A 57385-nucleotide genomic window follows, 5' to 3' on the forward strand; every position below is an offset into this window, starting at 1 on the left:
GGAATACTAAGCCAATCAGGAAACTGTTATTGCGCCACGCCATCTTCCATGGCGATACTTAGCCGACAGGGAAACCAACCACCCGCCGAGCCCGCCATGTCCCTACACCTCTACTCCCACCCGCTGGCCTCGTTCTGCCACAAGGTGCTGATCGCCCTGTACGAACAGGGCACGCCCTTCCAGGCCCATCTGGTCGACCTCGGCAACCCCGACGCCAAGGCCGATTTCCTCGATCTGTGGCCGGTCGGCAAGATGCCGGTGCTGCGCGACCAGGCGCGCGGCCGCACGGTGCCGGAGACCACGGTGATCGTCGAATACCTGCACCAGCACTACCCCGGCCCGCGCGCGTTGCTGCCGGCCGATCAAGACGCCTGCCTGCAAGTGCGGCTGTGGGACCGCTTCTTCGACCTGTACGTACACACGCCGATGCAGAAGATCGTCGCCGACCACCTGCGCGCGCCTGGCGAGAAAGACCCGCGCGGCGTCGCCGACGCGCGCGCCACCCTGGCCACCGCCTACGCCATGATCGAACGTCAGGCCGGCGAGCGCGGCTGGATCTGCGGCGAAGACTTCACCCTCGCCGATTGCGCCGCCGCGCCGGCGCTGTTCTACGCCGCCATCGTCGCGCCGCTCCCTCCCGAGCATTCGCGTCTTACCGCCTACTACGACCGGCTGATGGACCGTCCGTCGGTGCATCGCACCCAGGTCGAAGCGCGGCCGTACTTTCATATGTACCCGTTCCGGCATCTGATTCCCGCGCGCTTCCTTCAGGACGACTCGCCATGAATCCCACCAACATCACCACCGACACAGCCCGCCTGGACCGCCTGTTCCAGGCGCTGGCCGACAGCAATCGGCGCGGCATGATCGACCGCCTCAGCGAAGGCCCGGCCTCGGTATCCGAACTCGCGCGTCCGTTGGCGATGGCGCTGCCTTCGGTGGTCAAGCATCTGGCGGTGCTCGAATCGGGCGGGATCGTGGTATCGGAAAAGAGCGGACGCGTGCGCACTTACCGTATCGCCCCGGACGCGCTGTCGCTGGTGGAAGGCTGGCTGGCCGAACGCAAAGCCAAGTGGCACCGCCAGTTCGACCACCTCGAACGGTTCCTGTTGTCGCAGGCCGACGATCCGGCCGACGGAGACGCCAAGTGACCGACGCCTTCACCGCCCACGGCCAATTCACCATCGAACGCGAATTCCCGGTCGCGCCGCGCAAGGTCTTCCGCGCCTGGGCCGATCCATCGGCCAAGCGCCAATGGATGACCTGCGAGCCCGGCATGGAAGTCGTCGCCCATCGCATGGATTTCCGCGCCGGCGGCGAGGAGACCATCGACGTGCGCGGGCTCGACGGCGCGCTGCATCGATTCCAAGGCCGTTACTACGACATCGTGCAAGACCGCCGCATCGTCTACACCTACGGCATGCACGTCGACGCGGCGCATCTGTCGGTGTCGCTGGCGACCTTGCGTTTCGAAGCCTCGGCGCTGGGCACCAAGATGATCTTCACCGAGCAAGTGGTGTTCCTCGACGGTCATCAGCAACTCGAAGAACGCCGGCTCGGCACCGAGGCCGGGTTCGATCATCTGGCCTTGTACCTGCACGAGTCGCCGCGGCAGTGAAGCGTCCGGCGTGGCGCCGGACGCCGAGTCCGCGCCCGCGTCACGGCAAATACTTCAGCGCCTCGTTCGCCTGATCCTGAGTGATCCGACCGGCCTTCACCGCATCGCCGATCGCGGCCTTGGCGTCGCCGCTCCACAGATCGCCGTAGCCGGAAATGAACTGGGTGAAGTCCTTCAGACGCCCGTCCTGCTGCATGCGGCCGATCATCTCGGCGCGATACGCCGGATCGCCGTGGTTCTTGAGCTGGTTGCCCAGCGACATCTGCCAGGTCGAAGTAAAGCCCTCGCGTTGATAATCGCGCACCGCCGCGTCGCGTTCCTGCGCCGACTTGCCGAACAACTCCGGCGACTGCTGCTTGGCGTAGGCGGCCGCGTTCGGATACAGATTCTCGACGATGCTGCGCAAATGCTGCGCCTGCTGTTCCGGCGAGGGATTGGCGTTGCTGCGCTGGTTGAACAGATCCCAGTTGTAGTCGGGCCGGTCCTGGGCCATTTTCTCGGCGAAGGTCTGCACTTCCGCGCCGCTGAGCCCGCAGGCCTTGGCCGCGTCGACGAAGGACTGGGCATGGCCCGGCGAGAACGCGATGCCCGGCTGCGACTTGATCAACGACTGCACCTGCTCGGGCGTCATGTTCAAGTCCTTGGTCATTTCCACCAGCTTGGAACCGCTGGAGACCATGTTGTCGATGATCGCCGGATCCACGCCGGCGTCTTTGAGCAAGCCGCGGATTTCGTCGCGACGCTCGCCGCCGTTGATCAGCTCGCCGATGAAGCCGCCGATGCCCGAAACGATCGCGCCGATGCCGGCGACGATGGCGCCGGGAATCGCGGTCGGCGGGAAGCATTCCATCGCGCTGCCGAGCACGCCGATCACATCGCCGAACAAGGCGATGCCGTAACCGACGTTGCCGTCCTTCGCCTCGCCGAAGCTGTGCACCAGCGAAGCGGTGTTGGCGATCAGGCCCAAGGCCGGGGCCAGCTTGGCGGCGAACCCGGCCGCGCCGGTGAAGGTGCCGGCGTACTGCGCCAACCGCCCGCTGTCGGCCAAACCGTTGAGCGCGCCGGCCACCAGCCGCGCGCCGTTCTCGCCGGCCTGGGCGTAGCCCTTGATCGCGTTGACGTAATCGCCTTCCTTGCCGGCCGCGGTGGCCGACACCGCGCCGAGCACCACGCCGGCGCCGGCGAATGCGCGCATCGCCGGCGAGGCGTCGTTGTAGAGCTTGGAGTAGTAATCGATCGCCTTGAAATCGCCGCTGGCGAAGGCGTCGAGCACCTTCTGGCCTTCGCTGAAGTCCTTGTAGCCGCCCCAGGCCGGCACGCCCTTGCCGATGGCGTCCATCAGATTGGTGAACTGCGCCTGCGCGGCGCTGACGCTGCCGTCGTTCTTGGCCAGCAACTCGGCCATCGCCGAAGACGAGGCATTGGTCAGCACATCGCCGTTGAGGTCGCCGAACTTGGCGAAGGCGACGCCGAGCGCCGAATCGGGAACGCGCTGCACCTCTGCCAAATACGTCAACGCGGTGATGCCGTGGCCGCTTTCGGCCAGCGCCACGATCGAGTCGTGGGTCTGCTGGGCGACCTCGGGATCGCGCACGCTGGCATCGAGCACCGCATCGCGGTTGTTGGCCAGATAGTCGTTGAGCGCCTGCGAGGTCTCGATGGCCTTGTCGTAGGTCGGCTTGTGCTCGGGATCGTTGCGGTAGGCCTCGACGAACTTGGCCTGTTGCTGCGGCGTCAGCGGGCCGGCCTCGGCCAGCAAACCGCCGAGCTCTTTATCGAGCTTGGCCGCGTCTTCCTTCGCGCTCTTCTGCGCGCCGCTGAGCTCATCGACCTTGCCCGCGACCTGACGCGAAGCATCGGTCGGGCCGACCTGCGGCAAGCCGATGCGCTGGGCCACGTCCACCCACACCGGATTGGTCGCCGCGTCGTTGCGGATGTCGGCTTCCTTGAGCGTGCCGCGCTCCAGGCCGGCGTGGACTAGACCTGCGAACGCATCGCGACGCGCATCGCCCTGGTTCTCGTTGGTCCAGCTGTATGCGCCGGAGGCATCCTTCTGGAACAGACCGCCGGGCATGGTGCTGGCGGCGGCCTGCAACTCACCGCCGTCCTTGGCCAGACGCGCCAATTCGCCCAGATAGGCCTGATCGTTGGGATGCGCCTTGGCCAGTTCGGTCAGCTGATAGGTCGAGGTGATGCCGGTGCTCTGCACCCGATCCTTGTAGTCCTGCTGCGCCTGACTGACCTGCTTGTCCACCGGCACGCTCGACACCGGCTCGGCGCCGTCGGCGGGCTTGCCCGCGGACAGGTTGGCGTATTCCTCGCGCACCGTCGCCGGGCTGCGCGTTTCCACCGCGTCGGCGAGCGCGTCCTTGCCGAACACCGATTCGATCTTCAGCAACTGCGGCGCATCGAGCTTGGTCGCCAGATCGTTGGCGAAATCGGTGCGGTCGCTGACCGACATCGCCTCGACATCGGCCTTGAGCTGGGTCTGCTGCTCCGGCGTCATCTGCTTGATCGACGCGTTGGCCTGGGCCGGATCGGCCTTCTTCAACTCCGGCGGCGTCGGCGGCGGGGGCGGCGGAGGCGGCGGCGGGATGTAAGGGGTGCGGTCGTCGATCATCATGACCATGGCGGACGCCTCGTGCGCTGCGACAGAAGCGATCAGCCTAGGCCGCGACGGCGCGCGCCGGAACTGGGGCCGGCCCTAGTGCCATGGGCGTTTTGCCTGTTCAGCTGGGCTCGACGGCCCTGCTGGTCAGTCCAGATCGGGCGCTTCCGGCATCCGATGATGAACGCTGCCGACCTCATTGCCGTCGCCCTTTTCCCACACCTCGAATCGATGGCTTAGCCCGGCGGCGGTCAGCGCGGCAGACACATGCTCCGCATCGGCCAGCAAGCGGCGCCAATCGTGATCGTCGGCCTCGACCTCCGGCTCGCCGATGTCGCCACCGTACAGCTGAAAGCGGAAACGCCGGCCTTCGATCCATACGTTCAAGGCGTAATCGCCTTCGGTCACTTCCAGCCCATGGGCCGACAACAGGCGCCGCATGTCTTGCTTGCTCGGCCACGGGTCGCAGTAACCCTGGACGAAATACGCCGGAAACGGTTTGCGCGGCGCGATAGCGCGTGGTGCGGCCGCGACCGCGCCGCGGCCCGATATCGTCCGCAACCATGTCGCTATCCGATGAAGGACGGGAGTCGAAGGCACTGCGCAGATCGCGTGTCGATTGACGGGCGATCACGATGCCCGGGCCGCATCGGTCCGCGCAAGCGCGCATCTTCGACAAAACCGCGCCGCGAACCGCCGCCGTTCACAGGGAGAACGGCGACGGGCGCGACGCGGCGTTAACGCAAAGCGATCTGGACGCTGACGATCAGCGCACGCGGGCCAGGCTGCGCCAGGTGTTGCCGCCGCCGACCATCCAGGTCAGGCCCCAGTTGCCCCAGTTGGCGTTCTGGTTGAACCAATCCTCATCGTCCTGATGCACCCAGCCCCGGGCGAGCGCCCACGGCGCCGGGAAATTCGATGGCGCGTGCACGCCATAGGCGTAACCCAGGTTCGGGAACGCGGACATGTGGCCCAGGACCGAGGGCGCGGCGCCGTCGAAGTGGCAGTACTGGGTGACGGTGAACGGGAACGGTCCGGTCACCGGAATCGGCATCGGATTCGGCCAACCCTGGATGCTCGGGAAGATCGAAACCGCACCGGAGTTGTTGTTCTGGTTGTTCCAGATCTCGTTGTTCTGACGACGGATCACGGTACGCGCGCCCGACGGGCAGAACACGCCCAACTTCAACACGGCATAGTCGTGATGGTCGCCGGCCTTGGGCAGCGGCCGGAACGCCAGCGTGCTCTTGTCGGGAACACGGCAGAAACGCCAGGTGGTGTTGCCGCCCGAGACGGTGCCGCCGATCCAGCCGCCACGCCCGTTGGCGTTGCGGCGATCTTCGTCGTCGTGATGGATCCACACCTCGGTACCGGCCGGGCAATTGCGGTCCGGAATCACGCCGACCGAGAACAGCCGCGGGAACAGCCAGTACCACCACGGCATCAACGCGGCCTTGGCGCCCGCCTTGGCCGGCTGATGAGCGACGAACTGGTCCACGCCGTCCTTGCTCTCGACCACGCACGCGCCTTCGAAGCCCAGCGCCTGGCAGTACAGCAAGGCATAGGCCTCGCCTTCTTCGGCGACGAACCGCTCCGGATCGACCTTGGCGCTGTCGGGGTAACGGCGTTCCAGATTCTCGGCGTATTCCCGGTAGCGCTTTTGCGCATCGGTTTCCGGCACCAGCTTTTCGGCGAAGTCGCGTTCTTCCTGCGGCGTCTCTTCCTGCGAATCCTCGGCGAACGCCGCCGGCGTGAACGCCGCGGCCAGGGCGCACAACGCGAACGGCAGCGCGCGGGACATCCATTGCTTGTTCATAAGATCCTTCCCTACTGAGGTGTAGCGATGAGAGGCCGCGTCCACGGCCCGGCGGTTGCACTCGGCATCCGTTTCGATTGCGATCGCCGGCCGCTGCCGGCACACGCGCTCCACGCGTGTTCGATCGACCCTAGTCACCGAACCGGCGCGAGCGCCGGCGAACTCACGCTAGGCGCGCGGCGCAGGCTTTACGAGGAAGATTCGGGGAACGAATCGGGCCGTACCGGGACAGCGCGCGGCGAGTTGCGGTGTGTGCCGGATTCGAACTGCGATGGGGATCGCGTTCGTTCATTCGTTGTCGCGGGCGTTCGGATCGGGCCGCAATCACTGTCTTGCATGCGTTGAACCTTTGCGCGACCGAAGGTGCTCGTTAAAGCGCGACTTCGCCGTAACGCCAATGGTCGCTGACGTAACCGGAATCGTCCGACGCCATCGCGTCGTGTTGCGCAGCAACCCGGCGCAGGCGTCGATCAGGTACTGGGCGAGTTCGCGCTGGCTGACGAACCTGGCTTCGTCGCCCTCGACCACGGCCGCGTCGATGGGCACTTTCCAGTTCCAGTAACGCGGGTTCTCGGCCAATTCCGACGCCGGCGGGAAATAGTCGGCGAAGCTGCGCGACCAGGCGCGGAACTCGCGCAGCACCCGCAACCGATACGGCAACGCGCGCTGCTTGTTGTTGCGCGGACGCGGATGGGCGCTGCGGCGCATCGGCCGATTCCGAAGGCGGGACGGCCCCGCAGCCTGGCCGCGCCGCGTTCATCGCCACAAGCCCGGCGGCAGCGGCGCCGATCGCCCCACCCCGTCGCGTTTTCGCCAACGCAGTCCCAGTCAGTCATGCGACTGAAACGCAGGTCCAGCAAAGTGGCGCCTCCCCCATCCAAAGTCACATTCCCATGCGCCAGACTTCGCCCTCGACCGCCACCACCGCGCTGGGCTGCGCCATCTTCACCGCCCTGATCGCCCTGCCGGTGCTGGCCGCGCCCAAGCAAGCCCCGCGCAAGCCGCAAGTCCGCCAGGAAAGCGCGCAGCGCTGGTTCGAGGAAGGCGCACAGACCGCGCGCGACGGCGCCAACCTGCGCCCGCTGCCGTTCAAGGCCCGCAACGTGATCCTGTTCGTCGGCGACGGCATGGGCATCTCCACCATCGCCGCCGCGCGCATCCGCGAAGGCCAGCTCAAGGGCGCCACCGGCGAAGAAAACTCGCTGTCCTTCGAAAAGCTGCCCTACGTCAGCCTGTCCAAGACCTACTCGGTCGACGGCCAGACCCCGGACTCGGCGCCGACCATGACCGCGATGGTCACCGGCATCAAGACCAATCAGGGCGTGCTCAGCGTCACCCAGAAAGCCAAGTACGGCGACTGCGCCTCCGCGCGCGGCCAAGGCGTGGTGACCATGCTGGAACTGTCTGAGGCCCTGGGCCTGGCCACCGGCATCGTCAGCACCGCCCGCATCACCCACGCCACCCCGGCGGCGACCTACGCCCACACCCCCAACCGCGACTGGGAAAGCGACGCTGAACTGAGCGCCGAAGCCAAGCAGAACGGCTGCCGCGACATCGCCCGCCAGTTGATCGAATTCCCCTACGGCGACGGCCTGGAAGTCGCCCTCGGCGGCGGCCGCAGCTACTTCCTGCCCAACACCGTCAGCGACCCGGAAGACGCCGGCGCCTCGGGCCGCCGCAAGGACGGCCGCAACCTGCCGCAAGAATGGTCCGCGCGCCGCGGCGCGTCGTACGTCTGGAACAAGGCCCAGTTCGACGCCATCGACCCGCGCCGCACCAGCCACCTGCTGGGCCTGTTCGAACGCTCGCACATGGAATACGAACAAGACCGCCCGAAGGACGCCGGCAAAGAACCCAGCCTCGCCGACATGACCGCCAAGGCCATCGACGTGCTGGAAAACAACAGCCGCAAGGGCTACTTCCTGATGGTCGAAGGCGGCCGCGTCGACCACGCCCACCACGCCGGCAACGCCAGCCGCGCGCTGACCGACGCCATCGCCCTGTCCGACGCGGTGCGCAAGGCGCTGGAAAAGACCAACGAACGTGACACCCTGATCATCGTCACCGCCGACCACAGCCACACCTTCACCGTCGCCGGCTACCCCGACCGCGGCAACGACATCCTCGGCAAGGTCGTCACCGACGGCAAACTCGCGCTCGACAAGAACGGCAAGCCCTACACCACCCTGGGCTACATCAACGGCCCCGGCTACCGCGGTCCCAACGCCCGCCCGGACCTGACCGCCATCGACACCGCCCACCCGGACTTCCTGCAAGAAGCGGCCGTGCCGCTGGGCGATGAAACCCACGCCGCCGAAGACGTGGCCATCTACGCCCGCGGCCCCGGCGCGCACGCCTTCCAGGGCGTGGTCGAACAGAACACGATCTTCCACGTGATGGCGCAGTCGCAGCGCAACACCAGCCTGTTCCTGTGCACCCTGCTCGGCCAGTGCGGCCACGGCCGCGGCCGCTCGGCGATCGCCGCGCCGCTGATGGAAGCGGACCTGCGCGAAGGCATGGCCCGTCAGTCGGCCAAGCAGTAATGCAGGCAGGTTTGAAGTTGCGTGCGGTGACGCTGTCGTTGTTCGCCGCACTCGCGTTCGCCGGCCCTGGGTGGGCCGGCGATGCGGTGGATGCGACGCAAGCGGTTAGCGCACCCGCGGCGAAAGCCGTGGTCGCGCATTATCAGATTCGCGACGCCAAGGGCGAACGCAGCCTGGTGCTGGTGCGTTCGGCCGACCGTATCGAGTACCGCATGCAGGGCCAGCCGGTGGAAATCTGGCGGCAGACGCCGGATGGCATCAGCCGGTTGGAACTGTTCGCCAAGGAGCAACGCAGCGTCGCGTGGTCGCCGGGCGATCTGCGCACTACCGGGCAGATGCCGGATTGGGATCGGCTGGCGAGCGTCGTCAATCCGTCGCTGCGCAAGGTGTTGAAGAGCAACGGGCAGACCAAGGTTCTGGATACCCAGGCGGTGCGCTACAGCGGGGAAAGCGCTGAAGGGCAGCCGATCTCGCTGGATTGGATCGATGCCGAAGGTTTGCCTGCGTATTACCGCACCGGCAAGCGCAATGCCAAGGCCGGCGATGCGGGCGCGTATGAGTTGCGTTTGAGCAAGATTGAACGTGTCGACAGCGCTGCGGCTTTTACCGCTACGGGCGATTATCGCGAAACCGACTACGCGGATTTGGGCGATATGGAGCTCGATCCGTTTGCGGCGAATTATCTGAAGCAACGCGGCGAGCACTCGCACTGAGGCGGCATTCGCCCAATGCTGACCGTTGAAGACGAAGCCGCCGGAACTCCGGCGGCTTCTTTAGTTGAGCCGTCTTAAGTTCTAAAACCGCAGTTCTCAACGCGGCAAGCCGCCCTCCCCACGCCGCTCGGCAGCGGCGCGCAACGCCCTTATCTCTGTCGGCCCTCCGTCCATCAACCGCGACACCAGCCGGTCGGCTTCGAACGGAACGTGCAGCAACGAGCCCAAGTTCGGGCCAGCCGGCCGAAGCACCACATAGCAATCCCGTTTGATCCGATCGACGAACTCAGCGTGTTGCAGACGCGCGAATTCGACCTCGGGTTTCGTCCATTCTCCAGACACTACTTCTTTGACCCGGGCGCGATACTTGTACCAGAAGTGAAACGGCACGCACTCGTTGGGCTCAGCGCAGCCCGGGTACAAATCCGTGAACTCGGTTTCCAGCACCTGGACCCTTAGCACTATCGACCCGGGTGGAGGGCTGTACCGCTCGCTGCCTGCGCCATCGCGCAGCGCTAGTGGGCCGGCGCAACCGACCATCAGGAGACAGAGCACGATCAGTTTCAGCATCCGCTGCACAGCGTTGTCCTTGGAAAGGGTGACCCACTATGCGCGGGGAAGTGCCCGATGGCCCGTATCCAAGAATCGGATCACCCACATCGGCGCTCCCGAACGCTACAAGAACCAGGAGGGGGAACGGTGCGTCACTTTCATACTAGCTTCTGGACAACGAAGCGCGCTGGCTTTCGCTCTGCTCTGCGACCTGAGATGGCGCCTCCCGCACCGACTCGGCCAATGACTGAAGGGAATTCTTCGTCGGCATGGCAACCGCCTCGCTCAATGGAAGATGCGCCCGCAAATGTCCCGGAAACTCAAGATCGCCTTGCACAGCAAAGAGATTTCTTTCTCCTGTTGGGGCCACAGGATGCCCAAGCACGACATGATCCACTGATTGCAGCCCGGCGCGCGAGGATTGAGCAGCCAGGCTGAGAACCGCATTCTTCAGCTCCGTATCGGTAAATGCCACTCCACTGCCGCCCAAGGCAGCACGGACCTTTGAATCCAGGCCGTTGAGCAGGGGATGTGTACTTGCGCCCTCTCGGGCATCCGTCTTTTCATTCGCCGGCCGTCGCTTAGGCGCCGCCTCAGCATCCTGATCGGTCCGAAGCAAGCGCCGATAGTCTTGAAGATACAGATCGCGCTGGGTCAGACGACCGTCCCCATTGCGATCAATCAGACCGTCGTTTCTCGTATACGGGTAGTCCGCCACCGTCTTGGCGATCTCTTTAATCACCGCCGAATCGCTCAGCCGACCATCACGCCACTGATTGAACAACGGCGGCCAGCTCACACCCAACGGACTGTAGCCCAAGCCATCCCATTGGGGTTTGAACGAAGGATCGCTCTTTCTTAGATCATCGAAGATGGGAAAGGCATTGAAGATCGCCTTGGCCTCCTTCTCGCTCCTGAACTGCACATACTCTTCACCCGTCCCACGCGAGAAGTTCGCCTCCCTATCCTTGTCGTGACCAATCTCGTGAGCAATGCGAGAGAACATCCCATTGACCAGGTGCGCCCCTCCCGGCGTCTTGGCGAACTCATACTGCCCCTGATTGATTCGGATTTCGCGATTCGGCTCGGACCGATAAGAAGCCAGAGCCTCTCTGGGATCGCCGACCACCCGCCCACCGTTGGTGTAGAACCCCGCGAAATCCGCACTCGCATGCGGCGACTTGAGCACCAACTCCTGGAAGCGCGATGGAAGCTCCGAAAACCCGCCATGCCGCTTGAGAAACTCGACATTCCGAGCATGACCAACCCCTTCGGCTTTATCTTCCATGACACAACGCTCCATAGGACTCACGTGCGATCACGCCGCCCTATACTAGCGTCAAACACCGAGGGAACGGCCATGACTGACAGCGCACACAGCATCACGCGCAACTGTAAGTTTCACATCGCGGCTTTGGCTGTTTTTTTTGTGGGCTGCACACACCACCAAGAAAAACTTGATGGTGCAGAACTGGATATTCAGCGCCTGATTCGCGTGCCTGCTGAACGCGGACGCGCGGGTGTCGACCAGATCACCTCATCGCTTCAACGGCTGTATGACGTCGAACCAGGCACACAGCTCTCGCCACTCAGCAATACCCATCAACCCGTGACGCTGGCGGATGGCACGGTGATCGCCCAGACCTTGACCGACGTCAATGCCACTCACGACCCAACTCGGGACGTGAGAGTGGATCTGGCCAATCGACCCTGCGTCCCCATCGAGCGCGCCGCCGCCTGGATCGGCGCCAAGCGACTGTTCGCCACCGCTGGTGACGAAAAAGTCACCGGACATGTTGATTACCTGTTCGAGAACAGCGCGGTGCGCATCGATCTGGTCGGCGACTTCCCCGGCCCTGAGTGCCTTCGCGTCGTCACTATCTACAAGCAGCCGTAATCAGCCGACACCTGAAGGCGTGGAACATCGCTATACACCCTCATAGAACGGCAACTCGATCCCATGCTCACGCAACACCTGCTTGTAGTGTTCGACGTAGCCGTACAACCACTCTCGCAGCTCATCGATCTCGTCGCACTCATCCTCCGTCAGTTTCGTCTTTGCGATAGCGCAAACCCTGTCGACCTGCCTGTACATCGAATGCAACGTGTCGCCCTGGAGCAGCAGCCCAGGAAACTGGCGCCCCGGGTGGCGCATGATCGCGGCGTTGACCGCGTCCGAATAGATTTCGACTTCTTGAATTCGCATAGAAAGGCGCCTGGTGAAGTGACCTGACAGATCCGACGGGCTAAGACCCGCGTCTTTACCCGATCGAAATAGTAATCCCCATCGCCCACACCAGCGCCCCGTCAGTAACCGGCGTTTGCGTCCGCGAAACACCGGCGATTCAGCGACCTCAGTTTGGCGGCCGCAATCCGCGCCCTTTGACGCGGGTCCGTCACATGCACCGATCATCATTCCGCGCAATTTTCCGTTCGGAGATTATGGCCATGCCCCGTTTTTCCCGTGCGATTCGTCACACTGCGGCCGCCACCTGCGCCGCCGCGCTGCTGCTCACCAGCGCCGCCGCGCAAGCCCATAAGCAGGAAGTCCATCGCCAGATCGTCCTCGATGCCGTGGCCTTCATGAAGGCCAATCCGGGCATCACCAACTACAACCGACTGCTGGCCGGCGTGCAGGCCGCGGGCTACACCATCGACACCTTCGCCGCCGCGATCGGCCAAGGCGCCTACGATGTCGACGACTTCTCCGACACCTACCTCTGCGGCGCGCTCACCGGCGACTGCGTGAAAGCGCCGCTGTGGGGCACCACCGCTTCGCTGGTCAACTACACCTCGTATTGGCATTTCCAGGATCACGCCAACAGCCGCGACGTGCACGGCAACACCTACGGCGGCTACAACTACGACCGCAGCGTGATGAAGGGCGACATCGACAAGCTGGCCGCCGACTGGCTGTGGAACGACCATCTCGACGACGGCCCCGGCGGCATGAAGGGTTGGTTCGGCGAAACCAGCCGCTACAACACCTACGGCGTCACCGAGAGCAAGTACCGCATCGGCAGCACGTCGACTCCGGCGATGTACGCCGATTTCCAGAAGATGCCGTTCCAGCCCATCGCCAATCTCGGCCAGTACTGGTTCAGCCAGTTCCTCGCCAGCCCGACCGCGCAATCGCTGGGCTTCGTGCTGCACACCACCGACGTCAGCGTGCCGCAGCACACCTGGTCCACCTCGGGCAATAACCATTCCGACTACGAAGCCTGGGTGGAAAACTACTACCACACCGAAAAGCTCAACGATCCGGCGCTGGTGAAGCTGGCGCTGAACGATATCCCCGCGCTGCCGGCCGCCGCCACCGATGTGCGTCCGCTGATGCACCAGCTCGGCGCCTACACCTACCAGAACGGCGCGATCGTGCTGTCGTCCACGGCGTACGCCGATCGCCTTGCGGTATCGCGCAAGACGGTGCCGCATGCCATCGCGATGGTGGTGCGCGTGCTCGACCGCGCGGCGGAACGTCTGTCGCCGTGAAGCCGTCCTCGGCCTTCGGGCTTGTAACCGGGCTTTGCGCCGCACTGCTCCTCGCCGCGCCAGCGCGCGCGGCGTCCGGTGTCCCGGTCGACGGGACATCGCGCGAGCCGCGCATCGCGCTGCAGGTGAACGATTGGACCTTGTCCACGGCCGCACTGAATGCGCTGCTGCGCGTGGTGCGAGAACAAAAGCCCGGGGTCACGCCTTCCCAGGTGATGGCGGCCGCGGCCGAGGATCGCGTACTGGGCGGCTATGCGCGGCGCCAGTACGACGACGCGAAGCTGTTTGCCGGCGAGCGGGTGCGATTTTCTCCGCAAGCATCGGTCGAAGCGTCGCTGGTGACGACTTTACAGGCGGCGTTTCGCGATCCCCTGGCCAAGGCGATGGGGCCGGCCGAGAGCTATATCGTCAAACGCCATCCGCTCACGCGCGAGCGCCTCGTCGCGCTGCTGGATATGGGCGGCAAGCTGCGCCTGGACGACCGCCTGCCGGCTGCGCGCGAAGCGAAGTTGAAGGACGTGCCCTTGATCGACGGCCGTGTCGGGGCCCAGTCCTACCGCGTCACCCTTTACGAGCTCTGGGAGCGCCAGGACGTGCAGGGACGCAATGCCCTGTACCGGTTCGATGTCGGATTCGCGATGGAGCAGGCCAGACAGTTGGCGCGCGACCGGTTTGTGCTGGGCTGGGTCGCTCAGAACAGCGACCTCGGCGTTGACGGTGTGGAGCAGCTTCGGCAACTGGTCGCGGACCGAAACCGTCGCAATGCGCTGGCGCGCTTACTGGGTAGCGGCGAAGATCCGCACTACAGCAGCCCGGAAGTCGAGCGCTTGCAGCGCAGCGTCGAACCGGCGGCCATTCGCGACTACTACAACACCCACAAGACCGAATTCACCCGTACCGAAAAGGTGCTGGCGCGGACGATGCGCTTGGCCAACGAGGCCCAGGCGCGGGCCGCCTCCGCCGAGCTGGCGAAGGGCGCTCGCTTCGAAGACGTGGCGCGGCGACGCGGTGCCGGCGACGGCATCGCGAAATGGATCGACAGCGACGCCGCACGCCGTTCGTGGATTGCGCAGCTCGCGTTCGCGCAACCACCCGGGCCCGCATCGCCGCCGATTCACGAGCCGGAATCAGAAACCTCGGCGCAGGGTTGGATCATCGTCAAGGTGGACAGGCGCGTGACCGGTTTTCATCCGCCCGATAGTGAAACCGTGCGTTTTGCGGCCAGCGAAGCTATTGCGCGGCAGCGTGCTGCGGCCGGCTTCCTCAGCCTGAGGGCGCGTCTTTTGTCGGATGCGCGTATCGACGTCAATCCGAATGCGCTCGGTCTGCGTGCCGCTCCGAAGGTGCTGGAGGGCGGCCTGTGAAATGGGCGACTGCCATCGTCGTGCTGCTGGTTGCGGCTGTGGGCTGGTGGTTGCTTACGTCGGAGGCTCCCGACATAGGCAAGCCTTCGCCGAATGAGTCCGCGGCGGCCGATTCGCCACGGCACGCACGCGCCGTGACTGCATCCGCTACCGCTGCAACGACGGACGATGACGCGCCGTCCGCGGCTTCGATTCCGCCGCCCCCGGTACCGGCCTGGCAGACGATGGCCGAAGCACGCGTACACGGCGACGATCGCGCGCCACCGATCGAACGTCCCGGGCCGGAGTCGCAAGCGCCCGGCGCCACCGCATGGGAACTCAGCGATCCCACCCGCTATCGCGAGTACGAGCTGCGAGGCCAGCGTCGGCTTCGTGAGGAGTATTTGATGGCCGCGGAGCAGGAGCTGCCCAAGTGGAAGGCATTGCTTGCGCGGGCGCGCGCGACCGGCGCGCCGGCTGCCGCTATCCAGGAAGCGCAAGAGAAGATCCGTCGCCTGGAAGCGCGGCAAGTCGCGCTGCGGAATGGTGATTGACGGCGGTCGCGACAGGACAACGACCGCCCCAGGCCATACCAGCGCGAGCGGCTTGGGGCCGGCGGCGCTGCGATACAAACGGACTCAGCTTGGACTTGCCACGTCCCGCGGTTTGCGAGCCGCGCGAATGCGCGTGCCCGGCGCGCTCACCCTCGCCTTCAACTCCTGCGCGACGCGGCGCTGCTCGGGCTCGGGGAGCAGGCCGAAGGCGAGGATCACTTCGGCCAGGTCGGCGTTGTCGGCGTAGAGGTAGGCCAAGGGGACGCCGAGGGAATTGGCCCAGTTACGGGCGATGGTCAGGTTGGCTTCGGCTACTACGAACTCGAAGCGCTGAAGCGGTGTGTTGGCAATTCCGTGTGATGCGGGGACTGACATGCGCGGCTCCTTCCGATTGCTGCTGGGGTTGTTTTGTTGGTGACCAAAGCAAAGGTCACGGCAGCTGTTATATCCCGTTTTGGGCTATCTGAAACCCATTTTGGGATATCGCAAGCAACAAAAAAATGGAAGTGCACAAGAAGTGTGTCGCGCGGACGGATGATTACTTGCGGGACTTAGCGATCTGTCGGATCACGTCGCCGGGATCGACGCCGAGAGAGGCGCACACATGCATGAAGTCGATGACGTCGAGCCGGCGCTCGCCCAGTTCGTACTTGGAGACGAACGACTGAGCGCGTTGCAACTTCTCAGCGACCTGGGTCTGCGTAAGCCCGGCGCGCTCGCGAGCCTCTACCAGCAACTGGCGTAGACGGAGGTACTCGGGCTTGTTGAGGGCTGTAGGCACATGAGAAGCCTAAAGCCCAGATCCGAATAACCCATTTTGGGGTTGACGCTACCCATTAGAGAAGAAATCTACCCAGCTATTGGAATCGTCTAGATACGTGAACGCCCATTTTTCCGCCGCAAAAAAACGTCCCTCACATGGTTCGACTTCCCAGTCGCTCAGAAGAGCGACCGTCCTATATCTTTCAACAGGCATATCGATATACGCGCAGCGGATACCGGCGGGTCCATCATGAGATATCGAAACACATCCCAACTTCAGTTCATCTGACTGGACCACCTCCGCAGAGCCGTTGGGATCGATGCGGAGTCGGATGCGAGTTTGATCAAGCTTGAGCGGTAGAACAACACCAAGCCCAGCTGATCGAAACTCGCTAACCTTAATCCGAAAAGAGTCCTCACCAGTCAACGACATGATCCTCGGCCGATCATTTAACGGCTTCAGAACCACGCCTATATCCCATGGGCCGTGAGAACCACCGAAGTAGAAAAACTCTCCCGCCTTCAGTTTTGCGACTGGCGCTGACGTTAATTCATTGAGCTTAAACGGAATCATCCATCCTCCTCGGCATCGCTTTTAAACTAGCAACGTCATTCCTTGACAGACTCAATCGTTCCTTTGACAAGCATAATCACTGGCAAAGTGCTAAAAATTAACATCATTAAATCCGCCGCTACAAGCCACGCAACCAGTTCGACATAGCATTGCGTAGGGACCACAAAAAACAAACGCAAAGAAGCCACAAAAGTAACCATTAGCTCAAAAACGGTTACTCCCATGACAAACAACAAAGCGCTCAAATGCCCTTTCTTCTGATATCTAGCCAGAACAACCGAGCCAGACATAACTCCGAACAATGCGAGAATCGCAGCGAGAAATCCCGCCATCGTAAAAGCGAAGCTAGCGAGCAACGAAGCCAAAGACTCGATTCGCCCCGAAGATGCAACCAGCACTCTCGCCGCATCGGAAGGCAAAAATAACAATACAATCGAACTAACGCCGTGGCTTATCAGGATTATTAAGGTCGGCAAACGCAGCTTTCTTAATAGAAGCATCACCTCTCATCTCCTTGAGCTTTTCTAGAAGGAGAGTATTTCTCCCCATCTGGTTATCAAAGTCCCTTTGAATTCTTCCATCCGTATCGCCTGATATCGGATTACGCACGATGCCCTGCCCCACGAGATATACGTCAATAACCTTGTCGGCGACCGCAGTAACCGCACGCGCCTCAAAATCGCTGACCCCATCCACCCCTATATTATCCGAAACCCCCTGAAGAAATGATTTTATATTTCCTCGCTTAGCTTGTGGCCGAACACTTATTTCGATCGGACCGATCTCAGAGTAGTGAAGTCCAGTCTTCCCACTTAAAAATTCAACCAAATCTTCATGCAATTTATTGTTTCGCTGAAGCTCAAGCGTCACCCTACCAACTCTTGCAAGCTTTGAAATATCCTTCCGTGCCATCTGATGAGTCAACGCGACAGCATGAAACTTATATGGCAACCCTAAAGCGACAAAAACTTGATTCATGTATTCCGAAAAGACGGCACATCTTGGCGAAAGTATTTTGCAAGCAATTCCAAAAAAATCTTCTCGCATGTTTACGTATGAGGCAAATCCAGCAGAATCACCGGCCAAATGCGCTTTCAAATCATCAAGCGTAAGATTATTTGCGTCAATTTTCTTTATTATTTCATTATCCAGCGTATGCAGGAACAAATACTGATCACCAACCGCCTTGATTAAGTACAGTCGCTCAGCATTATGCGTAAACTGAGCTTTGAACTTCGGCACTTTCCAAGAACAATATTTATTCAAGAAAGGTCTTATATCGACCCAATACCTTTGCGACGACTTTCCTTTGGTAAGGTAGTACTGATAGTAAGTAGCTTGCACGACGCCCCCTGTCCATGTTCACGACAACTAGTCGCCGGACATGAATACCAGTTAGTGACGACGAAGATCAAGCGACATAGGGTAGCTCTTGCTCGTCTCCCACAATGAGACCGTATTTGTGGTGAAAGAGATACGTCATTTGGCACACAAATAGGCCGTGACATAAAAATATGCCCATATATGGCACACCCCGCATCACCCATAAAGCTAAAACAACATCGGCCGCGGGAAGAACTTGCTTCACCGCGACCGATTAATAATCCTCGCCAGGTTACCCCAGCGCATCAGTACTTACTTCGCCGGCCGTTGATCCGCCGTCTCATCCCGAGCCGCCCTAAACTCCGAATCCTCAGCCCAATTCGGCCACCGATTCGAATTCGCCAGCTCATTGCCCAGCGTGTAGAGAATCTGCATGTCGCGCGCCATGCCCGCATACGTCCAAGTGGGTTCCCACTGGTCCGCCGGCTGGTGATAACGATCCTTGATGTACGCCTCGGCCTCAGCCTTACCCGCGGCTACGCCGCCCGCAACCAAGTCCTCACCCGAGCCGATCGAAATCGCCGGCACGCCGCGCTTGGCGAAGGGGAAGTGATCGGAGCGGAAGAAGTGGCCGGCCTCAGGCTTCGGGTCCGGCGTATAGACGACGTTCCACTTCTGCGCGGTAGCGATGAGGTCGTCCAGCAATTCCTGCTTGGCGCTACCAGAGGTGGTGAAGTCGCGCGCGACGCCACCCGGGTCGAAGGCGTCCATGTTGAACACGGCGACGGTCTTGGCCAGCGGGTACAGCGGACGCGCGGAGTAGTACTCCGAGCCCAGCAAGCCCTTTTCTTCCGCAGTGACGTTGAGCAGGACGATCGAGCGCTGCGGCTTCTTGCCCTTGGCGAAGGCGCGGCCGATTTCGATCAGGGCGGCGGTGCCGGTGGCGTTGTCGACGGCGCCGTTGTAGATCTTGTCGCCCTTGGCATCGGGTTGGCCGACGCCCAGGTGGTCCCAGTGGGCGCTGTAGATCACGGTCTCGTCCGGGCGCTTGCTGCCTTCGATGCGGCCGACGATGTTTTGCGAGGTGATGACCTGGCTGTCGACGGCGTAGGCGGCCGACAGGGTGACGTTCTTCAGCGTCACCGGTTTGAATTCGCGGGTCTGCGCTTGCTTCTTGAGTTTTTCGAAGTCCAGGCCGGCGCTCTTGAACAGGCTGACGGCGGTGTCGCGCTGGATCCAGCCTTCCATGGTCGGGTGGTTGGCGCGCGGGTTGTCGCGGACCACGTCGAACATGGTGTTGGTGTTGGAGTTCTTGACCGTGGCCCAGCCGTAGGAGGCGGGGTCGGTCTCGTGCACGATCAGCAGGCCGACGGCGCCGCGGCGGGCGGCTTCTTCGTATTTGTAGGTCCAGCGGCCGTAGTAGGTCATGGCCTTGCCGCCGAAGTCGCCGTCGCCGGTTTCGAAGTCGGGGTCGTTGATCAGGACGATGGCGATCTTGCCCTTGAGGTCGACGTTCTTGAAGTCGTCCCATTGGCGCTCGGGCGCGGTGACGCCGTAGCCGGCGAACACCAGCGGGGCGTTTTTGATCGCGACGTTCTTGCTGCCGTCGAGGGCGGCGCGGATGGCGATTTCATTGCCCTGGGTGAGCGGGCGGGCTTTCTTCTTCACCGACACCGAGATGGTGGGGGTGCCGGCGATTTCGGCGCGCAGCAGCGGCACGGCTTGGGTCCACAGGCGCTTGCCGTCCTTGAGGTCGCCGCCGGGTTGGACGCCGGCCGCCTTGAGTTGGGCGGTGACGTAGTCGATGGTCTTGGTTTCGCCGGCGGTGGCGGGGCCGCGGCCTTCGAATTCGTCCGAGGACAGCACCTTCACTTCTTCGGACAGGCGCTTGGTGTCGAAGGTGGGGGCTTTGGGCGGCTTGGGCGCTTTGGCCGGCTTGGCGGCGTAGGCGGGCATCGACAGGATGGCGGCGCAAAGTACCGCCAGCGGTGCGGCGACAGGCAATTTCATGGAGGGGCCCCTTGTGTGGTCCGGCCGATACTAGCCATGAGGGCGTGATGGGTCTATCGGGCGGTGGCTGGACGCCGAGGCCGTAGCTGCATGGGCTCCCTGTAGGAGCGGCGCGAGCCGCGACCGCGGGGTGGCCGGTTGCGGCGGGTGTGCGGACGGGCGTAGGTGGGTGGCGCTGTAGGCGAGGTGGCGCGGTCGCGGCTTGCGCCGCTCCTACAGGGAGTGGGCGTGGCTTTGGTGTTAGGCCACGCGCGATACCGGGCGCGGGGCGGTTTCGGGCAAGGCGAGCACGAGTTTGCCGAACTCGGCCACGGCGGGGGTGCAGCCGCCGGGGCGGCGCAGCAGGACGAATTCGGCCGGCGGCAGCGGCGGCAAGCCGTATTGGCCGTCGACGATGCGCATGCCGGGCAGGACGTCGTCTTCGATCATCACGGTGATGGCCAAGCCCGCGGAGATCGCGGCGTTTAGGCCTTGCTGGCTGGGCGAGGTGAACACTACGTGCCATTCCACCGGGGTGCCGTCGAGGGCGGACATGCCGACTTGGCGGTTGATGCACGGCGGCGGGTAGAACGCGAACGGCAGCGAGCGGCCGGGGGCGACGTCGAAGGCGTCGCTGGCGACCCAGACGAAGCGGGTGCGGCGCAGGACGGTGTCGCCGATGGCGCCGGGCAAGGCGATGACTACGGCGACGTCGAGTTCGTCGGCATCGATCATCTGGCGCAGGTCCATGCTCATGCTGACGTTGACGTCCATGCGCACGTCGGGGAATGCGCGCGAGAACTGGCACAGCAGGTTGGGCAGGCGGTCGCCGATGAAGTTTTCGGGGACGCCGAAGCGGACGGCGCCGGTGATCGGCGAGGGTTGGAAGCGGCGCGACAGTGCGGCCAGGGATTGCAGGATTTGTTCGGCGTGGCGGAGGAAGTCTTCGCCGTCTTCGGTGAGGGTGAGGCGGCGGGTGGTGCGGTGGAGCAGTGCGCGGCCGACTTGTTCTTCCAGGCGGCGGATTTGGTGGCTGACGGCGGATTGGGTTAGGTGCAGGCGCTCGGCGGCGCGGGTGAAGCCGCCGGTTTCGGTGACGGCGACGAAGGTGCGTAGCAGGGTCGGGTCGAAGTCCATGGGGAGCGCCTCGGGGCCGGTCGATTGATGACAGGCTTTAATGGGTTCCACAAAATTAAATCATTTCCCTCATGAGTGGGGTGTGGGGAAAATGTACGGCGTGCCCCCCCCCCTCCGTCATTCCGGCGGAAGCCGGAACCCATTTTGACTTTGCTCCCGTTGGCGCTCGGGGCCGGGGCTAAGAGCAAATCCCCCCTAGCCCCCCTTTTTCAAAGGGGGGAACAGCACGGCGGTTTGGGTGTTGGACGTCGGGGGGCCGGGCTTGCTGAAACGATTCTTTTTGAACCGCGCCGCTCGGCGTGCGCGGCGACGCTATGGCTTGGCCGTTGGCACGGCCGCTTTACTCAGGACGCTGCAATGACTTTGTCCCCTTCCGCCAGGAATGCGCTCGCGCTCGCCGCGATCAGCCTGGCTGCGTTGATGTTCGGCCTGGAGATTTCCAGCGTGCCGGTGATCCTGCCGACGCTGGAAAAACAGCTGCACGGCGATTTGCGCGATATGCAGTGGGTGATGAATGCCTACACCCTGGCCTGCACCACGGTGTTGATGGCGGCGGGCACGTTGGCCGATCGCTACGGCCGCCGCCGTATTTTCGTGATCAGCGTGATCGGGTTCGGCCTGACTTCGCTGTTGTGCGGCTTGGCGCAGAGCATGCCGGTGTTGATCGGCGGGCGGTTCGTGCAAGGCATCGCCGGCGGGGCGATGTTGACCAGTCAGTTCGCGATTCTTTCGCACCAGTTCCGCGAGGGGCGCGAGCGCAGCCGTGCGTTCGCGATCTTCGGCATCGTGTTCGGCGCGGGGCTGGGGTTCGGGCCGATCATCGGCGGCGCGATCATCGCCTTGTCGAGTTGGCAGTGGGTCTTCCTGGTGCATGTGCCGTTGGCGGCGCTGACCTGGGCCTTGATCGCGCTGGGCGCGCAGGAATCGCGCGAGCCGCAGTCGCACAAGCTGGATGTCGCCGGTCTGACCACGTTGTCGCTGGCGGTGCTGGGGCTGACCTACTACATCACCCAGGCGCCGGAATCGGGTTACACCGATCCGGCCACGTTGGCGGTGTTGGCCGTGGCGGCGGCGAGTACGGTCGCGTTCGTGATCGTGGAGCGGCGCCATGCCAATCCGATGTTCGACTTCGGCGTGTTCCGCATCCGCGCGTTCTCCGGCGCGATCATGGGTTCGGTGGGGATGAACTTCAGCTTCTGGCCGCTGATGATCTATCTGCCGATCTATTTCCAGAGCGCGCTGGGCTACGACACGGTCAGCGCGGGCTTGGCGCTGTTGGCCTACACCTTGCCGACCTTGGCGATGCCGCCGCTGGCCGAGCGCTGGTCGACGCGTTACGGCGCGGCGCGGGTGATTCCGTTGGGCTTGTTCGCGATCGGCCTGGGTTTGGTGGCGATGCGTTACGGCAGCGCGGTGGCCGATGCGAGTTGGATGACGATGTTGCCGGGCGCGTTGCTGGCCGGGTTCGGTCTGGGTTTGACCAACAGCCCGGTGAGCAACACCACCACCGGCTCGGTGCCGGCTTCGCGTACCGGCATGGCGTCGGGCATCGATATGAGCGCGCGTCTGATTACGCTGGCGATCAACATCGCGTTGATGGGTTTGATCCTGATCGCGGGCATCGCCGCGCATTTGCGCTCGGCCTACGGCGCGGCCTTGGGCGACACGCAACTGCGCAGCCTGGCTGGGCGCGTGGCGGCCGGCGATTTGGGCGCGTTGCAACGTTTGCGGTTGCCCGGCGACGCGCAGGTTATCGCTCACGACGCGCTGGTCAACGGCTTCGGCTGGGTGTTCTGGTACGGCGGCCTGGGCGTGTGGGTCTTGGCGGCGCTGAGTCTGGCGATGTTCGCACCCAAGCGGCAGCGCGCGGTCGCGGCCGAGGCTTGCAGTCAGTAGAACGCGATGCCCGGCCGCAACGCGAACTGGAAGATCAACAGCTGCGCCACCACCGCCGCGGCCGCGCCCCACGCGGGCCCGGCCGCGAGGGCCATTCCGGTGCTGCGCGGCCGCACCAACGCGGCCGCCGCCTGCAGCCAGCACATCCCGATCACGAACTCCGCCACCGGCACGATCGCCACCTGATCCCAACTGCCCGGCACCCGCATCGCCACGATCACCGGCAGGGCCAGCAAGGCCGGCAGCGTCGCGGTGCGCAGCATGAAGCCGGCGCGGCGCGCGGGCGTGGCGACATCGCCGGGACGCGCGGCCAGTTCCAATAGCGGGCGGGCGAAGCCGGTAGCCAGGATTACGATCAAAACCAAGGCGATCATCGCCAAGCTCAACCGCACGGGCAGGCCCAACTGCAGATAGTGCAAAGCCATGCCGACATCGTTTTGCGGCAGCACCGAGCCCACCACCACCTGCGGCAGCGATTGGAAGTAGCCGTGGAACGCGGTCCACAGCACGAACAAACGCATCGTCGCCGACTGCGGCGGCCGCCATTTCAGCCATGCGCTGAAGATCATCGCGGTCAGCAGGATCGCCAATGCGCCGGTGCCTTGCAGCAGCTCCGCCAGCGGGTTGTCGCCGCTCCAATGGTGATTGTTGTGGAACAAGGTCGGGCGCAGGCCCGGCGTCAATGCTTTCGGCCAGACCAGAAACAACTCCTGGATGAAAAAGATCAGGCCGAAGCTGAATGCGTAGATCAGGCCGGAATTGAGCGAGAGCGCCCCATCCCAAGCACCGCGCGGCGCGACTGCGGGCCTGCGCCGCAGCCACACCAGCAAGCCCAGCCCCAGCGGTGCGAGCACCAGCACCGATAACGAGACGTACACGACGAAAGCGGTGCTGGCGTTCATGCGGATCCTCGGTCGCTGTCATAGCCTACGATGCCGCGCGCCTTGGCTCGGTTGCGCCGCTGCAAGGATTTCTTTTGCCAGCCGCGAGAATTCCTCGTTTGTGGCCATCGCCGCCGCTGCGAATAATCCGGGCTCGCCCCGAAGGAGATCGATTCATGCAACGACGTCATTTCTTGCAATGCGCCAGCGGTGTGCTGCTGGCCGCCGGCACCGGCGCCAGTTTCGGCGCTCTGGCATTGAGCCCGACGCCGGATTGGCGCGCGCGCCTGCAAGCGCTGGAGAAGCAAAGCGGCGGCCGTCTGGGCGTGGCGGCGCTGGACACCGGCAGCGGCCGGCGCATGGACTGGCGCGGCGATGAGCGCTTCCGCATGTGCAGCACGTTCAAGTTCCTGCTGGCCGCGGCGGTGTTGCGCCAGGTCGATCTGGGCAAGCTGGAGTTGCAGCGCAAGGTGCCGATCACCGCCGCCGACATGATCTCGCACGCGCCGTTCACCCAGCCGCTGGTGGGTTCCAGCGCCACGGTCGAACAACTGTGCGAATCCACCATGACCCTCAGCGACAACCCGGCGGCGAATCTGCTGCTGCCCTTGGTCGGCGGCCCGAGCGGCTTGACCGCGTTCTTGCGCGAGCACGGCGACACGGTCACCCGCCTGGACCGCAATGAGCCCTCGCTCAACTTCGGCGCCGACGACGACCCGCGCGACACCAGCACGCCGCTGGCGCAGGTGGCGACGATGCGCGCCTTGCTGCTCGGCGATGTGCTCAAGGAAAGCTCCAAGCAGCAACTTACTGCGTGGCTGGTCGCCAACAAGACCGGCGACAAGCGTTTGCGCGCGGGGCTGCCCAAGGGCGTGCGCGTGGGCGACAAGACCGGCACCGCCGACGCCAACAACAACGACCTGGCCATCGTCTGGCCGCCGGGCGGCGCGCCGATTCTGATCGTGAGCTATCTGCGCAGCGCCGGCCAGGACGACGACGCGCGCAATGCGGTGCATGCTGCGGTGGCGCGTGTGGTGTATGAGGCCTGGGGCGGCAAGGCCGGCTGATCGCACACGGCGCGGTCGCGATGCGGCGGCATCGCGGCCGTGACGTTGATCTAGAATCGGGGTCAGGAGGACAGCGCCGCGACGGCGCCGTCCCGCTGCCAAGGAACCGCATGTCCCGCAAACCCTGGATCGTTCTCGCCCTCGGGCTGACCGCCGCGGCGCTCGCCGCGACCTTCGTGTTCGAACCCAAGACCGCCGCGCTGTTGCCGAGCGTGCTCGCGCCCACACCCACGCCCTTGGCTTGGCGCGGGCAATTGGAATTGGTTGCCGGCGATGGCGTGGCCGGGTTGCGCAACGGCGCGGGCGCGCAGGCGCGCTTCGCCGATCCGTTCGGATTGGCGCGCAGCGGCGACGGCACCTTGTACGTCGCCGATGCGGGCGACAACAACCGCATCCGCATGATTCGTCCCGACGGCAGCGTGGCGACGGTGGCCGGATCGGCGGAAGGTTTCCGCGACGGCGCCGGCAGCGCGGCGGCGTTCAATACGCCTTCGGGTTTGGCCCTGGACAGTCTGGGCAATCTGTACGTCGCCGACACCGGCAATCACGCGATCCGCAAGATTTCCAAGCTAGGCGTGGTCAGCACGCTGGCCGGCACCGGCACACCGGGTTATCTCGACGGCCCCGGCGCGCAGGCGCAGTTCAACGGGCCCATCGGCGTGGCGGTGGATCAGCGCGGCCGCGTGTTCGTCGCCGATACCTACAACGACCGCATCCGGCTGATTCAACCCGACGGCACGGTGAGCACGCTGGCCGGCGGCGCGGCGCCGGGTTTCGTCGACGGCGCCGCGGCGATCGCGCGGTTCGATACGCCGACCGCGTTGGCCTTGGATGCGCAGGGCTTGTTGTGGGTCGCGGATATGCGCAATCAGGCGATCCGCAAGGTCGAGCCCGACGGCGACGTCAGTACGCTGGCGGTGAGCAACATGACCTTCAACGACGGCTCGGTGTGGGGGCCGCCGCTGCGCCGGCCTTCGGCGCTGGCGATCACCCACGACGGCGTGCTGTATGTCGGCGATCAGGCGTCCGGCTGGACCTTTCAGATCCGGCCCGACGGCCAGTGGTCGCTGTTGACCGGCGGCGTGCAGGAACAGCGCTTGTCGCGGCCGGCGGCGATGGCGCTGAGCGGCGATGGTTCGGTGTATCTGACCGACAGCGCCAGTTATCGCGTGCACCGGATCGCGCCGGAGGCGGCTCAGCCCATCGTCACCGTCGCCGGGCCTTCGCCGCTGGACCCGCTGCCCGACACCGGCGGGCGTTGGCCGCTGAATCCGCAGGACGGTTGGCACGAAGTGGTCGGCACGCTCGGCGAAGTGCGTGGCGATGGGCGTCAGGAGAGTCGTCATCATTTGCATGGCGGTCTGGATATTCGCGGCGATATCGGCCAACAGGTGCTGGCGATCGCCGATGCCAAGGTCAGCGATCCGTCGAGCTCGTGGGGCTTCGGCAATCTCGGCGAGGGTGCGGGGCTGGATACGATCAGCTACATCCACATGCGCGTGGGCCGCACCGCCAAGGGCGAGCCGATCGATCCGGCGCGGTTCGTGCCGACGTTGGATGAGGCCGGGCAACTGGAGCGCATGCGCCTGCGCCGCGGCACGCGGTTCAAGGTCGGCGATGTGCTGGGCACGATCAACGCGATGGCGCATGTGCATCTCAGCGTTGGCGCGGGTGGTTACGAGCGCAATGCGGTGAGTCTGGGGTTCGTGCATTACGCCGATCACTATGCGCCGCGGATCGAGCGGATCGAGTTGCTGGATTCGCTGGCGCAGCCGTTGCGCGAGAAGTTGAAGGGGCGGTTGTTGGTGTCGCGCGGTTCGCCGGGGCTGCAGATCGTGGCGGAGGCTTGGGATCAGGTCGACGACAATCTGCCGCGTCGGCGCTTGGGGTTGTATGCGTTGGGTTATCAGTGGCTGGACGCGGCCGGGCAGCCGGTGCCGGGTTATGAGCAGCCGCGGATGAACATCGAGTTCAATCGGCTGCCCTCGCCTGAGGATGCGGTGAAGACGATTTATGCGCCCGATAGCGGGATTACCGTGCACGGCAGTGCGGTGACGCGGTTTCGCTATGTGTTGACCAATACGGTGCGCGATGGGCGGATCCGTGCTGGTTTGTGGATGCCGAATGAGTTGGTTGCCGGCGATTACACCTTGCGCATCACGGCGCGGGATTTCAGCGGCAATGAGGCGACTGCGCGGCGGGATTTGGCGATTACGCTGCAGTAGCGCAATCAAAGCCTCCTTTGCAAAAGGGGGCGGCGCCCTGGTGAAGCCCGATGTCGGGTGATGCTGACGGCGCGGGGGATTGGCGACAGGTCGCGGTGTGCTTTGGCTGGCGAGCGAGAGCAAAAGCAAATCCCCCCTAGCCCCCCTTTTTCAAAGGGGGGAACTGTAGCTGGCGTGCGGCGCGATCGGGCGGCGACGTTGCAGCAGCGCAATCAAAGCCCCCTTTGCAAAAGGGGGCGGCGCCCTGGTGAAGCTCGATGTCGGGTGACGCTGACAGCGCGGGGGATTGGCGGCAGGTCGCGGTGCGCTTTGGCTAACGAGCGAGAGCAAAAGCAAATCCCCCCTAGCCCCCCTTTTTCAAAGGGGGGAACTGTAGCCAGCGTGCGGCGCGATCTGGTGGCGACGTTGCAACAGCGCCCTCATAGCCCCCTTTGAAAAAGGGGGCGGCGCCCTGGTGAAGCTCGATGTCGGGTGACGCTTGCGGCGCGGGGGATTGACGGCAGGTCGCGGTGTGCTTTGGCTAACGAGCAAGAGCAAAAGCAAATCCCCCTAGCCCCCTTTTTCAAAGGGGGGAACTGCTGACGTGACGACGCCAGAATTTGCTTTTCCGTGACCGCCATCGACGATGCGAAATCCGCACCACATCCATTGCATTTCGATAATCGCGCGAGTTGTTTCAATACGATGACACGCAATATCCGTGCTTCCCCTAGCTATCCGACGCAACGCGCGGTTGTTGTAATCCTGCGATCCCCTCTTCAAGGCGCAGGCGCTCATGGGCTTCCCCACTCTCGACGGCGTTCCTCTGTATCAACACTACCCGCAATTGCCCGTGCAACCGCCGGTGCCGCCGCCGCAACCGCAAGAGCAGCAGCACGAAGTCCAGCCCGGCGAGAGCCTGGAATCGATCGCCAAGCAATACAGCACGCCCGAAGCCCCGGTCACCGCGCAGCAGATCGCCGACCGCAACGGCATCGAGTACGGCAGCGTCAACCCGGGCCAGCAGTTGATCGTCCCGACCATCAAGCAACACGCCGACCCCAAGCCCGTCGCCAACGCCACGCCCGAGCAGGCCAAAAGCGATGCGGCGATGGACAAGCTGCTGACCGCCGACGACAACCTCACCGCCTTCACCGCCAACTACAAGGGATCGCCCAACGATCCGGCGTATCAGAACCTGCACAACGGCTACCAGGGCCAGGCCAACACCGCCCGCGACGACTTGCGCGCCAGCATCGGCGCCGAGATCAAGGCCGAGTTCGCCGCGCACTCGCGCCCCACCGGCGACATCTACGACGCCAAGGCGATCGAGCAGTACGGCGCCAGCGTGATCAAGCGCTATGAGAACGATCCGGCCGCCAAGGCCGCAGCCGAAACCGCGGTCAAGGACGTGGCGGTCCAGCACGAGGTCGACAGCACCTTGTCTGTCGCCGGCTCGATGCCCAGCGGCAAGAGCGCGGTCGAATCGCTGAGCCGCGATCTGCCCAAGCTGTCGCCCGAGGCGCAGTCCAAGCTGCTCGCCAGCCCGGAATACCAGAAGCTGCTCAACGAAAAGATCGCGCCGGAGTTCACCAACCCGCTGCAAGGCGAGCCGTGGAAAGACGGCCGCATGGGACCCAGCGCCAAGCCGGCGGAAAGCCTGAAGAATCTGGAAAAGATGCTGGAAGGCGCCGACCCGCGCATCGCCAACGAATTGGTCGGACGCGAGATCACCGCGCTCACCGATTTCTTAAAACGCGCCGAGAGCGGCGGCTACAGCATCCGCATCGCCATCGAAGGCACCCGCTCGCTGGTGCACATCGCCGACAAGGTCGGCGGCACGCCCGAAGGCGATGCGCTGATCCAGCGCATGGTCGACTTGCCGGTGGACGCGTCGCAAATCCATCTGGCCGTGTCCGAAGGCGCGCGCCCGGACTTGCTGTTGGCCATTGCCAAGGCCGGCGGCGGCGATCGGATCATGGAATCGGCGGCGCTGGGCGTGCAGATGTACGCCGGCAGCGTCAAGGCCGACGTCGATGCGTTGTCGAAGGAAACCGAGGAACTCACCTGGCTCATCAGCAATCACGGCGGATCGATGACGCCGGAGCAGCTGGATCTGGCGATCAAGGACTACACCGCCAAGAAGGGGCCGGATTGGGAGAAGAAAGTCGCCGACCTGGAAGACAAGGTCGCCGCCCACGGCAAGACCTTGCTCGATCAGATCGACAGCCTCAAGAGCGCCGGCCCCGGGCAATTGGATGCGGCCAATAAGGCCATCGATTCGGTGATGACCGATCCCAAGTCTTCGTACGCGATCACCCTGGCGCTGAAGAAGCATCCCGAGTACGTCGACACCACCGCCGGCAAGCGGCTGATGCAGAACCTGGCCTACGGCGCCAAGGTCGGCGAGCAAGGCATCAAGCTCGGCAAGGAACTGGCCAACGCCTACATCCGCAACGACGTGCTCGACGCCGCGCACGGTTACGACCCGCGCAACCCGGCCAGCATCGCCCAGGCCGAGCAGGCGATGGAGAAGCTCAAGAACCCGACCTTCATCAAGCTGCTCGGCATGGACACCGAGGGCAGCAAGTACCAGAACTACGTCAAACTGGTCGATCAACTCAAGGGCACGCTGCCCAAGGCCGACGACACCGTCGACGACATCGTCGCCAAGCTCAAGAGCCACGCCGAGGCGATGAACAACATCGACAATCGCCTCACCGCCGAAGGCTTCCGTCCGACCTTCGAGAAGAGCCAACCGGCGGGGCAATTGCTGCGTCTGGTCGGGATCAGCTTCGCCGCCGTGGGCTTCGCCAATTCCTATAGCAAGATCGGCGATGGGCAGAACATCAAGAACGACATCAAGGCCATCGTCGATGCCGGCGCGCTCGGCCAGAAGGGCGTCGAGTTGGGCGTGGGCCTGGGCCTGGTGGTGGAAGATTCCAAGTGGGGCCGGTTCGGCGCCGGCAACAAACTCAACGGCGAGAGCATCGATCCGGGTCGTCTGGGCCGCGCCGACCGCATTTTCAGCTACCTCAGCGCGGGGTTCGATTACTACAACGCCGGTGAGCAGTTCTTCTCGCCCAACGGCGATCCGGTCAAGGGCGGCCTGTATCTGGCCAGCGGCGTCGGCGGCACCATGGCCGCGTTGTCGGGCACCAGTTTCGCCGCGTCGCTGGGCGCGGGCAGTTGGCTGGGCCCGGTCGGCATCGGTTTGGTCGCGGTGGCGACGATCGGCTTGACCATCAAGGACCGGGTCGATCATTCCAATGCGCATATGAACGACACCTCGGCCGCGTTCCTCAAGCACGCCGGCTTCAGCGAGGCCGCGTCGAAGGCTTTGGTCGATCAGAGCGGCGAAGGCTGGAGCCCGGTGACGATGCTGGCGCGCTATGCCGAGGCCAAGGGCTACAAGCTCGACGATCCGGCGCATCGGCAGAAGTTCGTCGACTGGGTCAACAACATGCCTGGCGACAAGCTGGACCAGTTGCGCAGCCAGTTGCACTTCGCCCTGGACGATTTCGACGGCGACGTGAGCAAGCTCGGCAGCGACACCACCGTGTTCCGCCCGGAAACCTACATCAACTCCGGCGGATTCCCGGCCAAGGTGCACGCCAACGTCAGCACCGTGGGCCATATCGACGCGGTGGTGAAGGACTTCGGCATTGCGGAGTTGCCGCACGCGTGATGCGCGGCGATCGGGCGCGGCTGTGGCCGCGCCCGATGCGGCAGGGCACTCGGGCCTACGCGCTGGGCTTTCGCCGAATCTCTTTCAGGCTGAGCAACAATCCGATCAAGGCAATACCGAAACCGGTAACGCTCAACAGCGGTCGCCATTCGATCAACACCGCGCTCATGCTCAATGCCGACACGGTGAACCAGAACGCAGCCACGACGGGTCTGCGCCAAAGCAGCAGCGCGGCGCCGATCGCCAGATTGAGGCTGGCGAGCCAAAAGGCTGCGACCAACAGGAAAGGGATGAAACCTTGACGGAACATCTCCAGCATCGACGTCGTGCCCAGTAGCGCTGCCCACTGCAAACCCGACAAGACCGCAAAGTAAACGCCCCGGCGAGATTGCGCCGCGCCGGGCGCAGCGGCGGAAGGCGCGCGGTACGGATTGTGGTTCATGCCGGCCCGGTCGTCGCGATGGAAACTGCGACTATGCCCTGCCGGCACTCGCCTTTCCACGGCGTCGCGGCGAGGGCGACGCGGCGGATTTGTGCGACGCCGCCTTCGACTGCGGTTCGATCTTGCCCGACAGCAACAACTCGATCGCCAACCCCGCCTCGGCCGCATCCACACGCTGTCCGCTGATGACATCGGCGTAGATGAAGGATTCGCACAAACGCACGATCAGATACGCCAACGTGTCGACGTTGAGCGGCAGCGCCATCGCGCCCTGCTCGGCCTGATGCTGCAACAGCTCGCGCACTTTGCCGATCACCCGCGCCTGCACCGGGCCTTGCTTGGACGTCAGCAGGCGCAGGGCGAATTCGGCGTCTTGTTCGATGAAACGGCGCAGCGGCGGATACACCAGCATCGCCCGGATCGCGTACTCGCAGATCGCGGCGACGCGGCGCGGGCCGCTGCCGCGGGTGGCGGCGGCGGCTTGTTCCAGCAACGGCTCGCACAGCGACCAGATCACTTCGCCCAGCAGTTGCTCGCGGCTGCCGACCCAGCGGAACGCGGTGGCGCGGCCGATGCCCAGATCGGCGGCCAGGGCGCCGATGTCCAAGCGCTCGCCGGCGATCCAACTGCGTCGCGCCACGCGGAACAGATCCAGCGGCGTGGCCTTGCGCTCCTGCGGCTCAAGCAAGGCGCGGCCGAGCCGGGTCGCCGGCTCAGCAACGCGGGTTTTGCCTTTGGCGGGCGCGGACCGGGACTTGGGCATGGCCTGGACGTATTCCCAACTTGACGCCTAATGAGTCACATGCAAAGAATGACTCACGACCCTCCGGAGCGCAAGCATGAGTTCCAGCCCCCTGATCGACCGCCGCCACCTGGACTTCATGCTGTACGAGTTGCTTGAGGTAGAACGCCTCACCGCCTACCCGCGCTTCGCCGAACACGGCCGCGAAACCTTCGACGCGGCGATCGAGTTGGCCCATCAATTGGCGGTGAGCAAGTTCCTGCCGCACAACCGCAAGAGCGATCTCAACGAGCCGCACATGGTCGACGGCCGGGTCGAGCTGATTCCCGAGATCGGCGAAGGCCTGCGCGCGTTCAACGAGGCCGGCTTCATGGCGGTGCTGGCCGACTTCGAGGACGGCGGCATGCAGTTGCCGTTCGTGATCGGCGCGGTCTGCGATTGCATGTTCTCCGCCGCCAATCCCTCGACCGTGGCGTATCCGGCGTTGGCGCGCGGGGTGGCCAACTTGCTCGAAGCGCATGCCAGCGACGAACAAAAGCGCCTGTACATGAAGCCCATCGTCGAAGGCCGTTATTACGGCACGATGTGCTTGTCCGAACCGCAGGCCGGTTCTTCGCTGGCCGACATCAAGACTGTCGCCGAGCCGCAGGCCGACGGCAGCTATCGCCTCAGCGGCGCGAAGATGTGGATCTCCGCGGGCGATCACGAGCTAGGCGAGAACATCGTGCACCTGGTGCTGGCCAAGATTCCCGGCGGCCCGCCGGGCGTGCGCGGCATCAGCTTGTTCATCGTGCCGCGCTGGCGCCTGGACGCCGACGGCGCTCGCGGCGCGCGCAACGATGTGCGCCTGGCCGGCTTGAATCACAAGATGGGCCAGCGCGGCAGCGTCAACACGTTCCTGAAGTTCGGCGAGGCCGGCGATTGCCACGGCTATCTGGTCGGCCAGCCGCATCAGGGCCTGGCTTACATGTTCCACATGATGAACGAGGAGCGCATCGGCGTCGGCCTGGGCGCGGTGCAGCAAGGCAGCGCGGCGTATCTGTACTCGTTGCAGTATGCGCGCGAACGCCATCAGGGCCGGCATCCGGACCAGAAGGATCCGGCGACGGCGCCGCTGGCGCTGATCGAACACGCCGATGTGCGGCGGATGCTGTTGTTGCAGAAGTGCTGGGTGGAAGGCGCGCAGGCACTGGGCTTCTATACCGCGCTGCTGGTCGACCATGCGCGCGATCCGGACGAATCGGTGCGCCGCGACAGTGCGTTGTTGCTGGATCTGTTGACGCCGATCATCAAGGCCTGGGGGTCGGATTATTCGCTCAAGGCCAATGAGCTGGCGATCCAGATTCTTGGCGGCTATGGCTATACCCGCGAGTATCCGGTGGAGCAGTGCTATCGCGATAACCGGATCAATCCGATCCACGAGGGCACCAACGGGATTCAGGCGCTCGACCTGTTGGGGCGCAAGGCGATGATGCACGACGGCGCGGCGTTGAAGCTGTTGCTGCAGCGCGTCGGTGAGACTTGCGCGCAGGCGGCTGGGCAAGATGGGCTGGGCGATTTGGCGCGGCAACTGCAAAGCGTCGCGCGATTGGCGGGCGAAGCTACGGTGGCCGCGGGGCAGCGCATGCTGGGTGGTGAAGTGCGGTTGGGGCTGGCCAATGCCGGGCATTACATGCTGCTGCTGGGCCACCTCACCATCGGTTGGTTGTGGCTGCGTCAGGCGTTGATTGCGCAACGCGCGTTGGCCGGTGCTGGCGAGGCGGATGCGGCGTTCTATCTCGGCAAGTTGCAGGCCTGTCGATTCTTCTTCGCGCATGAACTGCCGCAGGCGGAGCTGGCGGCGAAGTTGGTGCGCGATGGTGAGGACAGCGCTTATCGCATGCAGGCCGATTGGTTCTGAGCCGCCGCAAGAGCGCCTCGCCCTTCCCCCGGTTACATTCCCCCCTTTGAAAAAGGGGGGCTAGGGGGGATTTGCTCTTGCTCTCTCACGCCAACCAGAGCGCACCGCGACCTGCCGCCAATCCCCCGCGCCGCCAGCATCGCCCGGCATCGAGCCTCACCAGGGCGCCGCCCCCTTTTGCAAAGGGGGCTATGAGTGCGCTGCTGCAACGTCACCACCAAATCGCGCCGCAGCCCCGACTGCATTCCCCCCTTTGAAAAAGGGGGGCTAGGGGGGATTTGCTTTTGCTCTCTCGCGCCAACCAGAACGCACCGCGACCTGCCGCCAATCCCCCGCGCCGTCAGCAACGCCCGACATCGGACTTCGCCAGGGTGCCGCCCCCTTTTGCAAAGGGGGCTATGAGCGCGCTGTTGCAAAGTCACTGCCACATCGCGTCGCAAGCCGGCTTCAGTTCCCCCCTTTGAAAAAGGGGGGCTAGGGGGGATTTGCTTTTGCTCTCTCGCGCCAGCCAAAGCGCACCGCGACCTGCTGCCAATCCCCCGCGCCGCTAGCGTCACCTAGCATCGAGCACCATCAGGGCGCCGCCCCCTTTTGCAAAGGGGGCTATAGGTGCGCCGCTCAACGACCGGCAATGCCCAAACTACCCGGCGCACCATTATCGAACACCACCGGCGCACCAACACGCTGCAATTTGTCGCTGTCCACCTTGAACAGATGCAGCGAACGATCGTCCATGCTCTCGGCCAACACCGTCCTGGAATCCTCACCGAACGCCACACCCTGACTCCAAGCGCCGATCGTCGCCTCGTCCACGCGCCGCAACCGCCGGTTCTCGATCTTCAACAACACCAGCAAACTATTCGGTGAATAGAACGGATGATCCTTCGGCCGATTGCTCATGTTCTGCACGCCCGCCACCGCATAACGCCCGTCGGGCGAACACGCCACATCCTCCGGCGCCGACCCCACCGACACGGTATCGATCACCCGCGGCTTGGCGCCCGCGGTGTCGATCAGACTGACCGTATCGATATCGCCATTGCTTGCATCGGGAATGCCGAAGTTCGCCACCACCGCTAAACCGCTGTCCCCGCAGAACGCCGGCGTAAACGGAATCACCCCTGCGACCATGTCGCGAATCGCCGGCAGACGGATACGCTGGTTCTCCACCGCGTACAACGACACCCGATGGGCATCGGCCTGGGTCAGCAACAAACGCGTGCCGTCGGCCGAGAACGCCGCCGACAACGGGCCTTGGCCCGCAGCCAGCGTCTGCGTTTCGGCGATGGCGACCTTACCGTCGCGAATCGACAGCCACACCAGGGCGTTGCCGGGATTGGACGTCACCACCGCCATCGTGCCGGAGGGATGAAACTTCACCGCCGACGGCCGCACGCCCAACGCCAGCGTCTGAGTCACTCGCGGGGTTTTGCCGGACAGGTCGATCACCGACAAGGTTTGATCGTCGGCATAGCGCTTGGGATCGGCCGGATCCAGCCGCGTGGACGCCGCCACCAAGGCCAGATCGCCGCGCGCCGACACCGCCAGCGCCGCCGGGGGCCCCAGGTAACTGGTCGCCACCGCGACTTCGCCCAGCTTGCTCAGGCGGCCGTCGGCGAGTTTGAAGAACACCGCCGAGTCGCCCTTGGGCGCGGCCGGAATCGCGCCCTTACCGTCGACCAGAATCACCTTGGAATCCACCGCCACGCCGACCACCTGCGCGACGGCAGCCAGCGGCAGGCAGGCCAGTGCGAGAGCCAGCGGCAAGCTGCGTGCGTTCATCGGGGCGACTCCATCGGCGGAAACTCCGATCATCGGCAAGCGCGGCGCCGCCGGCCCCTGTCGAATGTCATGCCGAAGCGATCAGCGGTGCGACGACGTGCGCACCACTGCAGTCCTCGCGCACCGCCATCGTTCGACTGATGGGACTGTTCGTACGGCAGACCCCGCTGGCGCGCGCTCCGCGGCGGCCGTATGGTCTGACCCGGCGCCTTCCGCGCCGTTCGCCTCAGGAATCCCGATGACCGTCGCCAGCGTCCATGCCGTCACCCAAGCCACGCCGTACGTGGTGACCTTTCTCGACGACGGCGGCCACGCCTGGCAGGCCGACGAACCCGCCGAGCAAGGCGGCGGCGACAGCGCGCCCTCGCCCGAGCGCTTGCTGCTGTCCAGTCTGGGCGCCTGCACCGCGATCACCGTGCGCATGTACGCCGCGCGCAAGCAGTGGCCGCTGGCCGGGATGGAAGTCGCGCTGCGCTTCAATCCCGAAGGCAAACCGGCCGCCGGCACCGATATCGAACGCAAGATCGTGCTGCACGGCGAGTTGAGCGAGGAACAGCGCGAGCGCTTGCTGCAGATCGCCAACGCCTGCCCGATCCACAAGGTGCTGACCGGCGAGGTGCGCATCGCCACATCGCTCGATGCGGGCGGCGCTCAAGCCTGACCCACTCGGCCCGCTGCGCACTCCACCACCACCCGTCATTCCGGCGAAAGCCGGAACCCATTTTGATTTCGCTCGCCCGACTCGGCCAAAACCGTTCACCGACGACGCTTATCGTGCCGGCCGCGCGCCCTCGCCCGCGCCACACCGCGCAATCGCCCGCCCCGGCACCAAGGTCCACCCTCGCCGATTGGCATGGCCCATATGCTGGGTCTGCGTCGTATCGATACAAGCATCCAGCGCCACGTCCTGCACCAGCAACCAACGGTTCTGCGGCGATTCCCGCAGCCATTGCAAACCATGCTGCATCTGTTCGGGGAACTTGGTCTTGAAACCGAACTCGGCGACCTTGCGGTCGGCCATCAACAAGTTCTGTTCCCGCCACGCGACCAAACCCAACTCCGCATCCGCGCCGATGCGCCGGCCCACTTCGGTCATCAGCCCGCGCCCGGACGAAGAATCGTTGAGCAGCGGCGCCATCAACAAACCGAACACCACCCACAACCCGGTCAAGGTCGCCACCATCCCCGCCACCGCGCGCTTGCGCCGCGTCCACAGCAGGCAGGCCACGCCCCAGCTGCCGACCACGATGATGCTGGCGGCCAAGGCCTGCGACACGTCTTCCAGCGAACGCTCGGCGACGAAGCGCCGCTCGAAACCCGGATCGCCGAACCACATCGCCAGCCCGCCGCCGAGCAAGGCCAGCGACAACGCCGCGCTGAAGCCGAACGCGGTCCATTGCACGCCGCGCCGGCGCAGCAAGCCGGGCAGCAACGGCGCCAGCGCCAAAGCCAGCATCGGCAGCGCCGGCAGGATGTACATGTCGCGCTTGCCGTTGGGGATGCTGAAGAAAATCAGCACCAAGCCCCACCACGCCAGCGGCAACAGATAGCGTGGATCGCGCCGGCGCAGGCGCCGCCACCACGCCGGAATCGCCCACGGCAGCGCCAGCACCGTCGGTAGCCACATGGTCGGCATCACTTCCAGGAAGTACCAGACCGGCTGGCCGTGATCCCAGGACGCGCCGTAACGCTTGGCGGTCTGGCGCAGCAGGATGTCGTTGACGTAAGCGACGTAGTCCGGGCTCTGCCGGCCGACCGCGGCGATCAACATCGGAATCAGCCACACGCACGCCGCCGCCACGAACGCCAGCGGCCCCAGCCAGAATTTCGCCCGCGCCGCGTGCACCCGCACCGGCCAGCCGCGCAACGAGGCGATGCCGGCCGGGATCAGCATCAACAACGCGATCGCGCCGACGCCCTTGGTGATGGTGCCCAAACCCGCCGCCGCCCAGCCCAGCATCCACATCGGCCAATCGGGCTTGCGCTCGCGCGCGACGCCGAGCAGATGCCGCAACAGCCCGTAGTTGGCCAGGGTGATCCAGAACACCACCATCGGATCGATCTGGGCCTTCTTGGATTGCCAGGTGAACTGCATCGCGAACAGCAGCGCGTAACCGGCGTACAGCCCGACCCGGCGCGTCCACAAACGGCGGCCCAGATCGACCACGCACCACAAGGTGCCCATCGCCGCCAGGAACGAAGGCAGCAGGAACGCCACCCGCCAATTGCCGAACACGCTGTAGGCGAGGGCCTGCAACCACATGAACAACGGCGGCTTGTCCGAGTACAACTGCTGGCCGCGATGCGGGAACAGCCAGTCGCCGCTTTCGATCATCTGCTTGGCGACCAGCGCGAACCGCGGCTCATCGGCCGGCCAAGGGTCGCGCAGGCCCAGCCCGGCGCCGAGCACCAGCGCGGCGAGGGCCCAGAACAACAGCGTGTCGTTGCGTCGTATCGCCTGGTAGCGGCGGCCGTATTCGATCGTTTGCATGGCCGGGATGATAGCGGCCTCAATGTCGGATCGGCGTTACCCGGCCGGCCGCCGGTTTCGATGGCCGCGGGACCCGATCGCCCCGCGCGGCATGAACAACCCCTTCACGCCGTTCCCGGTCCCATCATCACCCAGACCTCCCCCGGGCCGCCCCCATGAAAAAACTGCGCAAACTCCTGCTCGTACTGCTGATCCTGGCGCTGTCGGGCATCGTGTTCCTGTACTGGCCCCTGTATCAGCGTTCGGTGCCGGCCGCCGGCAACGACAAGCCGGTGGACGTGGTGCTGATCGGCGGCGGCATCATGAGCGTGACCCTGGCCACGTACCTGCAAGAACTGCAGCCGGACTGGAACATCCAGTTGTACGAGCGCCGCGACGGCGTGGCCGAGGAAAGCTCGGACGGCTGGAACAACGCCGGCACCGGCCACTCCGGTTTCGCCGAACTCAACTACACCCCGCAGCTGGCCGACGGCAGCGTGGAGACCAAGCGCGCGGTCGAGATCGCCGAACAGTTCGAAATCGCGCGCCAGTTCTGGGCCCACCAGGTCGGCCTGGGCCGGCTGGGCCAGCCTTCGGACTTCATCAATCCCACCCCGCACATGAGCTTCGTCTGGGGCGAGGACAACATCGCCTACCTGCGCAAGCGTCGCGACGCGCTGGTCAAGAATCCGCTGTTCTACGGCATGGAGTATTCGGAAGATCCGGCGCAGATCCAGAAGTGGGCGCCGCTGCTGATGGAAGGCCGCGATCCCAAGCAGAAAGTCGCGGCCACGTACATGCCGCTGGGCACCGACGTCAATTTCGGCGTCATCACCCGCCAGCTCACCGCCGGCCTGCAACGCGCGCCGAATTTCCAGCTGCACCTGGGCAATGAAGTGACCGCGCTGCGCCAGAACGACGACAAGACCTGGAACGTCACGGTCAAGGCGCTCAAGTCCGGAACCGAATCGACGGTCAAGGCGCGCTTCGTATTCATCGGCGCCGGCGGCGCGGCGCTGAAGTTGCTGCAGCTGTCGGGCATTCCGGAAGCGCGCGATTACGCCGGCTTCCCGGTCGGCGGCCAGTTCCTGGCGTTCAAGGCGCCGGCCATCGCCGGCCGTCACGGGGTCAAGGCTTACGGCATGGCCGAAACCGGTTCGCCGCCGATGTCGGTGCCGCACCTGGACGCGCGCAAGCTCGACGGCAAGCCGGTGGTGTTGTTCGGCCCGTTCGCGCTGTACAGCACCAAGTTCCTCAAGCACGGCTCGTGGTTCGACCTGTACTCATCGGTGACGCACGACAACGTGGTCGAGATGCTCAGCGTCGGCGGCGAGAACCTGGACTTGCTCAAGTACCTGATCGGCCAGGCCCGCCTGGACGATGCCGACCGCCACACCGAACTGCTCAAGTATTTCCCCAACGCCAAGCGCGAAGACTGGACCCTGATCACCGCCGGCCAGCGCGTGCAGATCATCAAGCGCGATCCGGTCAAAGGCCCGGTGCTGCAGTTCGGTACCGAAATCGTCACCGACAAGGACCACACCCTGGCCGCGCTGCTCGGCGCCTCGCCGGGCGCGTCGACCTCGCCGCCGATCATGCTGGATCTGTTGGCCAAGGCGTTCCCGCAGCAGATGGACGCCGGCTGGCGCACGCAGTTGCAGACCATCGTCCCCTCGTACGGTCAGCGGCTCAACGACAGCGCCGAGCTGACCAACCGGATCCGCAAGCTGACCAGCGACGCCTTGCATCTGCCGTATCTGGACGTGCCGGTCGCGGCCGCGGCGACGCCGCAACCGGCGCCGGCGCAAACGCCGCCAGCCGAAACCAAGCAGCGCAACCAGAACGCCGAGCTGCAGTCGCTGTAATCGGCGACCCGCGCTAGACCGTGTCGGCGCCCGCGACGGGCGCCGACAGCAAACGCACTTCATCGCGCAGCCACTCCAGCGCCGCGCTCACGCTAGAACTGGGCGCGCGCTCGGCACGCGTGGCCAAGTGATACGTGTGGCCGGCCAACACCGGCCCGAACGGCTGCACCAGTTGGCCGGCGGCGAGTTCATCGCGCACCAGCGCCAGACTCAGCAGCGCCGCGCCCTGCCCCGCCACCGCGGCCTGGATCGCATGGCTTTCGTCGGAGAAACGCAGCTCGCCGCTGGGCGCGCTCCAGGGTAAGCCGGCCTGCGCGAACCAGTTTTCCCAGGTCGGGTTGAGCGGGTGGTGGCGCTTCCATTGGAAATGCACGATCGGCACCGATTGCAGATCCGCCGGCGTGCGCACGCCCAGGCGCGGATTGACCACCGGCGCGAAGTCGTCGGCGAACATCGCTTCGGTGACAAGGCCCGGATACGGGCCGCGTCCGTAACGCAGGGCGATGTCGACGCCGCTGCCGCTCAGGTCGACTGCGTCGTCGGAGGCGTGCAATTGCAGGTCGATGTCCGGATGCCGCGCGCGGAAACGCGCCACCCGCGGCATCAGCCATTTCGCGGTGAAAGCGGTGGTGGCCGACAAGGTCACCGCCGCGCGCTGCCGGGTCCGCGCCAGTCGCTCCAACGCCGCTTCGAACGCATCGAAGCCTTCGCGCAGCACCGGATACAACTGCGCGCCGGCCTCGGTGAGCGCGACCTTGCGCGCGCGCCGCTCGAACAAGGGCAGGCCCAAGGACTCTTCCAGGCCGCGGATCTGATGGCTGACCGCGGTCGGGGTGACCGCCAGCTCGCCGGCGGCGAGGCTGAAGCTGCCGTGGCGGGCGGCGGATTCGAAGGCCCGCAGGGCGGACAGGGGGAGGCGGCGGCGCATGGCGTTATAGATGAATTTTTCTCAGCTTATGCCTGACTATTTCGCGTTTGTCAAAGCGGCTTACCGAGCGCAATTTACTCACCACGCGAGGACATCTCGCCGACAAAACCCCTCGAAAAACTCATCTAAAGGAACACCGTCATGCTGCAGCGAGTCATCACCCAACCCGACCCGTACGAACCCTACCTGCTGTCGCAGGCGATCAAGTACGGCGACCTGCTGTACGTCTCCGGCCAGGCCGGCGCCGGCGCAGACGGCAAGATCGTCGACGGCGGTTTCCGCGCCCAGGGCGAGCAAGCCTTCGCCAACCTGCGCCGCGCGCTGGAAGCGGGCGGATCGAGCCTGAAGGACGTGATCAAGGTGACGATCTTCGTGACCGACATGGGCCACTTCCAGGACGTGGTCGAGCTGCGTCGCACGTTCTTCAGCGCGCCCTATCCCGCCGACACCATCGCCGAGATCAAGGCGCTGTACGACCCCAAGGCGATGATCGAAATCGAAGCGATCGCCGCAGTGAGTTCGGCCGCCTCCGCCGGGAGCCGCTGAGATGAGCGCCGAGCCGCGTCGCGAGGCATCGGCCTCGCCCTTGTTCGATCCCTTGCGCGTGGCCGGCCTGAGCTTGCGCAACCGCCTGGCGGTGGCGCCGATGACCCGGGTCAGCGCCAGCGCCGACGGCCTGCCGAGCGCGCGCATGGCCGAGTACTACGCCGCCTTCGCCGAAGGCGGCTTCGGCCTGGTGATCTCGGAAGGCATTTATCCCGACAAGGCTTACGCCCAGGGTTACGAGTTTCAGCCGGGCTTGGCCGACGACGCGCAACGCGACGCGTGGCGACCCGTGGTCGACGGTGTGCACGCGCACGGCGGCCGCATGATCGCCCAGCTGATGCACGCCGGCGCGCTGTCGCAGTACAACCGTTATCGCGAGCAGACCCGCGGGCCCTCGGCGATTCGTCCCGTCGGCAAGCAGATGGTGTTCTACCGCGGCGAAGGCGAGTACCCGATACCGGTCGCCATGAGCGATGAAGAGATCGCCGAAGCGGTGCGCGGTTTCGCCGAAGCGGCCGTGCGTGCGCGCGAGGCCGGGTTCGACGGGGTGGAATTGCACGGCGCCAACGGTTATCTGCTCGATCAGTTCCTCACCGAAGGCGTGAACCTGCGCGAGGACGGTTATGGCGGCGATCTGCAACGGCGTTTGCGACTGATCGTCGAAACGGTTACGGCGGTGCGCGCGGCGGTCGGTGCGGACTTCCCGCTCGGCGTGCGCATCTCGCAAGGCAAGGTCAACGACTTCACTCACAAGTGGAGCGGTGGCGTCGACGCGGCCGCGGTGGTGTTCGGCACCTTGGGCGAACTTGCGATCGATTATCTGCACACCACCGAGTTCGAGGCGTGGCAGCCGGCGTTCGGCAGCGGGCCGAGTTTGGCTGCGTTGGCCAAGCGGCATTCGGGGTTGCCGGTGTTCGCCAATGGGTCGTTGCATGTCGGCGATGAAGCGGCGGGGCTGTTGCGGCGTGGCGAGGCGGACCTGGTGACGTTGGGCCGTGGTGCGCTGACGCATGCGGATTGGCCGGCGCGGTTGATGCGCGGGTTGCCGCGTGAGGAGTTCAATCGCGAGGTGCTTTCGCCGCTGGCGGATTTGCGTAATGCGGATCGGGTGATGGGGATGGCGCGTGGGTTTGAAGCGGCGTCGGTTTGATGGGGTTGCGTGCCCTCACCCCAACCCTCTCCCGCAAGCGGGAGAGGGAGCTCAGCCCTTCTCCCGCTTGCGGGAGAAGGTGGCCCGAAGGGCCGGATGAGGGCGCGCGAACTACAACGCCCCGCGCGACTCAACCCCGCGGCATAAAACGAGCAAACTCAGGCTGCGCCACCCAGGACTGGAAATTCACCGTCCCCAACCAAGCCTCCCCTTCCGGCACCAACGTGTCGTGCTCCAACTCCGCCCCGAAATACCGTGCCTGCGCATCGGCAATCACCTCGCGCGGATCCTGCACAACACGCATGAACCGCCGCGCCAACTCCGCCAACGACTCCCGCTCAGGCCCCGCGATCTCAACGATGCCATTAGCCGGCGCCCGCATCGCCAACCGCGCGACCGCCTCGGCCACATCCTGCGAAGCGATCGGCTGAATCAACGCCTGCGGCAACCGCACCGCCGCGCCATCGGCGCCGGACTGGACGATGCCCGGCAGAAACTCGAAAAACTGAGTCGAGTGGACGATGGTGTAAGCGATGCCCGAATCGCGGATCAACCGCTCCTGCGCGCTCTTGGCGCGGAAGTAACCGCTGGCGGACAACTTCTCGGTCCCCACCACCGACAGCGCCAGATGATGGCCGACGCCGGCCTTCGCCTCGGCCGCCAACAGGTTCCGGCCGGCGGTCTGAAAGAACTGCATCGCCGCAGCGTCCTCGAACGACGGCGAATTGGCCAGATCCACCACCACGTCGGTGCCGGCCATCGCCGCATCCAGACCTTCGCCGGTCAGGACGTCGACACCCGTCGATGGCGCCGCCGCAAGCGCCTCATGCCCCTGCTCGCGCAAGCGCGCCACCACCTTGCTGCCGATCAGTCCGGTACCGCCGATAACCACGAATTTCATGTTGAGCCTCCAAGGGCGTGGGTACAAAAAGCAACAGGGTGAAAACAGATTCAGCGCGAGCCCGACCGCCGCGGCCGCCACAATGGCCGCATATGCGACCGCGTCAGCGCCCGGCCGCGCTCAACGTGTTCGCGGCAACTGCGCGGCGACTGGCCGATCCATCGGGCGATGTCGTCGTAGCCGATCGCGAACACCTCATGCAGCACGAACGCCGCGCGCGTTTGCGGCGGCAGCGCGCTCAACGCGAGCAGGAACTCGGACCAAATGCGATCGGCGTTCGCTGGCGTCTCATCGGCGGGGGCAACGCAGTCGGGGCTCTTCATAGTTCCAGGTCGCGGCAGCGGGCCCGTCTGTGACAGACCCGGCGTTATCCGACTCGATCGCGCCGAACGGTCCGGCGATGTCACAGCCGCGGACGCTGATCCGTCCATGCTTAGGTAAACCATCCCGCACATCCCAACGGAGCATCCGCCATGAGCCAACGTCTCGATTTCCAGCAGCAATCCCCGGAACTGTTCAAGAAGCTGATCGAATTCAGCATGACGCTGAAGAAATCCTCGATCGAGCCGTCGATCCAGTACCTGGTGTCCCTGCGCGCCTCGCAGATCAACGGCTGCGCGTTCTGCGTCGACATGCACGTCAAGGAAGCCACCATCCACGGCGAACGCCCGCTGCGCCTGCACCATCTGGCCGCGTGGCGCGAATCCACCCTGTTCGCCCCGCGCGAACGCGCCGCGCTGGCCTGGACCGAAGCACTGACCCAACTGGCGCCGCAGGGCGTATCGGATGAGGTGTACGACAAGGTGCGCACCCAGCTGTCGGAGAAAGAAATCTCCGATCTGACCTATGCGGTGATGTCGATCAACGCCTGGAACCGGGTCAACATCGCCTTCCGCGCCGTGCCCGGCACCCAGGACAAGGCCTTCGGCCTGGACAAGGCGCAACTGTCCTGAGCCCGAGCGCGCCGAGCGTTGCGCTATCGATGCGCAACGCTTTCCCCCGCCGTCCATCGCGACGGCCAACATCGGAGTCCGTCATGCGAATCGCCCCCGCTTTGAGCCTGCTCGCCCTGTTGTGCTCCGGCGCCGTCGCCGCCCACGGCGCGCATCCCGCCGCCGCCGCGGCCGCGCCGCCGCCCAGCGCCAAAACCGTCGCCACCCAGGCCTTGCCCGAATACCCCGGCAAGGAACTGGTCCTGCTCGAAGTCGAGTTCCCGCCCGGCGGCGCCGACCCGGTGCACCGCCACGACGCCCACGCCCTGGTCTACGTACTGGAAGGCTCGATCGTGATGGGCGTGGCCGGCGGCCCGGAAGTCACCCTGACCCCGGGACAGAGCTTCCACGAAGGCCCCAACGACGTGCACACGGTCGGTCGCAACGCCAGCAAGGACAAACCGGCGAAGTTCCTGGCCTTTCTGTTGAAGGACATCGGCAAGCCGGTCTCGCTGCCGGCGCCGTAAGCGCAGCCGCGGCGGCATCCGGCGGACGGCCCACGTTCGCCGGATGCCCGCCCTGTCGCCGCGCTTGTCAAAGCCGTGCCGATCGGATCAGGCTTGTCACAACCCCGCCTCCTGCATCGACTTGATACCCATGGAAGGCGCCACTCACCTGTTCACCCGACTGCGCCCGCGCCTGCTGGGCGTGGCCTATCGCATGCTCGGCTCGCTGGCCGAGGCCGAAGACGTGGTCCAGGACGTCTGGCTGGGCTGGAACGACGCCGATCCGGACCGGATCGACGATGCCGAAGCCTGGCTGGTGGTCGCCGCCACCCGCCGCGCCATCGACCGCCTGCGCCGCGCGCGCGCCAGCCGCGAGCACTACGTCGGCATCTGGTTGCCCGAGCCGATCCTCAGCGACCACGCCGACACGCCGGAGACGCTGCAAGAAACCTCCAGCGATTTGTCGATCGCGTTCCTGACCGTGCTGGAACGGCTGGCGCCGGAAGCGCGCGCGGCGTTCCTGCTGCGCGAAGTGTTCGACGTCGACTACGCCGACATCGCCAAGACCCTGGACAAGAGCGAAGCCGCCTGCCGCCAGATCGTTCACCGCGCCAAGACCCAATTGCGCGAAGAACGCCCGCGCTATGCGGTATCGGCGCAAGCCCATCGACGGCTGATGCAGCGCTTCGCCCAAGCCTGGTCCGCCGGCGACCTGGCGGCGATGAAAGCGATGATGGCCGAATCGGCGACCCTGGTCGGCGACGGCGGCGGCTTCGTCACCAGCTTCCCTAAACCGATGGTCGGCGGCGCGCGCATCGCCCAGTTGTTGTTCGCGTGTACGTTGCGGCGCAAGCACGAACTGCGCCTGCGACTGGTCGCGATCAACGGCCGCGTGGGCGTACTGCGTTATTTCGGCGATGAACTGGAATCGGCGCAGACCTACGACACCGACGGCGAGCGCATCGTGCGGGTGCAGGTGCAGCGCAATCCGGAGAAGTTGCGCAGGATTGCGGCCGATGCGGCTTTGTCGGCGGACGAAATGCACTGACCGCTGTCGCAGCGGACCGGCTGTCTAGAACGGTCAGTCGGGCGGCAGCGCCACGTGCTGCTGCGTCAGGCCACGAAACCCGGCGGTGCCCGAAAACCGCCAAGCTCCTGTGCGATCAACCGCGCGACTTCAATCGTGGTCCGATCGCCGTACTCCGGCCCGATGATCTGCAATCCGATGGGAAGCCCATCGCGCGACAACCCGGCGGGAAACGCGGTGCTCGGCAAATAGGCGACGGTCGCCAGGCCTACCCAGAAGTAGTGCTCGTAATGCGAAGTCGACGCCGCATCGACGGCGAGCACTCGCTCGTGCTTGGGCCGGTGATCGTGTTCGTAGGCGGTCGTCGCGGAGATCGGGCAGATCACCACATCCCAATCGTCGAAGAACGCACGCCACTGCAGCCGGCAGCGGGTGCGCGCTTCATCGTGGTCCAGCCAGCTTCGATGATCCAGCACCCGGGCGCGCATCAGCACCGCCAGCGGCGACTCGTCGTCCGCATCGAATTGCGCGGCCGCCGACCGGGCTGCGGAATAGTAGTCGTCAGGGAGATTGACCAGCCCCGCCGACGCCAACAGGTTCAGATAGGTGTTGTGCGATTGCGCTGGCGAGAAGTCGGGACGCGCCGAATCGGAAACTATTGCGCCGGCGCGGGCGAGCGCTTGCCCGACTTGCTGCACGCGGTCGGATATCTCCACGCCGGTCGCGACGAAATCCTGCCGCGGCCAGATCGCAACGCGCAGGCCGCGCAAGCGCTGCGTCTTCGCCGGCGGAAGCGTCAACTTCCAGGCCGGCGAGCGAAACCGGTCGGCACCGGCGACGGCGTCCAACGCCAGTTGCAAATCTTCCGCGCTTCGACCCATCGGCCCAACCACATTCAGGTCCGGCGCGGACAACACGCCGAGTGGGTTGTGTCCCAGCGTCGGGACGATTCCGTAAGTGGGCTTGTGCCCGTACACGCCGCAGAAATGCGCCGGATTCCGGATCGAGCCGCCGATATCGGAAGCGAATTCCAGGCCGGTCAAACCGGCCGCGAGCGCGGCAGCGGACCCGCCGGACGATCCGCCCGGCGTCCTGCGCGTGTCCCAAGGATTGTGCGTGGTTCCGTAAACCTCGTTGTAGCTCTGCCAATCCCCAAGCCGCAGCGCGACGTTGGTTTTGCCGATGACGTGAGCGCCGGCCGACTTCAGCCGCTCGACCGCCGTTGCATCGTTCACGGCGATGTTGTCCCGGTGCTCCGGCACGCCCCAGGTCGTCGGCAAACCGGAGACGTCGAAGGCTTCCTTGATCGTCATCGGCACGCCGTGCAGCGGTCCCGGCCGGTGTCCGCGGGCCAGCGCCTCATCGGACGACTTCGCTGCTTGCAGGGCGCGTTCGAAATCCCTCACGACGACCGCATTCAACTGCCGGTCGAATTTCTCGATTCGCTCGATGTAGTACCGAGTCAGTTCCAGCGAGCTGATTTGCTTGCGCCGAATCAGCTGTGCCAATTCGGTCGCCGACGAAAAAGCCAGCGTTTTCGCTAAGGGGCCGTCTGACGTATCAGGAAACTCAGGCCCGGAAATCGGATTCACCATCGCCCTGCCTTCAGGTCGAGATCTTCAATCAGGGACGCCGCCTCCCCCGAGCGCTTGCTTACCTGCCCTGCAACGAATGGCCGGTCCCGGTCTGCGGCCGCCCGGACATCACGCCTTCGATCCATTCCCGGTAGTGGCTCAAGCGGACGTTGCAATTGATTTGACCATAGCGCCCGGGCCTGGCGGTCACCACGTTGCCTTGGGCGAATTTCCAGGAAGCCAGACCGATCAACGACCTCAGACCGTCGTCCTCGACGAGCACAGGGCCGCCGCTGTCCCCGTTCCCGAACGTTCCTTCCAGCGGCAGGGCCGAAGCGGGCTCATCGAACACATAGCAAAACCATCGGCCATTGCTGCTGGTGATTTTATTGAATGCGTGGCGAAGTTCCGTCCGATTCGGACCTTTGGGATCGTGCCCATCGGCGCCGGTGCCGGTAGCGCCTTTCCCCACGATCTCGACGATCCGGCCCGGCTCGCCGACGCCTTTGTAGATCGCGGTGGAAGCGACATCCGTCACCGGCTGAGCCAACTCGATCAATGCGACATCGTCGGACGAGGCCAGAAACACCACGATCAGCATCGCCTCGCCACTGGCCATCGCCGGATCGATCAGCGCTTGCGGCAGCGTCTTGTAACCGGGATGCACGACGACTCGCTCCACATCCCTGGAGACACCGCCGACAAGCACCTGCTTGAGCTCGGTGTGCGCGGGGATCGTATGAGCGGCAGTGACGACCCACTTGGGAGCGATCAACACCCCATGCCCCTCACCGGGCATATCGACGAGCGCGGGAAACTCGGCGGCTGCAATCCGGTACTTCGCGTCGTCGACGTCGTGCCGAATAACGATGGCACCGGCAACCGATGGCAACGCCAGGAAGAATATGAGCAACAACGATCGGATCATGCTGGATGCCTCGCAGGGGCCTGGCCGGCCGACGGCCGAACCCTGGAACCGGGTCATACGATCGGGCCGCAGCGCACCGCGCCGAACGCCATCGCTTCGATGCGCCTGAATCTTAAATCCGCCCGGCCCGGCCAACAACAGAACCCATTGTCGCATCGCCATCCAGCTCCAGGCCGACGCCTGCGGCGGAGCAGATGCGCTGCGTCGACAAGGAAATGGGGCTCCGCGGAGCCCCATTTCGGTATCAACCACTTCGTAGATGCTCTTACCGGCCGCGAGCTTTCTCAGAAGGCGCTACCACCCCAAGAGCGCAAGCCCGGTCCTGCGCTATTTCGACCCGGCGCCGCCGCAGCAGGCGATACGGGTCGTTGCTGATGTTGTCGCTGAGACTGGCGATTTCGATCGGCCGCTTATTGGTAACGCGCAACAACGAAGGCCGTCGGCGAATTGCCGTAACCCGCCACAACGATCTTGCCGTCGCTTTGCAGCGCAAGCCCTTGAACCGCCGCGTTCGCGCTGCCGACGGCGGTGGCGACAGGCCCGAAGCTGGTGTCCTGGTTGCCGTACGAGTCGTAGCGATTCAAGGTCAACTGGCGGTAGCTGCCCACGATGGAATAGCCGCCGACCACGATGCCTCCGTTGGCGTCGATGGCGACGTCGCTGCCGATCGCATCGCCGCTACCGATGGCGGTAAGCACTTTGCCGGTGCCGGAGCCGAAGTAGCTGTCGAGCGCGCCGGTGCTGGTGTAACGCACGGCGGCCATTCGGTAGGAGCCGCCGCTGGCGCTGTTGGCGTAGCCGGCGGCGACGATGTTGCCGTCGCTTTGAATCGCCAGCGAAGTGGCGATGGCTGAGTTGCCGGAGAAGGTGCCGCCCACATTGGTCAGCACTTTGCCGCCGGTACCGAACGTGGTGTCCAGCGCGCCCTTAGTGGTGTAGCGCGTCAACGCGAAGACAGTGCCGCCGCTCGACGCGTAACCCGCCAACACCGGCTTGCCATCGGCCTGGATGGCCAGGCCGTTGGCGAAGGCCGAGCCGGTGCCCACCGTCGTGGTGATGCTGCCCGAACCGCTGCCGAAGCTGTAGTCCAGGCCGCCGCTGCTGGTAAGCCGCGCCAGGGCGAAGCCGTTGCCGGCATAACCCGCCACCCAGATCGAACCGCCCTGGACGGCGACGGCGGTGGCTTCCGAAGCGCCCGCGTAGAAATTGACGGTGGCCTTGCCCGCGCTGCCGAAGCTCGCATCCAGCGAACCATCGGTGTTGTAGCGATAGACCGTGAAGTTGCGGGTGGAGGTGAAGTTCGGGCACGAGGTGCCTGCAACGACGATCTTGCCATCGGCCTGCAGGGCCAGCGCGCGCGCCTGCCCCGGGCAACTGCCCGACGGCGTGGTGTTGACCTTGCCGGTGCCGTTGAAGCTGGTATCCAGCGCGCCGCTGGCGGTGTAACGCGCCAGCACGAACTCGCCGAGCGCGCTCTGCCCGGCGGCGACGATCCGCCCGTCGGGTTGGACCACCACCCGGGCGGCGGCACCGTAGTAGCCGAATGCGGTGGAAGCGACGCCCGCCGAACCGAACGTAGGATCCAGCGACGCGGCCTGTGCGGACGCTGCGAATGCGCCGATAGCGCTGAGGGCGATGCCGAACGAAAGCTTCATCTTGTTGTTGATCACTGCTTGCTCTCCTTGTTGCAGGTGGTCGAATCCATTTGAAGCTCAATTCACCGTCGCTCGCTCTGTAGCGGCGGTGCGCTGAGTGGGTAGAACTTCGAAAGCGGCCGCGAGGTTGGCATGGCGTGCCAAAGGCATCGGCGCGTGAGCACAGGCATCGCGCCAGTAGTGGCGCAACGAAGTGCGAGTCGACCTAAGGCATCAGCAGACCGTTGTTGGCGGCTGCCCCGTCGGCATCTTCGGGCCGCTGTGTGACAACGCACGACGCCGCTGGCGAAGCCGTAGACAGGGGAGAGGTTCATCAGACAAGGCCATTTCCCCAAACGCTCCAGGCGCGGCCTGCCGAAGCGTAGGCCGCAATTTGTCGTGACGGATAAGTTTCAACGCGCGCAAGCCGGCACCGCCATTGCCTCTGCGGCAGATACCAAACTCATGATCGACGACGGGTCGTCCGCGCTTACCAAGAAGGTTTCGCCCGCCAGACGCAGCACCCCGCTGCTCTGTTTCCCCGTCCGGGACATGCTTATGTGTGCGGTGGCCCCGCAACCCCCAGCTTCTGCGCGAACGTTTGCCATCCCCTTTTGTCTATTGTGCCTCACGCGAATCTCCGTCGTTGAGACGTTACGGAGACATGGGACACCTGGACCGGGCTTTCGTAGCCATCACGGCCCGCGGGGACGGAAGCAATAAAAAAAAGAGGCTCCGGAGAGCCTCTTTTTCATTCTTGCGATAGCTGGTCGCCTAAGCCCGCGCTTATGCGCAGACCCCGCTCAACCGCACTTGGAATACCCGCAGTTCAAGCAGGTAGCGCAGCCGTCCATCAACACCAACGCCTTGGTACTGCACTTATGGCAGACCGTAGCCGAAGGCGGGAACGAAGCGCCGTCGCCGGTCACGGCGACGTCTTCGTTGCGCGGTTCGACCACGACGATCTTGGCCGAAGGGCTTACGTCAGAGTTTTTTTTTGCGCCGCGCTGCTCGTAGGCGGCGCGCTTCTCGGCGATCAGCGCGCGCTGGGCGTCGCTCATCTCCGGGTCGTGGATCATGCCGATCGACTTGAGGTGGTCTTCGACGATGGCGCCCATTTCGGCGACCAGCGAGGGCATGTACACGCCGCCGGCCTTGAAGTAGCCGCCGCGCGGGTCGAACACCGCCTTCATTTCATCGACCAGGAAGGTCACGTCGCCGCCCTTGCGGAACACCGCCGACATGATGCGGGTGAGCGCCACGATCCACTGGAAGTGGTCCATGTTCTTGGAGTTGATGAAGATCTCGAACGGGCGGCGCGATTCGTGTTCGGTGCCGGCGTTGAGCACGATGTCGTTGATGGTCACGTACAAGGCGTGCTCGAACAGCGGCGATTTGATCTTGTAGGTCGAGCCGATCAGGATCTCGGGGCGTTCGATGCGTTCGTGCATCTGGATGACGTTGTCGACCGGGAGCTCCTCTGCCTTTACGGACACGGCGCTGGCTGCGGCGGCCTTTGCGGCTTCCTTGGCCTTGTCTTCCGGGGTAACGACGCTGTAGCCCTTGATTTTCTTTTCGATCTTGACGGCCATGGGCCCGACTCCTACTGCGGTGCTTGTTCTTGTGTGGGGTGGTGCGGGTGCGGGGCGCGGCCCTCACCCTAGCCCTCTCCCGCGAACGGGAGAGGGAATAGCAGGCTGCGATTAACGCTTCGCGGCTTTCTTGGCGGCTTTCTTGGCGGCTTTCTTGGCGGCTTTCTTGGCCGGCGCCTTCTTGGCGGCGGCCTTCTTCACCGCTTTCTTGGCGGCCTTTTTCGCCGGCGCCTTCTTCGCCGCTACTTTCTTGGCGGCTTTCTTGGCGGTCTTCTTCACCGCCTTGCCCGCCGCCTTCACCGCTTTCTTGGCGGCTTTCTTCGGCGCGGCTTTCTTGGCGGCCTTCTTCGCCGCCTTCTTGGCCGGCTTCTTGCCGGTGGCCTTGGCCTTCAGCGCGGACGCTTCTTTCTTGGCCTTGGCGCTGGCGCTGGCAAGCTTCTTCTTGGCCGTGCCGACCGCCTTCTTGGCGGCCTTGCGGGCCTTGGTCGCGGTCTTCTTGACCGAGGCCACGGCGCCTTCGGCGCGGCTGGCGATGGCGCTGCCGATGTTGGAGGCGGTTTCTTTCACGTTCTCGGCGGCCTGGGTCAGGGTTGCCGTCACTCCATTACCGTTGCTCATGATGCCCTCCTGGTGGGCGATTTCTAATGGCGGTACGCGTGGCTAGGTGCAGCAATCGGGGTGTTGCCGGAGTGATGCTATACCCGCGGCGCGCGAGAAACACAGTGGCCGCTCATACCGATTCGCATCCGGGAGATTCGTCGCGGTTGTCGGCGCATCGGCCCGGACCTCGCTGTCCGGGCGACGGCGGCGAAGACGGTCGCCGTGCCGCGGGGTTCGACCCGGTCGGGCGGGCCGCGCCGGCCCCGGCAGGCGCCGGGACGGCACGGCGCGCGCGCCGTCAGAACTTGCCGTAATAGCCTTCTTTCAGCGCGTCGAACAGGTTGGCGGCGGTGTGCATCTCGCCGTCGTATTCGATCTGCTCGTTGCCCTTGACCTCGAGCACGCTGCCGTCTTCCAGTTCGAAGCGGTAGGTGGTGTTCTCCAGGTCCGCTTCCTTGACCAGCACGCCCTGGAAGGCGGCCGGGTTGAAGCGGAAGGTGGTGCAGCCCTTCAGGCCCTGCTCGTGGGCGTAGCGGTAGATGTCCTTGAAGTCCTCGTACGGGTAGTCCGTGGGGACGTTGGCGGTCTTGGAGATCGAGCTGTCGACCCACTTCTGCGCGGCGGCCTGGACGTCGACGTGTTCCTTCGGGGTGATGTCGTCGGCGGCGATGAAGTAGTCGGGCAGGCGCGCGTCGGCTTCTTCGCTGAACGGCATCGCCTTGGCGTTGATCAGTTCGCGGTAGGCCAGCAGCTCGAAGGAATAGACGTCGACCTTTTCCTTGGACTTCTTGCCTTCGCGGATCACGTTGCGGCTGTAGTGATGGGCGAAGGACGGCTCGATGCCGTTGGAGGCGTTGTTGGCCAGCGACAGCGAGATGGTGCCGGTCGGCGCGATCGAGCTGTGGTGGGTGAAGCGGCTGCCGATGTCGGCCAGTTCCTCGACCAGCTCCGGCGCGACTTCGGCCACCCGCTGCATGTAGCGCGAGTACTTGGCGTGCAGCACCTTGCCCGGGATCTCCTGGCCGACCTTCCAGCCGTCGGCCTTCATCTCAGGACGCTGGCGCAGCATCTGCGCGGTGACCTCGAAGCGCTCCTCCATGATCGGGGCGGCGCCCTTTTCCTTGGCCAGCGCCAGGCCCATTTCCCAGCCGGCCACGGCCATTTCGCGGGCGATGCGCTCGGTGAACTCGCACGACTCCTTGGAGCCGTACTTCATCTTGAGCATGGTCACGGTGCTGCCCAGGCCGAGGAAGCCCATGCCGTGGCGGCGCTTGCGCATGATTTCTTCGCGCTGCTGCTGCAACGGCAGGCCGTTGACCTCGACCACGTTGTCGAGCATGCGGGTGAACACGCGCACGACTTCCTTGTATTCCTCCCAGTCGAACTCGGCCCGGTCGGTGAAGGCGTTGCGCACGAACTTGGTCAGGTTGACCGAACCCAGCAGGCAGGCGCCGTACGGCGGCAGCGGTTGTTCGCCGCAGGGGTTGGTGGCGCGGATGGTCTCGCACCACCAGTTGTTGTTCATCTCGTTGACGCGGTCGATCAGGATGAATCCGGGCTCGGCGTAGTCGTACGTCGAGACCATGATCATGTCCCACAGGTGCCGCGCGCGGATGTGGCCGTAGATCTTGCAGGCGACCAGGCCGTCTTCGCGCACGATGTAATTGCGCGTGGTCGGCCAGTCGCGCCAGACCACTTGTTCGGGGTTGTCCAGCTCGACGTCCAGGCGCTCTTTGACGTTGACCGGGAACACCAGCGGCCAGTCGGCGTCGCTCTTGACCGCTTCCATGAAGCCGTCGGTGATCAGCAGCGACAGGTTGAACTGGCGCAGGCGGCCGTCTTCGCGCTTGGCGCGGATGAAGTCCTTCACGTCGGGGTGGCTGACGTCGAAGGTGCCCATCTGGGCGCCGCGGCGGCCGCCGGCCGAGGACACGGTGAAGCACATCTTGTCGTAGATATCCATGAAGGACATCGGACCGGAGGTGTAGGCGCCGGCGCCGGCGACGAACGCGCCGCGCGGCCGCAGGGTGCTGAATTCGTAACCGATGCCGCAACCCGCCTTGAGGGTCAGGCCGGCTTCGTGGACCTTCTCCAGGATGCCGTCCATCGAGTCTTCGATGGTGCCCGAGACGGTGCAGTTGATCGTCGAGGTGGCCGGCTTGTGTTCCAGCGCGCCGGCGTTGGAGGTGATGCGGCCGGCCGGGATCGCGCCGCGGCGCAGGGCCCAGGCGAAGCGCTCGTACCAGTACTGCTGCTTCTCGGCGTTGGGCTCGGCGTCGGCCAGAGCGCGGGCTACTCGCAGATAGGTGCCGTCGATATCGGCGTCTACCGCTTCGCCGCTCTTGGTCTTGAGGCGGTATTTCTTGTCCCAGATGTCCTGGGACGCGGGCTGCAGGGCGATCTCTTGCTCTGCCGCCGGGTTCTTGACCGCCTCGAGGCGCACGGTGCTCATGCCTGTTTCATCTCCTTCAATTGGCGGCGGGCCGTTGGGTTGCGCCCGCCGCCGGTGGTTTCTTTTTTGTACGAGGTAATCGGGGTGTATCTGGGGTGGTGCGGTGCAGCGATGGAGCGGTGGAACCGGTAATCGGGACGATCTATTTGTGTCCCGCTTCGGACTTGGCTACCCACATGTTGTGTATCGAGTCAGGTGTGTAGGAACCGTCGCGGGTCTTGCAGCCTGCGCCGGACCGGGGCCCGGAGCGGGGATTTCCAGCCGCCGTCAGCCCCCCGCCGACGACGATGCACACGGTCGCGCTGAAGACGCGCCGCGTGCGGCCGAATTGAATGAGTTGAGGTTCGCGTCCGCTCTCGCCATGAGCCCGCTCACTTCTAAGGAGACGCTGAGACCATCCCAAGCTGAACCCCTACGCTTGGGCTCCCTCTGTGAAACCAACCACTAGATGTTGTGGCCCCGCAGGGAACTCAAGCTACGCCCGGCTTTCCTGGAAGTCAACGGCTTGTTGATGACTATCACGCTTTTTGCGTCGTAGTCCTGTCACAGATTGTCGATCCGGTATGCACTTCGACACTGCCGCGAAACTGACCGCGCCGCGCCCCATCCGCTCGCCCACGGCACTTCGGCGCCGGGCTGCGCGCGGACACTTCATCGGCTATTTATTGCCGGTCTCCGACACTGGCCGCGGACGCTGCTGAACCGATCGCGGCGGCCGCGGTCCAAACTGCTCGCGCAGCGGAGCTTGATCGCGGCGCCGATCGCCACGATCTGAACAGGTAGCGGGCCGGGGGACGGCCGCGATGTCCGCCCTCCGCTTCGATCGCCGTCTCATCGCAAGTCCGCTCCACCGCCCTGCCCCTGTGCTCCTTCAACACTCACCCGGAACCGCAAAGCGATGCGCCCCTTGCCGACCCTGCTGACCCTTGCCCTGGCCGCCGCTTTCGGCGGTTTCGCCGCCACCGCGATCCGCGACGGATTGCAGGCCCCGGCGCAGGCCTCGCCGGCCGCCGCGGCGGTGCTGCCGCTGCCGACCACCGCCGCGTTGCCGGCCTCGGTCGGCGGCCAGACCCTGCCCTCGCTGGCGCCGATGCTGGAGAAGGTCACCCCGGCGGTGGTCAGCGTGCACACCAAGCAGACCGTGCGCATCCGCAACCCGTTCGCCAACGACCCGTTCTTCCGCCGCATGTTTCCCAACATCCCGCAGGAGCGGATCAACGAGTCGCTGGGCTCGGGCGTGATCATCGACGCCAAGAACGGCTACGTGCTTACCAATCACCATGTGATCGAAGGCGCCGACGAGGTCTCGGTGACCCTGGCCGACGGGCGCACGGTCAAGGCCGAGTTCATGGGCTCGGACCCGGACACCGACGTGGCCTTGATGCGGATTCCGGCGCAGAACCTCAGCGCCATCGCCCTGTCCGATTCGGACTCGCTGAAGGTCGGCGATTTCGTGGTCGCGGTCGGCAACCCGTTCGGGATCGGCCAGACGGTGACCTCGGGCATCGTCTCGGCGGTCGGCCGCAGCGGCCTGCGCGGGCTGGGCTATCAGAACTTCATCCAGACCGACGCCTCGATCAACCCGGGCAATTCCGGCGGCGCGCTGGTCAACCTCAACGGCGAACTGATCGGCATCAACACCGCCAGCTTCAATCCGCAGGGCAGCATGGCCGGCAACATCGGCCTGGGCTTCGCCATTCCGGTGAATCTGGCGCGCAACATCAAGGACCAGTTGATCGCCAACAACGGCGTCGTGCGCCGCGGCACGCTGGGTCTGGAGACGCAGGACGTGACCCCGCAGTTGGCCGCCGCGCTCAAGCTGGGCGAACCGCGTGGCGCGCTGGTCTCGCGCGTGTTCGCCGGCAGCGCCGCGGCCGCGGCCGGGCTCAAGCCGGGCGACGTGATCCTCGGCGCCAACGGCCAGCGTCTGGACGGGCGCGATGCGTTGCGCAATTTCGAAGGCCTGCAATCGATCGGCAGCAAGATCGCGCTGGACGTGCGCCGCGACGGCCAGGCGCTGCAACTGAACGCGAGTCTGCGCGAACAACCCAAGTCGATCGCCGGCACCGAACTCGATCCGCGCCTGGCCGGCGCGACCTTCGGCGAACTGCCCGAACGCCTGCGCCAATCGGGCTTGTCGGGCGTGGTGGTGGAAAGCGTGACCCGCGGCAGTCGCGCGGAAGCCAACAATTTGCGCAAGGACGACATCGTTCTTGCGGCCAGCAGCGGCGAATTCGACGATCTTCCCGGCTTCCGCGCGAGCTTCACGCGCGCTCCGGCACAGTTGATCCTGCGCATCCGCCGCGGCAACAACGGCGGCGATGTGCGAATGCAGTAACCGCGGCGACGCGCGCGGACCGTTACTATCCACCCGTCGTCGGTCGTAGCGAATGCTGCGACCTCAGCGCCTCACCCGGCGCGTTCGGCTCACCCCCGTCGAAGGCCGGCCACGTCCGGCCCCTCGGCGACCCGCTCGAACCCTGGACTCGTTCAGCGGTTCATCCATGCAGCACGGAGGAACACCCGATGACCCCTACCTCGACCGACGCCATCAAGAGCAACCTCGGCGAAGCCGGCAGCCACCTCAAGCAAGCCGCCAGCGACGCGGGCGACGCGATCCGTAGCGCCGCTGGCGTGGCCGGCGAAGAACTCAA

51 protein-coding genes (1 of these 51 cut by a window edge) are annotated in these 57385 nt (G+C 64.9%); 23 read left to right on the top strand and 28 right to left on the bottom strand.

Translation table 11 applies throughout. From position 1 onward, the window contains the following. Window positions 1-96: 96 nt before the first annotated feature. The 3 genes from V7787_RS24530 to V7787_RS24540 are packed head-to-tail and all read left to right on the top strand — an operon-like array spanning window position 97 to window position 1618. On the top strand, window positions 97-786 hold the full coding sequence (locus V7787_RS24530; RefSeq protein WP_336089840.1) for a glutathione S-transferase family protein: 690 nt from the start codon (window positions 97-99) through the stop codon (window positions 784-786). Next, complete coding sequence (locus V7787_RS24535) at window positions 783-1151, top strand: ArsR/SmtB family transcription factor (RefSeq protein ID WP_336089841.1); 369 nt, start codon at window positions 783-785, stop codon at window positions 1149-1151. The genes V7787_RS24530 and V7787_RS24535 overlap by 4 nt, the downstream gene beginning before the upstream one ends. Then, the gene (locus V7787_RS24540) at window positions 1148-1618 is read left to right on the top strand and encodes an SRPBCC family protein (RefSeq protein WP_336089843.1); all 471 of its coding nucleotides are present in this window, start codon (window positions 1148-1150) and stop codon (window positions 1616-1618) included. Before V7787_RS24535 ends, V7787_RS24540 begins: the two co-directional genes overlap by 4 nt. Before the next feature lie 40 nt (window positions 1619-1658). Here V7787_RS24540 and V7787_RS24545 read toward each other — a convergent pair whose 3' ends face one another. The 4 genes from V7787_RS24545 to V7787_RS24560 form a co-directional block, all read right to left on the bottom strand. Further along, complete coding sequence (locus tag V7787_RS24545; protein ID WP_336089844.1) at window positions 1659-4247, bottom strand: hypothetical protein; 2589 nt, start codon at window positions 4245-4247, stop codon at window positions 1659-1661. 126 nt (window positions 4248-4373) lie between these two features. Beyond that, the gene (locus V7787_RS24550) at window positions 4374-4787 is read right to left on the bottom strand and encodes a hypothetical protein (protein WP_336089846.1); all 414 of its coding nucleotides are present in this window, start codon (window positions 4785-4787) and stop codon (window positions 4374-4376) included. Between the two features lie 205 nt (window positions 4788-4992). After that, window positions 4993-6042: a hypothetical protein gene (locus V7787_RS24555; RefSeq protein WP_336089848.1), complete on the bottom strand. Its 1050-nt coding sequence runs from the start codon at window positions 6040-6042 to the stop codon at window positions 4993-4995. Window positions 6043-6366: 324 nt separating this feature from the next. Then, on the bottom strand, window positions 6367-6750 hold the full coding sequence (locus tag V7787_RS24560; RefSeq protein WP_336089850.1) for a DUF3916 domain-containing protein: 384 nt from the start codon (window positions 6748-6750) through the stop codon (window positions 6367-6369). A gap of 185 nt (window positions 6751-6935) precedes the next feature. On the opposite strand from V7787_RS24560, the gene V7787_RS24565 reads away from it, so the two are divergent. Together V7787_RS24565 and V7787_RS24570 are read left to right on the top strand one after the other, a co-directional pair. Beyond that, window positions 6936-8585 carry an alkaline phosphatase gene (locus tag V7787_RS24565; RefSeq protein WP_336089851.1) on the top strand — a complete coding sequence of 550 codons (1650 nt, stop codon included), beginning with the start codon at window positions 6936-6938 and terminating at the stop codon, window positions 8583-8585. A gap of 11 nt (window positions 8586-8596) precedes the next feature. After that, window positions 8597-9298, top strand: a complete 702-nt coding sequence (locus V7787_RS24570; protein WP_336089853.1) for a hypothetical protein — start codon at window positions 8597-8599, stop codon at window positions 9296-9298. Window positions 9299-9394: 96 nt separating this feature from the next. On the opposite strand, the gene V7787_RS24575 is transcribed toward V7787_RS24570, so the two are convergent. Next, window positions 9395-9877, bottom strand: a complete 483-nt coding sequence (locus V7787_RS24575; protein ID WP_336089854.1) for a hypothetical protein — start codon at window positions 9875-9877, stop codon at window positions 9395-9397. A 136-nt stretch (window positions 9878-10013) separates the two neighbouring features. Then, window positions 10014-11138, bottom strand: a complete 1125-nt coding sequence (locus V7787_RS24580) for an XVIPCD domain-containing protein (protein ID WP_336089855.1) — start codon at window positions 11136-11138, stop codon at window positions 10014-10016. Window positions 11139-11210: 72 nt separating this feature from the next. Between V7787_RS24580 and V7787_RS24585 the strand changes: the two genes are divergently transcribed. Continuing rightward, on the top strand, window positions 11211-11747 hold the full coding sequence (locus V7787_RS24585) for a hypothetical protein (protein ID WP_336089856.1): 537 nt from the start codon (window positions 11211-11213) through the stop codon (window positions 11745-11747). A 30-nt stretch (window positions 11748-11777) separates the two neighbouring features. Here the strand turns inward: V7787_RS24585 and V7787_RS24590 are convergent, their stop codons facing one another. Next, a complete protein-coding gene (locus V7787_RS24590) occupies window positions 11778-12056 on the bottom strand; it encodes a DUF6959 family protein (RefSeq protein WP_336089857.1) in 279 nt (92 codons plus the stop codon). 242 nt (window positions 12057-12298) lie between these two features. On the opposite strand from V7787_RS24590, the gene V7787_RS24595 reads away from it, so the two are divergent. Genes V7787_RS24595 through V7787_RS24605 form a run of 3 tightly spaced genes read left to right on the top strand, consistent with a single transcriptional unit; the run spans window position 12299 to window position 15239 of the window. Further along, window positions 12299-13342 (top strand): hypothetical protein, encoded by a 1044-nt coding sequence (locus tag V7787_RS24595; protein WP_336089858.1) that lies wholly within the window; start codon window positions 12299-12301, stop codon window positions 13340-13342. Further along, a complete protein-coding gene (locus V7787_RS24600; protein ID WP_336089859.1) occupies window positions 13339-14706 on the top strand; it encodes a peptidylprolyl isomerase in 1368 nt (455 codons plus the stop codon). Before V7787_RS24595 ends, V7787_RS24600 begins: the two co-directional genes overlap by 4 nt. Beyond that, window positions 14703-15239, top strand: a complete 537-nt coding sequence (locus V7787_RS24605; protein WP_336089860.1) for a hypothetical protein — start codon at window positions 14703-14705, stop codon at window positions 15237-15239. Before V7787_RS24600 ends, V7787_RS24605 begins: the two co-directional genes overlap by 4 nt. An 84-nt stretch (window positions 15240-15323) precedes the next feature. On the opposite strand, the gene V7787_RS24610 is transcribed toward V7787_RS24605, so the two are convergent. The 7 genes from V7787_RS24610 to V7787_RS24640 form a co-directional block, all read right to left on the bottom strand. Then, a complete protein-coding gene (locus tag V7787_RS24610; RefSeq protein WP_336089861.1) occupies window positions 15324-15614 on the bottom strand; it encodes a hypothetical protein in 291 nt (96 codons plus the stop codon). Window positions 15615-15777: 163 nt separating this feature from the next. Next, window positions 15778-16020 carry a helix-turn-helix domain-containing protein gene (locus V7787_RS24615; RefSeq protein ID WP_336089862.1) on the bottom strand — a complete coding sequence of 81 codons (243 nt, stop codon included), beginning with the start codon at window positions 16018-16020 and terminating at the stop codon, window positions 15778-15780. A gap of 48 nt (window positions 16021-16068) precedes the next feature. Further along, entirely contained in the window at window positions 16069-16575 is a 507-nt protein-coding gene (locus tag V7787_RS24620) for a hypothetical protein (protein WP_336089863.1), read from the bottom strand. Between the two features lie 35 nt (window positions 16576-16610). Continuing rightward, window positions 16611-17078, bottom strand: coding sequence for a hypothetical protein (locus tag V7787_RS24625; protein WP_336089864.1), 468 nt, complete (start codon window positions 17076-17078; stop codon window positions 16611-16613). Further along, window positions 17014-17919, bottom strand: a complete 906-nt coding sequence (locus tag V7787_RS24630) for a hypothetical protein (protein WP_336089865.1) — start codon at window positions 17917-17919, stop codon at window positions 17014-17016. The genes V7787_RS24625 and V7787_RS24630 overlap by 65 nt, the downstream gene beginning before the upstream one ends. 291 nt (window positions 17920-18210) lie before the next feature. Continuing rightward, window positions 18211-19908, bottom strand: coding sequence for a M28 family metallopeptidase (locus V7787_RS24635; protein WP_336089866.1), 1698 nt, complete (start codon window positions 19906-19908; stop codon window positions 18211-18213). A gap of 240 nt (window positions 19909-20148) precedes the next feature. After that, window positions 20149-21024, bottom strand: a complete 876-nt coding sequence (locus V7787_RS24640; protein WP_336089867.1) for a LysR family transcriptional regulator — start codon at window positions 21022-21024, stop codon at window positions 20149-20151. 357 nt (window positions 21025-21381) lie between these two features. On the opposite strand from V7787_RS24640, the gene V7787_RS24645 reads away from it, so the two are divergent. Then, window positions 21382-22920: an MFS transporter gene (locus V7787_RS24645; RefSeq protein WP_336089868.1), complete on the top strand. Its 1539-nt coding sequence runs from the start codon at window positions 21382-21384 to the stop codon at window positions 22918-22920. On the opposite strand, the gene V7787_RS24650 is transcribed toward V7787_RS24645, so the two are convergent. Then, on the bottom strand, window positions 22914-23822 hold the full coding sequence (locus tag V7787_RS24650) for a hypothetical protein (protein ID WP_336089869.1): 909 nt from the start codon (window positions 23820-23822) through the stop codon (window positions 22914-22916). The genes V7787_RS24645 and V7787_RS24650 overlap by 7 nt on opposite strands. A gap of 155 nt (window positions 23823-23977) precedes the next feature. On the opposite strand from V7787_RS24650, the gene bla reads away from it, so the two are divergent. The 3 genes from bla (at window position 23978) to V7787_RS24665 (ending at window position 30760) form a co-directional block, all read left to right on the top strand. Next, complete coding sequence (bla, locus tag V7787_RS24655; protein WP_336089870.1) at window positions 23978-24868, top strand: class A beta-lactamase; 891 nt, start codon at window positions 23978-23980, stop codon at window positions 24866-24868. 110 nt (window positions 24869-24978) lie between these two features. Further along, window positions 24979-27093: a hypothetical protein gene (locus V7787_RS24660; protein ID WP_336089871.1), complete on the top strand. Its 2115-nt coding sequence runs from the start codon at window positions 24979-24981 to the stop codon at window positions 27091-27093. A gap of 775 nt (window positions 27094-27868) precedes the next feature. Continuing rightward, entirely contained in the window at window positions 27869-30760 is a 2892-nt protein-coding gene (locus tag V7787_RS24665; RefSeq protein ID WP_336089872.1) for a LysM peptidoglycan-binding domain-containing protein, read from the top strand. A 55-nt stretch (window positions 30761-30815) separates the two neighbouring features. Here V7787_RS24665 and V7787_RS24670 read toward each other — a convergent pair whose 3' ends face one another. Then, window positions 30816-31202 (bottom strand): hypothetical protein, encoded by a 387-nt coding sequence (locus tag V7787_RS24670; RefSeq protein WP_336089873.1) that lies wholly within the window; start codon window positions 31200-31202, stop codon window positions 30816-30818. Window positions 31203-31233: 31 nt separating this feature from the next. Then, complete coding sequence (locus V7787_RS24675; protein WP_336089874.1) at window positions 31234-31965, bottom strand: QsdR family transcriptional regulator; 732 nt, start codon at window positions 31963-31965, stop codon at window positions 31234-31236. Between the two features lie 76 nt (window positions 31966-32041). Here V7787_RS24675 and V7787_RS24680 point away from each other — a divergent pair, with 76 nt between their 5' ends. Beyond that, the gene (locus V7787_RS24680; RefSeq protein WP_336089875.1) at window positions 32042-33844 is read left to right on the top strand and encodes an acyl-CoA dehydrogenase; all 1803 of its coding nucleotides are present in this window, start codon (window positions 32042-32044) and stop codon (window positions 33842-33844) included. 618 nt (window positions 33845-34462) lie between these two features. Here V7787_RS24680 and V7787_RS24685 read toward each other — a convergent pair. Then, complete coding sequence (locus V7787_RS24685; protein ID WP_336089876.1) at window positions 34463-35626, bottom strand: YncE family protein; 1164 nt, start codon at window positions 35624-35626, stop codon at window positions 34463-34465. A 238-nt stretch (window positions 35627-35864) separates the two neighbouring features. On the opposite strand from V7787_RS24685, the gene V7787_RS24690 reads away from it, so the two are divergent. Continuing rightward, window positions 35865-36287, top strand: coding sequence for an OsmC family protein (locus V7787_RS24690; protein ID WP_336089877.1), 423 nt, complete (start codon window positions 35865-35867; stop codon window positions 36285-36287). A gap of 108 nt (window positions 36288-36395) precedes the next feature. Here V7787_RS24690 and V7787_RS24695 read toward each other — a convergent pair whose 3' ends face one another. Further along, entirely contained in the window at window positions 36396-38117 is a 1722-nt protein-coding gene (locus V7787_RS24695) for an ArnT family glycosyltransferase (RefSeq protein WP_336089878.1), read from the bottom strand. Between the two features lie 155 nt (window positions 38118-38272). Here V7787_RS24695 and mqo point away from each other — a divergent pair, with 155 nt between their 5' ends. Then, window positions 38273-39961, top strand: a complete 1689-nt coding sequence (gene mqo, locus V7787_RS24700; protein WP_336089879.1) for a malate dehydrogenase (quinone) — start codon at window positions 38273-38275, stop codon at window positions 39959-39961. Window positions 39962-39974: 13 nt separating this feature from the next. On the opposite strand, the gene V7787_RS24705 is transcribed toward mqo, so the two are convergent. Then, entirely contained in the window at window positions 39975-40889 is a 915-nt protein-coding gene (locus tag V7787_RS24705) for a LysR substrate-binding domain-containing protein (protein WP_336089880.1), read from the bottom strand. A 141-nt stretch (window positions 40890-41030) separates the two neighbouring features. Here V7787_RS24705 and V7787_RS24710 point away from each other — a divergent pair, with 141 nt between their 5' ends. Both V7787_RS24710 and V7787_RS24715 read left to right on the top strand, forming a co-directional pair. Beyond that, window positions 41031-41435 carry a RidA family protein gene (locus V7787_RS24710; protein WP_336089881.1) on the top strand — a complete coding sequence of 135 codons (405 nt, stop codon included), beginning with the start codon at window positions 41031-41033 and terminating at the stop codon, window positions 41433-41435. Between the two features lies 1 nt (window position 41436). Continuing rightward, complete coding sequence (locus V7787_RS24715; RefSeq protein WP_336089883.1) at window positions 41437-42585, top strand: NADH:flavin oxidoreductase; 1149 nt, start codon at window positions 41437-41439, stop codon at window positions 42583-42585. Window positions 42586-42715: 130 nt separating this feature from the next. Here the strand turns inward: V7787_RS24715 and V7787_RS24720 are convergent, their stop codons facing one another. Then, window positions 42716-43486, bottom strand: coding sequence for an SDR family oxidoreductase (locus tag V7787_RS24720; protein ID WP_336089925.1), 771 nt, complete (start codon window positions 43484-43486; stop codon window positions 42716-42718). A gap of 50 nt (window positions 43487-43536) precedes the next feature. Next, window positions 43537-43809: a sigma factor-like helix-turn-helix DNA-binding protein gene (locus V7787_RS24725; RefSeq protein ID WP_336089884.1), complete on the bottom strand. Its 273-nt coding sequence runs from the start codon at window positions 43807-43809 to the stop codon at window positions 43537-43539. Between the two features lie 150 nt (window positions 43810-43959). Here V7787_RS24725 and V7787_RS24730 point away from each other — a divergent pair, with 150 nt between their 5' ends. The 3 genes from V7787_RS24730 to V7787_RS24740 all read left to right on the top strand — a co-directional run bounded on the left by V7787_RS24730 (window position 43960) and on the right by V7787_RS24740 (window position 45972). After that, window positions 43960-44439 carry a carboxymuconolactone decarboxylase family protein gene (locus tag V7787_RS24730; RefSeq protein WP_336089886.1) on the top strand — a complete coding sequence of 160 codons (480 nt, stop codon included), beginning with the start codon at window positions 43960-43962 and terminating at the stop codon, window positions 44437-44439. A gap of 83 nt (window positions 44440-44522) precedes the next feature. Then, the gene (locus V7787_RS24735) at window positions 44523-44945 is read left to right on the top strand and encodes a cupin domain-containing protein (RefSeq protein ID WP_336089888.1); all 423 of its coding nucleotides are present in this window, start codon (window positions 44523-44525) and stop codon (window positions 44943-44945) included. Between the two features lie 130 nt (window positions 44946-45075). Beyond that, window positions 45076-45972 (top strand): RNA polymerase sigma-70 factor, encoded by an 897-nt coding sequence (locus V7787_RS24740; protein ID WP_336089889.1) that lies wholly within the window; start codon window positions 45076-45078, stop codon window positions 45970-45972. Between the two features lie 65 nt (window positions 45973-46037). Here V7787_RS24740 and V7787_RS24745 read toward each other — a convergent pair whose 3' ends face one another. From V7787_RS24745 to V7787_RS24770, 6 genes are all read right to left on the bottom strand, one after another. Further along, window positions 46038-47543, bottom strand: coding sequence for an amidase (locus tag V7787_RS24745; protein ID WP_336089891.1), 1506 nt, complete (start codon window positions 47541-47543; stop codon window positions 46038-46040). Between the two features lie 61 nt (window positions 47544-47604). Further along, window positions 47605-48453 carry a S1 family peptidase gene (locus V7787_RS24750; protein WP_336089892.1) on the bottom strand — a complete coding sequence of 283 codons (849 nt, stop codon included), beginning with the start codon at window positions 48451-48453 and terminating at the stop codon, window positions 47605-47607. A 410-nt stretch (window positions 48454-48863) separates the two neighbouring features. Further along, a complete protein-coding gene (locus tag V7787_RS24755; protein ID WP_336089894.1) occupies window positions 48864-50123 on the bottom strand; it encodes a delta-60 repeat domain-containing protein in 1260 nt (419 codons plus the stop codon). Between the two features lie 767 nt (window positions 50124-50890). Next, window positions 50891-51679, bottom strand: coding sequence for a TSCPD domain-containing protein (locus V7787_RS24760; RefSeq protein WP_336089895.1), 789 nt, complete (start codon window positions 51677-51679; stop codon window positions 50891-50893). Between the two features lie 111 nt (window positions 51680-51790). Beyond that, a complete protein-coding gene (locus V7787_RS24765) occupies window positions 51791-52297 on the bottom strand; it encodes a hypothetical protein (protein WP_336089896.1) in 507 nt (168 codons plus the stop codon). Between the two features lie 280 nt (window positions 52298-52577). Further along, window positions 52578-54731 carry an adenosylcobalamin-dependent ribonucleoside-diphosphate reductase gene (locus tag V7787_RS24770; RefSeq protein WP_336089898.1) on the bottom strand — a complete coding sequence of 718 codons (2154 nt, stop codon included), beginning with the start codon at window positions 54729-54731 and terminating at the stop codon, window positions 52578-52580. A gap of 898 nt (window positions 54732-55629) precedes the next feature. Here V7787_RS24770 and V7787_RS24775 point away from each other — a divergent pair. Both V7787_RS24775 and V7787_RS24780 read left to right on the top strand, forming a co-directional pair. Continuing rightward, entirely contained in the window at window positions 55630-57069 is a 1440-nt protein-coding gene (locus V7787_RS24775) for a Do family serine endopeptidase (RefSeq protein ID WP_336089900.1), read from the top strand. Window positions 57070-57257: 188 nt separating this feature from the next. Continuing rightward, on the top strand, window positions 57258-57385 hold the 5' end (the start) of the coding sequence (locus V7787_RS24780) for a hypothetical protein (protein ID WP_336089901.1). 235 nt of this gene lie beyond the right edge of the window; the window shows 128 of its 363 coding nt (coding positions 1-128); the start codon lies at window positions 57258-57260; its stop codon lies off the right edge, out of view.

This window comes from Pseudomonas sp. CGJS7, assembly GCF_036961695.1.

Coding starts and splice junctions, on each gene's coding strand:
- V7787_RS24530 (WP_336089840.1), top strand. CDS start 97: ATGTCCCTACACCTCTACTCCCACCCGCTGGCCTCGTTCTGCCACAAG.
- V7787_RS24535 (WP_336089841.1), top strand. CDS start 783: ATGAATCCCACCAACATCACCACCGACACAGCCCGCCTGGACCGCCTG.
- V7787_RS24545 (WP_336089844.1), bottom strand. CDS start 4,247: ATGGTCATGATGATCGACGACCGCACCCCTTACATCCCGCCGCCGCCT.
- V7787_RS24555 (WP_336089848.1), bottom strand. CDS start 6,042: ATGAACAAGCAATGGATGTCCCGCGCGCTGCCGTTCGCGTTGTGCGCC.
- V7787_RS24560 (WP_336089850.1), bottom strand. CDS start 6,750: ATGCGCCGCAGCGCCCATCCGCGTCCGCGCAACAACAAGCAGCGCGCG.
- V7787_RS24565 (WP_336089851.1), top strand. CDS start 6,936: ATGCGCCAGACTTCGCCCTCGACCGCCACCACCGCGCTGGGCTGCGCC.
- V7787_RS24580 (WP_336089855.1), bottom strand. CDS start 11,138: ATGGAAGATAAAGCCGAAGGGGTTGGTCATGCTCGGAATGTCGAGTTT.
- V7787_RS24585 (WP_336089856.1), top strand. CDS start 11,211: ATGACTGACAGCGCACACAGCATCACGCGCAACTGTAAGTTTCACATC.
- V7787_RS24590 (WP_336089857.1), bottom strand. CDS start 12,056: ATGCGAATTCAAGAAGTCGAAATCTATTCGGACGCGGTCAACGCCGCG.
- V7787_RS24595 (WP_336089858.1), top strand. CDS start 12,299: ATGCCCCGTTTTTCCCGTGCGATTCGTCACACTGCGGCCGCCACCTGC.
- V7787_RS24610 (WP_336089861.1), bottom strand. CDS start 15,614: ATGTCAGTCCCCGCATCACACGGAATTGCCAACACACCGCTTCAGCGC.
- V7787_RS24620 (WP_336089863.1), bottom strand. CDS start 16,575: ATGATTCCGTTTAAGCTCAATGAATTAACGTCAGCGCCAGTCGCAAAA.
- V7787_RS24635 (WP_336089866.1), bottom strand. CDS start 19,908: ATGAAATTGCCTGTCGCCGCACCGCTGGCGGTACTTTGCGCCGCCATC.
- V7787_RS24640 (WP_336089867.1), bottom strand. CDS start 21,024: ATGGACTTCGACCCGACCCTGCTACGCACCTTCGTCGCCGTCACCGAA.
- V7787_RS24645 (WP_336089868.1), top strand. CDS start 21,382: ATGACTTTGTCCCCTTCCGCCAGGAATGCGCTCGCGCTCGCCGCGATC.
- V7787_RS24650 (WP_336089869.1), bottom strand. CDS start 23,822: ATGAACGCCAGCACCGCTTTCGTCGTGTACGTCTCGTTATCGGTGCTG.
- bla (WP_336089870.1), top strand. CDS start 23,978: ATGCAACGACGTCATTTCTTGCAATGCGCCAGCGGTGTGCTGCTGGCC.
- V7787_RS24660 (WP_336089871.1), top strand. CDS start 24,979: ATGTCCCGCAAACCCTGGATCGTTCTCGCCCTCGGGCTGACCGCCGCG.
- V7787_RS24665 (WP_336089872.1), top strand. CDS start 27,869: ATGGGCTTCCCCACTCTCGACGGCGTTCCTCTGTATCAACACTACCCG.
- V7787_RS24670 (WP_336089873.1), bottom strand. CDS start 31,202: ATGAACCACAATCCGTACCGCGCGCCTTCCGCCGCTGCGCCCGGCGCG.
- V7787_RS24675 (WP_336089874.1), bottom strand. CDS start 31,965: ATGCCCAAGTCCCGGTCCGCGCCCGCCAAAGGCAAAACCCGCGTTGCT.
- V7787_RS24680 (WP_336089875.1), top strand. CDS start 32,042: ATGAGTTCCAGCCCCCTGATCGACCGCCGCCACCTGGACTTCATGCTG.
- V7787_RS24685 (WP_336089876.1), bottom strand. CDS start 35,626: ATGAACGCACGCAGCTTGCCGCTGGCTCTCGCACTGGCCTGCCTGCCG.
- V7787_RS24690 (WP_336089877.1), top strand. CDS start 35,865: ATGACCGTCGCCAGCGTCCATGCCGTCACCCAAGCCACGCCGTACGTG.
- V7787_RS24695 (WP_336089878.1), bottom strand. CDS start 38,117: ATGCAAACGATCGAATACGGCCGCCGCTACCAGGCGATACGACGCAAC.
- mqo (WP_336089879.1), top strand. CDS start 38,273: ATGAAAAAACTGCGCAAACTCCTGCTCGTACTGCTGATCCTGGCGCTG.
- V7787_RS24705 (WP_336089880.1), bottom strand. CDS start 40,889: ATGCGCCGCCGCCTCCCCCTGTCCGCCCTGCGGGCCTTCGAATCCGCC.
- V7787_RS24710 (WP_336089881.1), top strand. CDS start 41,031: ATGCTGCAGCGAGTCATCACCCAACCCGACCCGTACGAACCCTACCTG.
- V7787_RS24715 (WP_336089883.1), top strand. CDS start 41,437: ATGAGCGCCGAGCCGCGTCGCGAGGCATCGGCCTCGCCCTTGTTCGAT.
- V7787_RS24720 (WP_336089925.1), bottom strand. CDS start 43,486: ATGAAATTCGTGGTTATCGGCGGTACCGGACTGATCGGCAGCAAGGTG.
- V7787_RS24725 (WP_336089884.1), bottom strand. CDS start 43,809: ATGAAGAGCCCCGACTGCGTTGCCCCCGCCGATGAGACGCCAGCGAAC.
- V7787_RS24730 (WP_336089886.1), top strand. CDS start 43,960: ATGAGCCAACGTCTCGATTTCCAGCAGCAATCCCCGGAACTGTTCAAG.
- V7787_RS24735 (WP_336089888.1), top strand. CDS start 44,523: ATGCGAATCGCCCCCGCTTTGAGCCTGCTCGCCCTGTTGTGCTCCGGC.
- V7787_RS24740 (WP_336089889.1), top strand. CDS start 45,076: ATGGAAGGCGCCACTCACCTGTTCACCCGACTGCGCCCGCGCCTGCTG.
- V7787_RS24750 (WP_336089892.1), bottom strand. CDS start 48,453: ATGATCCGATCGTTGTTGCTCATATTCTTCCTGGCGTTGCCATCGGTT.
- V7787_RS24760 (WP_336089895.1), bottom strand. CDS start 51,679: ATGGCCGTCAAGATCGAAAAGAAAATCAAGGGCTACAGCGTCGTTACC.
- V7787_RS24765 (WP_336089896.1), bottom strand. CDS start 52,297: ATGAGCAACGGTAATGGAGTGACGGCAACCCTGACCCAGGCCGCCGAG.
- V7787_RS24770 (WP_336089898.1), bottom strand. CDS start 54,731: ATGAGCACCGTGCGCCTCGAGGCGGTCAAGAACCCGGCGGCAGAGCAA.
- V7787_RS24775 (WP_336089900.1), top strand. CDS start 55,630: ATGCGCCCCTTGCCGACCCTGCTGACCCTTGCCCTGGCCGCCGCTTTC.